This window comes from Variovorax saccharolyticus (assembly GCF_030316765.1).
Taxonomy (GTDB): Bacteria; Pseudomonadota; Gammaproteobacteria; order Burkholderiales; family Burkholderiaceae_C; genus Variovorax; species Variovorax saccharolyticus.
Window position 1 is genome coordinate 278,643 of sequence record NZ_JASZYT010000010.1, and the last position, 56,405, is coordinate 335,047.

Annotated in this window: 54 protein-coding genes (2 of these 54 cut by a window edge); 26 read left to right on the plus strand and 28 right to left on the minus strand. The window is 67.7% G+C overall.

Translation table 11 applies throughout. The features are described 5' to 3' along the window. A protein-coding gene (locus tag QTI45_RS27850; protein WP_286656636.1) for a response regulator crosses the window boundary here: on the minus strand, window positions 1-136 show its start. It extends 599 nt beyond the left edge of the window; only the first 136 of its 735 coding nucleotides appear in the window; its start codon is at window positions 134-136; the stop codon falls past the left edge of the window. 158 nt (window positions 137-294) lie between these two features. Here QTI45_RS27850 and QTI45_RS27855 point away from each other — a divergent pair, with 158 nt between their 5' ends. Further along, on the plus strand, window positions 295-666 hold the full coding sequence (locus QTI45_RS27855; protein WP_286656637.1) for a response regulator: 372 nt from the start codon (window positions 295-297) through the stop codon (window positions 664-666). 358 nt (window positions 667-1,024) lie between these two features. After that, window positions 1,025-1,846, plus strand: a complete 822-nt coding sequence (locus tag QTI45_RS27860) for an alpha/beta fold hydrolase (RefSeq protein WP_286656638.1) — start codon at window positions 1,025-1,027, stop codon at window positions 1,844-1,846. Window positions 1,847-1,890: 44 nt separating this feature from the next. On the opposite strand, the gene QTI45_RS27865 is transcribed toward QTI45_RS27860, so the two are convergent. The 16 genes from QTI45_RS27865 to QTI45_RS27940 all read right to left on the minus strand — a co-directional run bounded on the left by QTI45_RS27865 (window position 1,891) and on the right by QTI45_RS27940 (window position 19,491). Further along, the gene (locus tag QTI45_RS27865) at window positions 1,891-2,322 is read right to left on the minus strand and encodes a PaaI family thioesterase (RefSeq protein ID WP_286656639.1); all 432 of its coding nucleotides are present in this window, start codon (window positions 2,320-2,322) and stop codon (window positions 1,891-1,893) included. Next, window positions 2,319-3,341, minus strand: a complete 1,023-nt coding sequence (locus QTI45_RS27870; RefSeq protein WP_286656640.1) for a quinone oxidoreductase family protein — start codon at window positions 3,339-3,341, stop codon at window positions 2,319-2,321. Before QTI45_RS27870 ends, QTI45_RS27865 begins: the two co-directional genes overlap by 4 nt. Window positions 3,342-3,385: 44 nt before the next feature. Then, window positions 3,386-4,480, minus strand: a complete 1,095-nt coding sequence (locus QTI45_RS27875; protein ID WP_286656641.1) for a M14 family metallopeptidase — start codon at window positions 4,478-4,480, stop codon at window positions 3,386-3,388. A 1-nt stretch (window position 4,481) separates the two neighbouring features. Continuing rightward, window positions 4,482-5,342, minus strand: a complete 861-nt coding sequence (locus QTI45_RS27880; protein ID WP_286656642.1) for a VOC family protein — start codon at window positions 5,340-5,342, stop codon at window positions 4,482-4,484. Window positions 5,343-5,361: 19 nt separating this feature from the next. Then, window positions 5,362-6,162, minus strand: a complete 801-nt coding sequence (locus tag QTI45_RS27885) for an SDR family oxidoreductase (protein ID WP_286656643.1) — start codon at window positions 6,160-6,162, stop codon at window positions 5,362-5,364. Further along, window positions 6,159-7,655 carry a class I adenylate-forming enzyme family protein gene (locus QTI45_RS27890; protein WP_286656644.1) on the minus strand — a complete coding sequence of 499 codons (1,497 nt, stop codon included), beginning with the start codon at window positions 7,653-7,655 and terminating at the stop codon, window positions 6,159-6,161. Before QTI45_RS27890 ends, QTI45_RS27885 begins: the two co-directional genes overlap by 4 nt. Continuing rightward, entirely contained in the window at window positions 7,648-8,679 is a 1,032-nt protein-coding gene (locus tag QTI45_RS27895; protein WP_286656645.1) for an ABC transporter ATP-binding protein, read from the minus strand. Before QTI45_RS27895 ends, QTI45_RS27890 begins: the two co-directional genes overlap by 8 nt. Continuing rightward, window positions 8,676-9,680: an ABC transporter ATP-binding protein gene (locus tag QTI45_RS27900; RefSeq protein WP_286656646.1), complete on the minus strand. Its 1,005-nt coding sequence runs from the start codon at window positions 9,678-9,680 to the stop codon at window positions 8,676-8,678. Before QTI45_RS27900 ends, QTI45_RS27895 begins: the two co-directional genes overlap by 4 nt. After that, a complete protein-coding gene (locus tag QTI45_RS27905; RefSeq protein WP_286656647.1) occupies window positions 9,680-10,546 on the minus strand; it encodes an ABC transporter permease in 867 nt (288 codons plus the stop codon). The genes QTI45_RS27900 and QTI45_RS27905 overlap by 1 nt, the downstream gene beginning before the upstream one ends. Continuing rightward, window positions 10,546-11,511, minus strand: a complete 966-nt coding sequence (locus QTI45_RS27910; RefSeq protein ID WP_286656648.1) for an ABC transporter permease — start codon at window positions 11,509-11,511, stop codon at window positions 10,546-10,548. Before QTI45_RS27910 ends, QTI45_RS27905 begins: the two co-directional genes overlap by 1 nt. Before the next feature lie 37 nt (window positions 11,512-11,548). Then, window positions 11,549-13,138, minus strand: coding sequence for an ABC transporter substrate-binding protein (locus tag QTI45_RS27915; protein ID WP_286656649.1), 1,590 nt, complete (start codon window positions 13,136-13,138; stop codon window positions 11,549-11,551). A gap of 164 nt (window positions 13,139-13,302) precedes the next feature. Beyond that, window positions 13,303-14,076, minus strand: a complete 774-nt coding sequence (locus tag QTI45_RS27920; protein WP_286656650.1) for an SDR family NAD(P)-dependent oxidoreductase — start codon at window positions 14,074-14,076, stop codon at window positions 13,303-13,305. Between the two features lie 83 nt (window positions 14,077-14,159). Then, window positions 14,160-14,756, minus strand: a complete 597-nt coding sequence (locus QTI45_RS27925) for a malonic semialdehyde reductase (RefSeq protein WP_286656651.1) — start codon at window positions 14,754-14,756, stop codon at window positions 14,160-14,162. Window positions 14,757-14,792: 36 nt separating this feature from the next. Continuing rightward, complete coding sequence (locus QTI45_RS27930) at window positions 14,793-15,053, minus strand: hypothetical protein (RefSeq protein WP_286656652.1); 261 nt, start codon at window positions 15,051-15,053, stop codon at window positions 14,793-14,795. A gap of 16 nt (window positions 15,054-15,069) precedes the next feature. Beyond that, window positions 15,070-16,026 (minus strand): sulfonate ABC transporter substrate-binding protein, encoded by a 957-nt coding sequence (locus tag QTI45_RS27935; RefSeq protein WP_286656653.1) that lies wholly within the window; start codon window positions 16,024-16,026, stop codon window positions 15,070-15,072. 108 nt (window positions 16,027-16,134) lie between these two features. Next, window positions 16,135-19,491, minus strand: a complete 3,357-nt coding sequence (locus tag QTI45_RS27940; protein ID WP_286656654.1) for an AAA family ATPase — start codon at window positions 19,489-19,491, stop codon at window positions 16,135-16,137. Between the two features lie 413 nt (window positions 19,492-19,904). Here QTI45_RS27940 and QTI45_RS27945 point away from each other — a divergent pair, with 413 nt between their 5' ends. Further along, window positions 19,905-20,711 (plus strand): hypothetical protein, encoded by an 807-nt coding sequence (locus QTI45_RS27945; RefSeq protein WP_286656655.1) that lies wholly within the window; start codon window positions 19,905-19,907, stop codon window positions 20,709-20,711. A gap of 168 nt (window positions 20,712-20,879) precedes the next feature. Here the strand turns inward: QTI45_RS27945 and QTI45_RS27950 are convergent, their stop codons facing one another. Together QTI45_RS27950 and QTI45_RS27955 are read right to left on the minus strand one after the other, a co-directional pair. Further along, a complete protein-coding gene (locus QTI45_RS27950) occupies window positions 20,880-21,935 on the minus strand; it encodes a ParB/RepB/Spo0J family partition protein (RefSeq protein WP_286656656.1) in 1,056 nt (351 codons plus the stop codon). A 1-nt stretch (window position 21,936) separates the two neighbouring features. Continuing rightward, window positions 21,937-23,061 carry a ParA family protein gene (locus QTI45_RS27955; RefSeq protein WP_286656657.1) on the minus strand — a complete coding sequence of 375 codons (1,125 nt, stop codon included), beginning with the start codon at window positions 23,059-23,061 and terminating at the stop codon, window positions 21,937-21,939. 738 nt (window positions 23,062-23,799) lie between these two features. On the opposite strand from QTI45_RS27955, the gene QTI45_RS27960 reads away from it, so the two are divergent. The 7 genes from QTI45_RS27960 (at window position 23,800) to QTI45_RS27990 (ending at window position 31,297) form a co-directional block, all read left to right on the plus strand. Further along, window positions 23,800-25,125, plus strand: coding sequence for a replication initiation protein (locus QTI45_RS27960; RefSeq protein ID WP_286656658.1), 1,326 nt, complete (start codon window positions 23,800-23,802; stop codon window positions 25,123-25,125). 194 nt (window positions 25,126-25,319) lie between these two features. After that, window positions 25,320-26,183, plus strand: a complete 864-nt coding sequence (locus QTI45_RS27965) for a methionine ABC transporter ATP-binding protein (RefSeq protein ID WP_286656659.1) — start codon at window positions 25,320-25,322, stop codon at window positions 26,181-26,183. Beyond that, window positions 26,176-26,838, plus strand: a complete 663-nt coding sequence (locus tag QTI45_RS27970) for a methionine ABC transporter permease (protein WP_286656660.1) — start codon at window positions 26,176-26,178, stop codon at window positions 26,836-26,838. Before QTI45_RS27965 ends, QTI45_RS27970 begins: the two co-directional genes overlap by 8 nt. Before the next feature lie 43 nt (window positions 26,839-26,881). Then, window positions 26,882-27,709 (plus strand): MetQ/NlpA family ABC transporter substrate-binding protein, encoded by an 828-nt coding sequence (locus tag QTI45_RS27975; protein WP_286656661.1) that lies wholly within the window; start codon window positions 26,882-26,884, stop codon window positions 27,707-27,709. A 181-nt stretch (window positions 27,710-27,890) separates the two neighbouring features. Beyond that, the gene (locus tag QTI45_RS27980; RefSeq protein ID WP_286656662.1) at window positions 27,891-28,964 is read left to right on the plus strand and encodes a DnaJ C-terminal domain-containing protein; all 1,074 of its coding nucleotides are present in this window, start codon (window positions 27,891-27,893) and stop codon (window positions 28,962-28,964) included. Window positions 28,965-29,129: 165 nt separating this feature from the next. Next, the gene (gene gltS, locus QTI45_RS27985) at window positions 29,130-30,338 is read left to right on the plus strand and encodes a sodium/glutamate symporter (protein ID WP_286656663.1); all 1,209 of its coding nucleotides are present in this window, start codon (window positions 29,130-29,132) and stop codon (window positions 30,336-30,338) included. 107 nt (window positions 30,339-30,445) lie between these two features. Then, window positions 30,446-31,297, plus strand: a complete 852-nt coding sequence (locus QTI45_RS27990; RefSeq protein ID WP_286371622.1) for a LysR family transcriptional regulator — start codon at window positions 30,446-30,448, stop codon at window positions 31,295-31,297. A gap of 40 nt (window positions 31,298-31,337) precedes the next feature. Here QTI45_RS27990 and QTI45_RS27995 read toward each other — a convergent pair whose 3' ends face one another. The 4 genes from QTI45_RS27995 to QTI45_RS28010 form a co-directional block, all read right to left on the minus strand. Further along, a complete protein-coding gene (locus tag QTI45_RS27995) occupies window positions 31,338-33,218 on the minus strand; it encodes a GspE/PulE family protein (protein ID WP_286656664.1) in 1,881 nt (626 codons plus the stop codon). Window positions 33,219-33,334: 116 nt separating this feature from the next. After that, on the minus strand, window positions 33,335-33,676 hold the full coding sequence (locus QTI45_RS28000) for a DUF2845 domain-containing protein (RefSeq protein ID WP_286371624.1): 342 nt from the start codon (window positions 33,674-33,676) through the stop codon (window positions 33,335-33,337). 58 nt (window positions 33,677-33,734) lie between these two features. Next, a complete protein-coding gene (gene cutA / locus QTI45_RS28005) occupies window positions 33,735-34,049 on the minus strand; it encodes a divalent-cation tolerance protein CutA (RefSeq protein WP_286656665.1) in 315 nt (104 codons plus the stop codon). Between the two features lie 19 nt (window positions 34,050-34,068). Beyond that, entirely contained in the window at window positions 34,069-35,157 is a 1,089-nt protein-coding gene (locus tag QTI45_RS28010) for an AraC family transcriptional regulator (protein ID WP_286656666.1), read from the minus strand. A gap of 187 nt (window positions 35,158-35,344) precedes the next feature. Between QTI45_RS28010 and QTI45_RS28015 the strand changes: the two genes are divergently transcribed. From QTI45_RS28015 to QTI45_RS28055, 9 genes are all read left to right on the plus strand, one after another. Further along, the gene (locus QTI45_RS28015; RefSeq protein ID WP_286656667.1) at window positions 35,345-36,715 is read left to right on the plus strand and encodes an ATP-binding protein; all 1,371 of its coding nucleotides are present in this window, start codon (window positions 35,345-35,347) and stop codon (window positions 36,713-36,715) included. 6 nt (window positions 36,716-36,721) lie between these two features. Then, entirely contained in the window at window positions 36,722-38,065 is a 1,344-nt protein-coding gene (locus tag QTI45_RS28020) for an ATP-binding protein (protein WP_286656668.1), read from the plus strand. Beyond that, window positions 38,058-38,438: a response regulator gene (locus QTI45_RS28025; protein WP_286656669.1), complete on the plus strand. Its 381-nt coding sequence runs from the start codon at window positions 38,058-38,060 to the stop codon at window positions 38,436-38,438. The genes QTI45_RS28020 and QTI45_RS28025 overlap by 8 nt, the downstream gene beginning before the upstream one ends. Continuing rightward, a complete protein-coding gene (locus tag QTI45_RS28030) occupies window positions 38,435-38,854 on the plus strand; it encodes an ATP-binding protein (RefSeq protein ID WP_286371630.1) in 420 nt (139 codons plus the stop codon). The genes QTI45_RS28025 and QTI45_RS28030 overlap by 4 nt, the downstream gene beginning before the upstream one ends. 22 nt (window positions 38,855-38,876) lie before the next feature. Then, window positions 38,877-39,221 carry an STAS domain-containing protein gene (locus tag QTI45_RS28035; protein WP_286371631.1) on the plus strand — a complete coding sequence of 115 codons (345 nt, stop codon included), beginning with the start codon at window positions 38,877-38,879 and terminating at the stop codon, window positions 39,219-39,221. Next, entirely contained in the window at window positions 39,218-40,105 is an 888-nt protein-coding gene (locus tag QTI45_RS28040) for a patatin-like phospholipase family protein (protein ID WP_286656670.1), read from the plus strand. The genes QTI45_RS28035 and QTI45_RS28040 overlap by 4 nt, the downstream gene beginning before the upstream one ends. Further along, the gene (locus tag QTI45_RS28045; protein ID WP_286656671.1) at window positions 40,102-41,010 is read left to right on the plus strand and encodes a patatin-like phospholipase family protein; all 909 of its coding nucleotides are present in this window, start codon (window positions 40,102-40,104) and stop codon (window positions 41,008-41,010) included. Before QTI45_RS28040 ends, QTI45_RS28045 begins: the two co-directional genes overlap by 4 nt. After that, window positions 41,007-42,191 (plus strand): PP2C family protein-serine/threonine phosphatase, encoded by a 1,185-nt coding sequence (locus tag QTI45_RS28050; RefSeq protein WP_286656672.1) that lies wholly within the window; start codon window positions 41,007-41,009, stop codon window positions 42,189-42,191. Before QTI45_RS28045 ends, QTI45_RS28050 begins: the two co-directional genes overlap by 4 nt. Before the next feature lie 94 nt (window positions 42,192-42,285). Continuing rightward, complete coding sequence (locus QTI45_RS28055; RefSeq protein WP_286656673.1) at window positions 42,286-42,693, plus strand: YXWGXW repeat-containing protein; 408 nt, start codon at window positions 42,286-42,288, stop codon at window positions 42,691-42,693. A 33-nt stretch (window positions 42,694-42,726) separates the two neighbouring features. Here the strand turns inward: QTI45_RS28055 and QTI45_RS28060 are convergent, their stop codons facing one another. Further along, entirely contained in the window at window positions 42,727-46,326 is a 3,600-nt protein-coding gene (locus QTI45_RS28060) for a hypothetical protein (RefSeq protein ID WP_286656674.1), read from the minus strand. 181 nt (window positions 46,327-46,507) lie between these two features. Then, entirely contained in the window at window positions 46,508-47,809 is a 1,302-nt protein-coding gene (locus tag QTI45_RS28065) for an AraC family transcriptional regulator (RefSeq protein ID WP_353621337.1), read from the minus strand. Between QTI45_RS28065 and QTI45_RS28070 the strand changes: the two genes are divergently transcribed. Beyond that, the gene (locus QTI45_RS28070; protein WP_286656676.1) at window positions 47,757-47,978 is read left to right on the plus strand and encodes a hypothetical protein; all 222 of its coding nucleotides are present in this window, start codon (window positions 47,757-47,759) and stop codon (window positions 47,976-47,978) included. The two genes, QTI45_RS28065 and QTI45_RS28070, sit on opposite strands and share 53 nt — an antisense overlap. 4 nt (window positions 47,979-47,982) lie before the next feature. On the opposite strand, the gene QTI45_RS28075 is transcribed toward QTI45_RS28070, so the two are convergent. From QTI45_RS28075 to QTI45_RS28085, 3 genes are all read right to left on the minus strand, one after another. Then, window positions 47,983-48,999, minus strand: coding sequence for an AraC family transcriptional regulator (locus QTI45_RS28075; RefSeq protein WP_286656677.1), 1,017 nt, complete (start codon window positions 48,997-48,999; stop codon window positions 47,983-47,985). Between the two features lie 210 nt (window positions 49,000-49,209). Next, complete coding sequence (locus QTI45_RS28080; RefSeq protein WP_286656678.1) at window positions 49,210-50,082, minus strand: alpha/beta hydrolase; 873 nt, start codon at window positions 50,080-50,082, stop codon at window positions 49,210-49,212. Window positions 50,083-50,219: 137 nt separating this feature from the next. After that, a complete protein-coding gene (locus tag QTI45_RS28085; protein ID WP_286656679.1) occupies window positions 50,220-51,161 on the minus strand; it encodes a bestrophin family protein in 942 nt (313 codons plus the stop codon). A 294-nt stretch (window positions 51,162-51,455) separates the two neighbouring features. On the opposite strand from QTI45_RS28085, the gene benC reads away from it, so the two are divergent. The 6 genes in view from benC to QTI45_RS28115 are tightly spaced (at most 41 nt apart) and all read left to right on the plus strand, a layout consistent with a single transcriptional unit that may run on beyond the window. Further along, the gene (gene benC, locus QTI45_RS28090; RefSeq protein WP_286656680.1) at window positions 51,456-52,475 is read left to right on the plus strand and encodes a benzoate 1,2-dioxygenase electron transfer component BenC; all 1,020 of its coding nucleotides are present in this window, start codon (window positions 51,456-51,458) and stop codon (window positions 52,473-52,475) included. Between the two features lie 36 nt (window positions 52,476-52,511). Beyond that, window positions 52,512-52,952 (plus strand): bacteriohemerythrin, encoded by a 441-nt coding sequence (locus tag QTI45_RS28095; RefSeq protein WP_286656681.1) that lies wholly within the window; start codon window positions 52,512-52,514, stop codon window positions 52,950-52,952. 32 nt (window positions 52,953-52,984) lie between these two features. After that, complete coding sequence (gene antA, locus QTI45_RS28100) at window positions 52,985-54,379, plus strand: anthranilate 1,2-dioxygenase large subunit (RefSeq protein ID WP_286656682.1); 1,395 nt, start codon at window positions 52,985-52,987, stop codon at window positions 54,377-54,379. Beyond that, window positions 54,376-54,867, plus strand: a complete 492-nt coding sequence (gene antB, locus QTI45_RS28105) for an anthranilate 1,2-dioxygenase small subunit (protein WP_286371645.1) — start codon at window positions 54,376-54,378, stop codon at window positions 54,865-54,867. Before antA ends, antB begins: the two co-directional genes overlap by 4 nt. 41 nt (window positions 54,868-54,908) lie before the next feature. Beyond that, on the plus strand, window positions 54,909-56,291 hold the full coding sequence (locus QTI45_RS28110) for an MFS transporter (protein ID WP_286656683.1): 1,383 nt from the start codon (window positions 54,909-54,911) through the stop codon (window positions 56,289-56,291). A gap of 19 nt (window positions 56,292-56,310) precedes the next feature. Further along, window positions 56,311-56,405 carry the start of a 2Fe-2S iron-sulfur cluster-binding protein gene (locus QTI45_RS28115; protein ID WP_286656684.1) on the plus strand. Its footprint extends 277 nt past the window's final position, so only the first 95 of its 372 coding nucleotides appear in the window; its start codon is at window positions 56,311-56,313; its stop codon lies off the right edge, out of view.

Here is a 56,405-nt window from a genome sequence, read left to right on the forward strand (position 1 = left end):
GCAGCACCGCGTTCATCTCGGCGCCGGTCGCCACGGCGGTCACCTGGAATTCGTTCTCCGACAGATAGGCCGACAGCAGCTCGCGCAGTGCCGGATCGTCGTCGACGACGAGGATGTGGGGGGAGGCTGTGTTCATGTCGCTCGAAGCGTAATTCAATTGGTCCTACGCGTGCCTACCGATCGATTGCAGATGAAATCTCCGGCCCCGGCTCTGACATTGCGCCGGCACCGGCATCGGCGCCAATCGGTCCCAGGGGGCGCAACGACGCCCCGGCAACGGACGGGACTGATTTCATGTCGAAGATCATGGTCATCGAGGAAGATAGCGCGATGCGCGTGCTGATCTCCGAATGGCTGGCCAGCGAGGGACACGAGGTCCGCTCGGTGCCGCGGCACGACGCCGCGAGCGGCACTGTCACCGACGACGCGGTCGATCTGGTCATCCTCGACCTGCCGCATCCGCGCTCGCGCAGCGGCGAGGCCGCCCACGCGGTCCAGGTGGTGCACGCGGCCTATCCGCAGGCGGCGGTCATCGGCATCTCGACCCTGATTGGACGCAGTCTGGGCATCGATTCCGGCGCCAGCCGCACGCTCGGCGTCAGCCGGCTGCTCGCCAAGCCCTGCACCAGGGAAGAATTGCTCGGCGCCGTGGCGGCCGCCCTGTAGCCGCATGACGTCGGGTGAGCGCCTGAGGCAGCGGATCATTGCAGCGGGCGTGGTCCTGATTGCCGCCTTCGCCGGCTCCGCGATCTACGATGGCTGGCGGCTGCACCAGCAGATCATGATCGCGGTCGACGTCCTGCTGCGCGACACCGGCTAATGGTGGGAGACCACCGGCCGCAGTCTGCCTGGGGACGCGCTCGCGGGTCACCGGGGAGGCGCTGGTTGGGGGAAGGCGGCGCCGCTGATTGATCGACCCTGGCGCGGACGCTCGGTTGCAGGTGAAACAAGGCGCCGCGGATTGCAATGCCGGCGCAATGCGGGAGTCCGAAAGTAGTGGCTCCACTCAACCACCGGAACTCCCATGAGCACCATCACCACCGCCGACGGCACCGAGATCTTCTACAAGGACTGGGGCAGCGGCCAGCCGATCGTCTTCAGCCATGGCTGGCCCCTGTCCTCCGACGCCTTCGAGGACCAGATGTTCTTCCTCGCCGCGCACGGTTTCCGCTGCATCGCGCACGACCGCCGCGGCCATGGTCGTTCCAGCCAACCCTGGCAAGGCAATGACATGGACACCTACGCCGACGACCTGGCGGCGCTGGTGAAGCAGCTCGACCTGAAGGACGCGATCCATGTCGGCCACTCGACCGGCGGTGGCGAGGTCGCGCGCTACATCGGCCGCCACGGCACGGCGCGCGTCGCCAAGGCGGTCCTGATCGGCGCCGTGCCGCCGCTGATGGTCAAGACCGAGGCCAACCCGGGCGGCACCCCGCTCGAAGCCTTCGACGGCATCCGCGCCGGCGTGCTGGCCGACCGCTCGCAGTTCTGGAAAGACTTGAGCATGCCCTTCTACGGCTACAACCGGCCCGGCGCCAAGGTGTCCGAAGGCGTGCGCGAGTCGTTCTGGCTGCAGGGCATGGCCGCCGGCATGCCGGCCTCGTACTTTTGCGTCAAGGCCTTCTCGGAAACCGACCTCAGCGAGGATCTGAAGAAGTTCGACGTGCCGACGCTGATCCTGCACGGCGACGACGACCAGATCGTGCCGATCGCCGACTCGGCGCTGCTCTCGGCCAAGCTCGTGAAGGGTTCCACGCTGAAGATCTACGAGGGAGCGCCGCACGGCATGTGCACGACGCGCAAGGACGAAGTGAGCGCGGACCTGCTGGCGTTCGCCAGGGGCTGAGGAAGCCGCGGCGCTGCGGCGGCTTCCCGGACGCAGCGCGTTCGCTACCCTGCCAGGGTGGCGAACGACGCCCGGCCGATCGCCAACAGGCGGCCGTCGCCGTCGAACAGATCCACATCGGCCACGCCGACGGTGCGGCCATTGCGACGAACCCGCGCGACCACTTTCAAGTCGGTGTCGATCGCCGGGCGAAGGTAGTCGACGCGGAAGTTGATGGTCGGCAGCCCCCGGCCGAGCTGCATCGCCAGCGCGAAGTCGCCCACCGTGTCGATGATCGCGGCCAGCGGGCCACCATGCCACTGCCTGCTGCCGCGGCCCCGCTCGAACTCGGGCCGCATCGGCACTCGCACGGCCAGCAGCCCTTCCTCGAGGTCGAGCGATTCGGCCTTCAGGCCCAGGGTGGAGATGTAAGGCGACTCGTCGAAGTGCTGCTGCACCTGCGCCAGCGTGAAGGGCGTCACCTGCGGCGTACTCATGGATTCACCAGCACCTTGCCGACGATGCGGCGCTGTTCGAGGCTGTCCAGCGCGCGGGTGCCATCGGCCAGCGAATAGCGCTGATCGATGGGTACTTTCAACTCGCCGCGCTGCACCTTGTCGAGCAGCGTGTGGATGTCGTCGCGCTGCCAGCCGTTGGAGCCGCGGATCTGCAGCTCGAAGGTCCAGATGAAGCGCAGGTCTTCCTTCGGGTCGTAGCCCGCCGTGGCGCCGCAGGTCAAGGCCCGCCCGCCCACGCGCAGGGTCCTCAAGCCCTTGACCCAGGTGTCGCCGCCCGTGAAGTTGACCACCACGTCGACGCCACGCTGGGGCACCCCCTCGGGACTGCGCCTGATCGTCGGCTTGCCGTGCCGCGCATGCGAAACCTGCACGAAATCCTCCTCGGTGTAGAGGATGGTCTCGTCGGCGCCCAGCGCCTTCAGCTGCTCGGCCTTGGCGGGCGTGCCCGCGCAGGCGATCACGTAGGCACCCGCGGCCTTGCACAGCTGCAGCGCGCAGACGCCGACGCCCCCGCTCGCGCCCAGGATCAGGACTTTCTCTCCGGCCTTCACCTGGCCGATCGTGCTCACCATCCGCAGCGCGGTGCCATAGGCCACGGGCAGCGCGGCCGCTTCGTCGAAACTCACCGCGTCAGGCAATCGGATCAGCTGGTGCGCGCGCGCCCGACACAGCTCGGCGAGGCCGCCGTGCACCGTCTCCCCCATCAATCCGCCTTCGATGCGGTTGATCGGATCGACCAGTACCCGGTCGCCGATCGCCCAGCCCTCGACGCCGGCGCCGATGGAGACGATCTCGCCGGCCACGTCCAGCCCCATGATCGCCGGCAGGGGAATGCGGATGCCGGGCATGCCGCGGCGGGTGAAGACGTCGTGGTAGTTGAGCGAGGTCGAGCGCACCCGCACCACCACGTCGCCCTCCCCCGCCACCGGGTCGGGGAAATCGGTCTCCAGCTCGAGTTGCTCGGGGCCGCCGTGCTCTCTCAGTACAAGTGCTTTCATCAGGTGTTCTCGTTGGGTTGGATTTGATTCATTGAATGGGAGGATCACCAGCTCGCGACGCCGCGGACCGCTGCCTGCGTCAAGGCCAGCCCGTGCTGCCACACGGCATCACGCCAGTCCTCGGCCACCGGGTTCAGCGCGTCGAGCACGTCGGCGGCCATCTGCTGGCGCACGTCGTCGTCGAGGCCGGCACCGTGGCGCCGCAGCCATTGGTCCAGGCGCAGCGCGCGTCCGGTGGCGCTGCCGCGCGTGCCGAACTCGATCACCGCGCCCGCCAGCTGCCGGCCTTCGAGAAACGACTGCACGCCGTAAAACACCAGCCCTTGGTAGTGAGGCCGCGCCAGGCCGTTGGGCCGGGAGCCGATGACCTTGTCGGCGCCCCACCAGCGAGCGGCCTCGGCCTGCTCCGCCGAGCCTTCCTCGTTGAAGCACAGGAAGAACGGTTGGCCGCGCTCCCCGATGCCGGTGTGCCAGTCGATCAATCCCACCTTCTCGGCGCTGCCGAGCTGCTCGCGCACGATCTTTTCCAGGGTCAGATTCGACCACTCGCGCTGCACGCCACCGTAGAACGGGCCGAGCGGATCGACATACTGCCCCCGGGCCAGGGTGTCGAACAGCGCATCGGCCCCATGGCGTTCCACGAAGGCTTTCTCACCTGCATCTCCGGCGGCCAGCTGGTCCTGGGACCAGTGGGCGGGCACCAGGTGCTCGCGCAATTCGTCGTAGCGCGGGTTGACCGGATGCGGCTTGCGGTGATCGACGAAGTTGCGGTTCAGGTCGACGTTGTTCTCGGTGGTGCGCGTCCCGCGCGCGAAGCCGTAGGGGTTGATGCCGTGCACCAGCAGGACGCCGGTATCCGCGGGGATGCGTGCCGCATCGCCGCTCTTGAGCCAGGCCACCTGTGCCGCCGACCCGGCATAGCCTTCCTGGCCATGGGTTCCGCTGATGACCAGCAACTGCCTCGAGCCCTTGCGATCGCCCAGGTGTGCGATGTCGACGGTGAGCGCCTCGCCCGAAGGCCCACGCTCCTCGGGATGCGTGAAGGCCTCCAGCGTGGCCGCGCCTGCCGCCTGGGCCGAGCGGCGAAACCGCTCCCGTGCGCCCACATAGCTGGCGGCGAAGAAATCGGTGAAGTTCATCTCAGTCCCGGTCGGTGAAGACGATTGCCAGGCCAAAGGCCTGGTCGGCCGGCACGATCAGTCGATGGGGCAGCTCGATCACACCCTGGATTCCTCCGCGCGCGAGCACTGCGCGCGCAGCGTCGAGGTCGTGGGTGCGCAAGGTGAGCGCCGCGTAGCGGTCACCCGTGGTGCCGGCGGGCGCCGCCTGTCCGTGCAGCTGGACGCCCAGCTGCTCCGGTGTCAGGAACAGCACCGCCGAACGCCCGGTGGCCAGACGCAGGCCGCCCGGCACCTGACTCACCCCCTGGTCGCCGAAGGCCTTGATGAACGGGCGCGCGCTGGCCACGGGGTCGACGGCCGATATCACGAACTCTCGAATGCCCGTGACGCCATTCGGGTGCGTGCGCCAGGCGTCCTGCCAGACGTTCTCGGGCGTCTCGTGCTGGCAGAAGAACACCACGCCGCCCGGGCTGGTGTCGGCGGGCAGGTGCAGGACCTGGAAGCGGGCATCCGCAACCCGGCCGTCCGGCAAAGTGACCGGCCGCGAGAAAGACAGCGGCTCGTCGACCGGCACGCCGCGCGCCTTCAGCTGCTGCGCGAGGTCGTGCACGTTGGCCGGCTTGAAGACCAGGCCGATCAGGCCTTGCGGGTATTGCCACATGGGCTTGTCGGCCTGGGCCGAGGCGAGCGCCGGCTCGTAGCCGAGGAGTTCGAGGTAGTCGTCGCCGAAGATGGCCAGGTGGTTGCTGGTCCCCAGCGTGTGATGACCTCGCTCCAGCAGCGAGAAGCCGAGCTCGCGATAGCGCGCCGAGGCACTGTCGAGTTGGTCTTTCACGCCGATGACGACGTGGTCGATCTGAAGAAGGGGCAAGTCGCTCAAGGGGTTCTCCTGTTGAATGTCAAAGGCGCTGGCCGCCGCTCGCATCGATGCGCTGGGCAGTCACCCAGCGCGCGGCGTCGGAGGCCAGGAAAGCCACGAGGTCGGCAATGTCGTCGGGCTGCCCGACGCGGCGCAGCGCCGTGGTGGCCGCGATGGCCTGTGCCGTGACCGGGTTGCTTGCGGCGGGGTTCATGTCGGTGGCGGTCGCGCCCGGCAGCACGGCGTTGACCGTGATCCCGCGCGGCCCGAGCTGCTCCGCGAGCAGCAGCGTCAGCGCCTCGAGCGCCGCCTTGCTCGGCGCATAGGCGGCCATCAGCGGATAGGCGGCGCGGGTTCCCATCGACGACACGTTGATGATCCGCCCCCCGTCTCGCAGCCTCTGCAACGCGCGCTGGATGATGAAGAACGGCGCCTTGAAATTCACCTGCAGGATGCGGTCGAGGTCGGCCGGCGAGGTGTCCTCGATGGCAGCGCGCACGCCCACGCCGGCGTTGTTGACGAGGATGTCGAGCCGATGGTGGCCCAAGCGCGCCTGCAACGCCGGATCGAGCGCAGCGAACAGCTGTTCCGGTCCGCTCGCGGCCTGCAGGTCGGCGGCAATCGCCACGCCCCGGCCGCGCAACGCCTCGATCTGCCCGACCACCGCCTCGGCTGCCTCGGCCGCCTGGTTGTAGTGCACGGCCACGAAGGCACCGCGCTGCGCGAGCTTCAAGGCGATCGCGCGCCCGATGCCACGGCTGGCGCCGGTCACCAAGGCCACCTTGCCTGCCAGGTCTTGCGGCGAGCCGTGCGTGTCGCTGCGCGGATCGATGTCGCTCATCGCGACCACTCCTGCGCGGCTTCGAGCGCGCGGGCTTCGCGCAGCAAGGCGGCACGATCGATCTTGTTCGTGCCCGCCCAGGGCAGCTCGCTTCGAAACGAGATGCGGCGCGGATGCTGGTAGGCCGGGCCGCGTTCGATGGTGAACGCCTTGAGCTCGTCGACCGTCGCCGTCGAAGCCGCCGCGAGGACGATGAAGGCCACCGGAACCGCGCTGCGCTCTTCATCCGGCAGCGGCACCACGGCCGCATGCTGCACCTGGGGGTGCTGCTCCAGCAGCTTCTCGATCTCGCCGGGGTAGATGTTCTCCCCGGAACAGACGAACATGTCGTCGGCACGGCCCACGAAGTAGTAGAAGCCCTGCGCATCGCGCCGCATCACGTCGCCGCTGATGTACCAGCCGTCCTGGAACACCTCGGCACTCTTGGCCGGCAGGTTGAGGTAGCCGGTCGACACGGCCGGGTTGCGCATCCACAGCACACCCTCGTCGTCGCTCGGACCACCCGCCAGCCTGACCTCGCAGCCGGGGATCGGGAAGCCGAGCGCCAGCGGCGGAATCGGCCGGCCGTCGGCAGGCGGCGCGAAGACCGCCGGGCCGGCCTCGGTCGTGCCATAGCCATTGCCCACCTGCGCACTCGGAATCGCCCGGCCGATGCGCTCGATCAGCGAATAGGTCATGGGCGCGGACCCGAGGCCGATGCGCTTGAGCTTTCCGAGGTCCAGGTCGGGCCGCTGCGCGAGCACCTTCACGACACGCGCGAACATCGTCGGCACCGCCATCACGCTGGTGACCTCCCACTGCGCCAGCGCCTCGGTGTAGGCCGTGGCGTCGAACGACGGCAGCAACACCAGCGAGGCACCGTTGAGGAAGACTCCCTTGGTGACCATCAGTCCGTTCATGTGGAACAGCGGCTGCGCCACGACCTGGCGCTCGTTCTCGGCGCCCGGCACCAGGCCGCGCGCCTGCAGGGCCCAGAGCTGGCCGGCATGGCTCAGCGGCACGCCCTTGGGCCGCCCGGTCGAGCCCGAGGTATAGAGAACCTGCGCGAGCTCGCCCGGACCCGGCAGCACGCTGTCGAACTCGGTCGGCTGCACCTGGGCGTCGAAGCCCGAAGGGCCCTCGTCGTCGAAGTCGATCTGCTCGATGGGTGCGGCGAAGCTGCCGCGCCGCGGACCGTCGACGAAGGCGATGCGGATCTCGGAATCGGCGGCGATGTAGTCGATCGTGTCGCGCGGGAGCTTGGTGTTGACCGGCACCGCCACCAGGCCGGCTCGCATGATGCCGAAGTAGGCGGCGATGTACTCGGCCCGGTTGAGCGAGGCGATCGCCACCCGCGCGCCGCGCGGCAGGCCGCGCGACACGAGGAGCCGCGCCACGCCGCCTGCCAGGCGGTCGATGTCGCGATGGCTGTGGATGCGGGCATTGCCGGCTTGCCGAAGGTCGATGACCGCGATGCGGTCCAGGTCGCGGGTGCGATCGATCAGGTCACCCAAATTTGTAGGCTGTGGCATGGACTGAAGGGGTTGGCTGAAAAGGAATGACGTTCGCCGGAACAGGCGGCGCCGCCAGCGGCGGCAGATCGAAGTGACAGGCCAGGTGGCGGCCATCGGACAGCTCGCGCAACCCGGGCGTCTCGCTGGCGCAGCGGGCCGTCGCATGCGCGCAGCGCGTGCGAAAGGCGCAGCCCGAAGGCGGCGCCAGTGGATTGGGCAGTTCGCCGCGCAGCAGCGCCTCGGGGCGCGCCTGGCGGAGCCGGGGGTCGGCCACCGGCGAAGCCGCCAGCAGCAGCCGCGTGTACGGGTGCGAAGGCCGCTCCCAGATGGCTTCCGTGGGGCCGCTCTCGACGACCTGGCCCAGATACATGACCAGCAGCCGGTCGCAGACGTGACGCACCACCGCCAGGTCGTGCGAGATGAACAGATAGGACACACCCAGCTCGCCCTGCAGGTCCTGCAGCAGGTTGATGATCTGCGCGCGTACCGAGACGTCGAGCGCAGACACGGGCTCGTCGCAGATCAGCAACTTGGGCTGCAGCGCCAGGGCGCGCGCGATGCCGATGCGCTGCCGCTGCCCTCCGGAGAACTCGTGCGGGAAGCGCGCGGCGGCACCGGGCGGCAGGCCGACCTTCGCGAGCAGCTGCTGCACGCGGGCATCGATCTCGCGCCGGGGACGACCCGCCACCGACATCGGCTGGCCGATGATCTTGCCGACACGGTGCCGCGGGTTCAGGGAACCATGCGGATCCTGGAACACCATCTGCATCAGCGACCGCAGGGGCCGCATCCGCCGCGTGGGCAGCCGCGTCACGTCGTGGCCGTCGAGCCAGACCTGCCCCGAGGCCGTCGGCGTCAGTCGCATGATGGCCTTGCCCAGCGTCGACTTGCCGCAGCCGGACTCGCCCACCAGTCCCACCGTCTCCCCGGCCGCGATGTCCAGACTGACGCCGCGAACCGCCTGCACGACGCCGCCCGGCGTTGGATAGCTGACGCGCAGCTCGCGCACCGACAACAAGCTCATGCAGGACTCCATTCGATTTCTTCGGCCGCATCGACCGCAAAACAGGCGGCCTGCTGACCTGCCCCGACCTGCACCAGCGACGGACGTTCGTTCAGGCAGCGATCGAAGGCGCGCGGACAGCGGTCGGCGAAGGCGCAGCCGGTCGGCAATGCCGACAGGTCCGCCACCATGCCGGGGATGTCCGCCAGCCGGCTGCCGCGCGGGCGCAGCGGCGAAGGCGTAGCGGCCAGCAGGCCGCGCGTGTACGGATGCTGCGGTGCGTCGAACAGCAGCTGCACCGGCGCCTCTTCCACCTTGCGTCCGGCATACATGACCAGCACGCGGTCGGCCACTTCGGCCACCACGCCCAGGTCATGCGTGATGATCACCAGGCCCATGCCCGATTCCCGCTGGATCTGCGCCAGGAGCGCCAGGATCTGCGCCTGGATCGTCACGTCCAGTGCGGTGGTCGGTTCGTCGGCGATCAGCAGCCGGGGCTGGCAGGCGATGGCCATGGCGATCATCACGCGCTGGCACATGCCGCCCGACAAGCGATGCGGATACTCGTGCAGGCGGGCCTGTGCGTTCGGGATGCTGACCTGCTCCAGCAGCCGCTGCGCCCGCTGCCAGGCGGCTGCATTGCCGATCCGCTCATGCGCCTGCAGCATCTCGACCAGCTGTGCGCCCACGGTGCGTACCGGGTTGAGCGAGCTCATCGGGTCCTGGAAGATCATCGCGACATCGCGTCCGCGCACGTCCTGCAGCTCGCGTTCGGACAAGCGCGCCAGGTCGCGTCCAAGCAGGCGGATGGCGCCGCCGGCCATCTGCACCTGCGGCTGCGGCAGCAGGCCCAGCACCGACAGCGCGGTCAGCGATTTGCCGCATCCCGACTCCCCGACGATGGCCAGCGTCTCGCCCGCCGACACCGAGAACGACATCCGGTCGATGGCTTTCGCACGGCCCGAGCGCGTGTGGAGAACGACGTCGAGATCTTCGACCTCGAGCAAGGCGGAACCAGCCATCAGCGGTGTCCCAGCTTGGGGTTGAGGGCGTCGTTCAAGCCGTCGCCGACGAGGTTGAGCGCCAGCACCGTCAGCATGATGGCCGCGCCCGGGATCGCGCAGATGAACCACGATGTGCGGATCAGCGTGCGGCCGTCGCCGATCATGCGGCCCCAGCTGGCGATGTTGGGGTCGCCCAGGCCGAGGAAGGACAGCGCCGACTCGAACAGGATGGCGCTGGCCACGGTGAGCGACGACAGCACGATGATCGGCGGCAGCGCATTCGGGAGGATCTCGCCCAGCACGATCCGCAGGTCGCTCATCCCGCTGGCGCGGCAGGCATTGACGAAGTCGCGCTCGCGAAGCGACAGGAACTCCGCCCGCGTCAATCGCGCGATGCCGTTCCACGAGACGAAGCCGATGGCCAGCGTGATGTGGGTCAGCGTCGGGCCGAGGATCGCCACGATGCAGAGCAGGAAGATGAGGTTGGGAATGGTCTGGAAAAGCTCGGCCACCCGCATCACGATTTCATCGATCCAGCCGCCGCAGTAGCCGGCCAGTGCGCCGACGGTCACGCCGATCAGGGTCGCGGTCAGCGCCGCGAAGGCGCCGATCAGCAAGGAGGCACGGGCGCCGTGCACGATCATGGCGGCGATGTCGCGCCCCATGGCATCGGAGCCCAGCAGGTGCTGCGATTCCTGCAGCGGCCACAGCTCGGGCGCGGCGACGATGCGCATCGGGTCTCGAGGAAAGAAACCGTCGGCGAGCGCGGCGCCCGCGATGACGAGCAACAGCAGCAGCGCACCGGCCAAGGCACCGCGGTGTCCGGCAAAGCGGCCCAGCAGGCCTTGCCTGCGTGCAACAGGGGAATTCAGGACAGAGGTCATCACAGCCGCACGCGCGGATCGAGCTTGAGATAGGCCAGGTCGACGGCCAGGTTGCAGACGGCCACCACCAGTGCGCTGAGCACCATCACGCCCAGCACGACCGGGTAGTTGCGGCTCATCACGCTGTCGAACAGCAGGCTGCCGATGCCGGGCCAGCTGAACACGGCCTCGATCACGACGCTGCCGCCGAGCGCCGTGCCCAGCTGCAGGCCGACCAGCGTCACCACCGGGAGCAGGGCATTGCGCAGCACGTGCGCCAGCACCACCCGGGCGCCCGACAGTCCCTTGGCCCGGGCGGCGCGCACGAAGTCCATGCGCGCCACTTCGAGCATCGAGGCGCGCATGACCCGCGCGTAGATGGCGGCGTAGAAGAGGCCCAGCGTGAGCGCCGGCAGCGCCAGGTGCCTGAGCAGGTCGACGACTTGAATCCAGACCCCGCCGTCCAGCCCGATCGTCTGCATGCCGCCCACCGGCAGCCAGCCGAGCTTCACCGAGAACAGCACCACCAGCATGATGCCGAGCCAGAAGCTGGGCGCAGCGAAGAAGAACACGGCCAGCGCACTGACCAGGCTGTCCCAACCGGAGCCGACCTTGACCGCGGCGACCACACCCGCCGCGCTGCCCACCAGCACCGCGATGCTGATGGCCGACAGCATCAGCAGCAGCGTGGCGGGGAGTTGCGCCATGATGATGTCCAGCACGGGCGCGTTCTGGCGATAGGAGAAGCCGAGGTCCAGGTGCACGACCGAAACGAGGTAGCGCCACAACTGGACGAGGGGCGGCTGGTCCATGCCGTAGGTGCTGCGAAGCCGCTCGACAATGGCCGGATCGGACACCTGCTGCTCGGCCGTCATGACATCGAGGAAGCTCCCGGGCGCGGCCTGGATGAGGGCGAAGTTCAATACGATCACCCCGAGCAGCAAGGGGATCAGCTGCAGCAGGCGCCGCAAAAGCATGCGAAACATGGTCAACCTCAAGGGTCGCGCCGATCGGCCGGGCCGATCAGCGTGCGAGCCAGACCTCTCCCCAGCCTTCACCCATGAAGTTCGCCGATTTCGAATGGTCGCGCACGGTCTTGCGGGCCACCGTATAGGGCTCGATCTCCACCAGCGGCAGGATCGGCGCCTCGGTGCTCACGATGCGGGCGAAGTCGTGCGCGATGGCCTTGCGTTTGCCTTCGTCGGTCTCGGTCGACAAGCGCGCCACCAGCTTGTCGACTTCCGGCCGCGAGAAGCCGGTGGCGTTGCGGAAGGCCGCGCCCTTGACGATGCCGTCGGTGGTGTAGAACTGGGTGAGCGAAGGCACGGGCTCCGCGGCGCCGGCATTGTTGGACAGCGCGATGTCGTAGTCGTAGTCGCCGTAGATGCGCTTGAGCGAGGTCGGCCGGTCGAGCACGTTGAGGTTGACCTTGACCTTCACGTCCTCCAGCGCCTGCTTGACGTACTGGCCCAGCTTGACGTTCTCCTCGAACCAGCCCGCCGCCACCAGGTTGACCGTGAAGCGCGATCCGTCCTTGACCGGGAAGCCCGCCGCGTCCAGAGCCTTGCCTGCCTTCACCACGTCGAACGGGTACTGCGGCAGGTCGGGGTTGTAGAAGAGCGTGTTGATGCTGGAGAACGGGCCGTTCCCCGGCCGCGCCTGCTTGTAGTAGATGGTGTTGGCGATGAACTTGCTGTCGATCGCCTGCAGCAGGGCCTGGCGAACCTCCCGCTTGTTGACGATCTCCCGCCGCTGGTTGAACTCGATCGTGGCGACCCAGGCCGAGTTCTGGTAGCCCCGCTTGTCGACCGCGAACTTGCCGCCGCTGGTCAGGCGCGCCAGATCGGGCACCGGGACCGGGTTGAAGGTGGCGATGTCGAGCTCCCCCGCCTCCAGGGCGGCTGCGCGCGACGCCGGGTCGCGCCACCAGCGGATGATCAGCTTGTCGAGGTAAGGCTGCGCCGGGTTCCAGTACTGTTCGTTGCGCACCAGCTCGACGTGGCTGCCACGCACCCAGGTCTTGTACTTGAACGGGCCGGTGCCCACGGGGGTGTTGTTGATCGGGTTGGTGATGATATCCTTGCCCGCGTAGAGGTGCTTGGGCAGCACCAGGTCGGTCGCCAGGATGCTCTTGAAGGTGAACTCGGGAATCGGCGCATCGAGCCTGAAGACCACGGTCAGCGCGTCAGGGGTCTCGACCGTCTTCAGCGACCTGAGTGACACGCCATCGGAGATCGGCTTCCAGTATTCGAGAGCGTTGTAGGCCACGTCGGCCGAAGTGAAGTCCTTGCCATCGTGCCACTTGACGCCCTTGCGGAGCTTCACCGTGTAGCTCTTGAAATCGGGCGCGGCAGCAACGCTCTCCGCCAGCAAGGGCGTGAACTTGAAATCGCCCTCGAGCCTCAACAGCCGCTCGAGCACCTTGGTCGATGTGAAAAGAGGGCTCGAGCCTCCGCCGGCGGGCACGAACAGCGCCTGCGGCTCGAAGCCACCCCAGGTGGCAGTCAGCGTCCCGCCCTTGACGGGGGTGTCCCCTGCCTGCGGGGCTGCCTGGACCGCGAAGGCGAAGGTCAAGGCGAGTGTGGTGATCGAGAGTGCGGAGCGCAGCGGCATTGAATCGGGTTGTCGTTTTGTGGTGCGGGAAAGATGACGCGAGTCATCGAAGCGAGACCGCAACCTTAGGACTTCCCTCGCGCTTCCCCAACGAAGAAGAAGCGTCTTGCTTATTCGGTTTGCGACTCAAAGATTGGCCACCCGACCGCAGGCAGGGGCTCTGCTCAGAAGGCTTCCTTGAACGGGCGCAGATCGATCTCCTGCGTCCAGGCGCTGCGGTGCTGCATATGCAGTTGCCAGTAGCTCTCGGCGATCGCGTCCAGGTTCAGGAGCCCGTCTTCGCCAGCCTGGGCCACTCGCTGCGGCGCATTGCTGCGCAGGCGCTCGCCATCGATGCCGCCGTCGATCACCACGTGGGCGACATGAATGCCCTGCGGTCCGAACTCGCGCGCCAGACTCTGGCTGAGCGAGCGCAGCCCCGCCTTGGCGGCCGCGAACGCAGCGAAGGGCGGCTTGCCGCGCAAGGCCGCCGTGGCTCCGGTGAAAAGCAGGCTGCCACGGCCGCCGGGCGCCCGTGCGTCCTGGTCATTCGCCAGCAGCAGCTGCAGCGCTTCGCGCCCGAAGATGAAGCCGCCCAGGGTACTCGTGCGCCACGCCTGCGTGAACTGCTCGACCGTGAGCTCGAGCGTCGGCGCGCGCACCGCGCTGGCGGCATTGAAGACCGCAATCGACAGGGCGCCGAGTGCCTTCACGCGCTGCGCGATGCCGTGGATCTCCGCTTCGCTCGCCACGTCGCCGGCGAATGCATGGGCCCGGCCGCCGGCCGACTCGATCTCGGCAGCCACCGCCTGCAGCTGCTGCGCCGTGCGCCCGGTCAGCGCCACGCTGTAGCCACCGCTGGCGAACCGGCGCGCCAGCGCCGCGCCGAGCCCGGCGCTGGCGCCGACGCCGGCGATCCATGCCACCGGCGCACGGCCCTCGGGAAGTTCTTGGCTCATGTTCTGGTCCTCTCGAATCGGATGGCGCGCCGGCCCGGATGCCTCATGAAAGTCCGGATGCCAGCCGCAGCATGATGGCCCACTCAGAGGATCTGCGCGACCTCGTCGAAGGGCAGCCGGGGCCCGCGCGGGAAGGTGCCGGAGGGGTCGGCAACGCCCAGGTTGACGAGGAAATTGGTGCGCCAGCGCCCGTCCGGGAAGAAGCTCTTGTCGACGAGCTCGGCGTTGAAGCCGGATTGCGGGCCGGCATCCAGTCCCAGCGCCCGGGCCGCCAGGACCAGGTACGCACCCTGCAGGCTGCCGTTGCGAAAAGCCGTCGCCTGGGCCGCGTCGGCGTTGCCTTCGAAGATCGGCTTGGCGTCATAGGCCGGGAACTGCTGCGGCAGATGCTCGTAGAAGCGCGTGTCGTGGGCGACGATCACTGTCACCGCCGCGGCAAGCGTCTGCGCGGTGTTGCCCGCCGAGAGCGCAGGCCGCAGGCGTTCTTTCGCCTCGGCGCTGCGCACGAACACGAATCGTGCGGGCTGCGCATTGAAGGCCGTCGGGCCCCACTTCACGAGGTCGTAGAGCGCGCGCAGGGTCTGGTCGGTCACGGGCACCGGCTTGAAGGCATGCACCGTACGGGCATTGCGAAACAGCTGATCGAGTGCGGCGTCCGGAACGGCTTGGAGAGTGGTCATCGCAGGGTGGGTGGGTGGTTCAGGAAAAGTCGACCGTCAGATGGCCCATCGCAGCCCCTGCGTCAAGGCGTCCTCCAGCCGGGTGTCGTTCGCCGCCGTTTCGGCGCCGAGGGCCGGCCGGCCATACGCCAGCGCGGCGGCCCGGAGGCGCCGCATCATCCGGATCGGCACATGGCCATGCGGCGCTCGCCGCGCCACCTCGTGCGGCGACGCAGGCGCGATCTTCCAGGCCGAGACGGTTTGCGCGATCACCCGGCGCGAGTGCTCGGCGGGCGACAGTTCGATCTTGAGTGTCATCAGCGGATCCTCGGGTTCATGCAATGCCGGCGAGCGCGGCTTCGAGCACGTTGATCTTCTTCGGAATGAGCTTCAGCTCGAAAAAGGTGTCGGCGATCCGCTGCTGCTCGCCGAGGATCGCCTTGGTGATCGGCCCGGTGCCGAAGTTCGAGCGGCCGATGGACACGTCGACCACCGGCTTCGGGATGCCCCAGAGCGCCGCCAGCTCGGTGGCCAGCTCGCCCTTGTTCGCCGCGCCCCACTGATCGATGGCATTGATCTCCTCGACCAGGATCTTCGTCACGTCGGTGTTCTTGCCCGCGTAGTCGAGCGACGAGAAGTAGTAGGCGCGATTGCCCACGACGCCGGTGGCGTCTGCCAGCAGGCGGGCATCCAGGCTGGTCTGGGCGGCGGCCAGGAAGGGGTCCCAGATCACCCAGGCGTCGATCGAGCCCTTCTCGAACGCGGCGCGTGCATCGGCCGGCGGCAGGTAGACCAGGTTCAGGTCGCTGTACGGCAGTCCGTGCTTCTCGAACAGCTTGACGATGAAGTAGTGGACGTTGCTGCCCTTGTTGAGCGCGATCTTCTTGCCCTTGAGGTCCTTGACCGACTGGATCGTCGACGCCTTCGGCACGATCACCGCCTCGGCCTGCGGCCGCGGCACCGTCGCCGCCACGTAGGCCAGCGGCGCCCCGGCGGCCTGCGCGAAGATCGGCGGCGCCTCGCCGACGTCGCCGAAATCGATCGAGCCGACGTTCAGCGCTTCGAGCTGCACCGGACCGGCCGTGAACTCCGTCCACTTGACCGATACGCCGAGCGGCGCCAGCCGCTTCTCGAGCGTGCCGCGCCCCTTGAGCACACTGAGGTAGCCCTTCTGGTTGCCGATGCGAAGCTGGCGCCCCGGCGTCTGGCCGAAGGCGGTGATGGCTGGCAACGCGATGGCGGCGGCGGCGCCCTGGAGCAGCCGACGGCGGGGCAGTGCGATCTCGGTCATGGATGGAGCATGGAAGTGACGGACTGATTCTGCGGATGCACGACCTGCCTGCAAACGAAGCAAATCGAGTTTGCAGATTCGGTTTGCGTTGCATGCGCATCGGATCCATCAGATCCCTGGGAGCAGCGCGCTTGCGCGGACCAGATCCGGATAGTCGAAGCCTTCGGTGAACCGCCCATAGATCGGTCGCAGCACGGCCTCGGCCTCGTCGGCCCGGCCTTGCGCCCGACAGAGTCGCGCCAGTGCGGTTGCCGCACGCAGCGCATACAGAAATGCTCCCTGTTGCCCAGCGACCTTGCTCGCTCGCCGATACGCAGTCTCGGCGCCCGCCAAGTCGCCATCGAGTTCTGCCAAGCGTCCGCGCAGCGAGAGGAACGGGGCGGCCTGGAACCACTCGACGGTTTCCTGCAAGGCCTTCTCGCCGGCCAACAGGAACTCGGTGGCCTCCTCCCTTCGTCCGGCGTCGAGCAGGACTTCAGCTGCACGCGCAGTGGAGACGATGCTGGCGAATCTGCCGCCGAACGTTGTCCATCCCGAATAGCCTTCGCGAAGCAGTCGGGTGCCCTCGTCGAACCGTCCCGTCGCGACCAGGGCAAGACCGAGCCCGGACTTCGCCGCGACACCGAATGCCTTCAGGCCGTGACGTTCCGCCAACTCGATCGCCTGCGTGAAGTGCGTGATTGCATCTTTCCATTCGCCCTTCAAGCCGGACATCACACCCGTCATGCGCAGCGCCCAGACTCGACTGTTCGAATGTTGTCGCTGCTCCGCCATGGCGAGTCCCTCGTGCACGCAAGCATGGGCCGATGACAGGAGGCCTCGGAACACCAGGCTCGAGGCGAGGTGCATCAGGATCGCGACCAGCGGATCGGCGCCGGCCAGCGCTTGCCACTCTTGGGGCCTCACCCTCTCCAGTTCGCGCCTGGCCTCGGTCAGGTCGCTGCTCGCCTGTTCCAACGCTCCGAGATACATCCTCGGAACGCCCATGAGCACGAGTCGAATGACGCGGCCCATCGGCTTCACCCGCATCAATTCAGCCGGCCCGTATCGCTCCAGCAACGCGATGGCCTCGCCGCATTGCCCGGCGGCGATCAGCCCCGTGGCGATCCCGCCGCAGGCATGAAGCTGCTCATCGGGCCGGTCCAGCGACGCCGCGAGATCACGGGCCCTCGTGTAGTTCTCCTTCGCGCAAGACGAGGTGAACCCTTCGGTCTGGAACACCGCGTTGCCGAGTTGGATGCGCAAGCCAAGCTCGACCTGGGCGCAGGGTTCGACAGCCTGCACGCTGCCCAGCAGTGCGACCGCCGCCTGGTAGTGCGTCACCGCCTCGCGCACGGCCGAGCGGGCCATCGCCTGATCGCCCGCCGCCTGCCAGTGGCGCAGCGCCGCCGCGGCGTTGCCGCCTTCCTGATGGTGGTAGGCCAGCAACTCGGCCTGCGCCGCCGGGGCAGCGCGGTCCGGCTTTTCGAGGGCCGCCGCGATCTGTCGATGCCACAGCACGCGCTGGCTCCTGAGCATGCAGTCGTAGGCCGTGTCGCGCACCAGCGCATGCTTGAAGCTGTACGTCGCATCGGGCGGCGTGCCGCGACGGAACACCAGTTCGGAGCGCACCAGCTCGGCCAGCGCAGCGGCGAGCCTGGGCGGCGGCATGGCGCCGAGCAGCTCGACCACCAGGCGGTGCCCGAACTCGCGGCCAATCACCGCGCCGACCTGCGCGACTTCCTTGGCCGCGGCGAGTCGGTCCAGGCGCGCCATCAGGGAGTCCTGCAAGGTGGCGGAAATCGCCAGCCGGGGCAGCGGGCCGCTCAGACGGTAGCCCGACGGCGTGTCTTCCAGCAAGCCCGACTGCACCACGGTCTTGGTCAACTCTTCGATGAACAGCGGTATGCCGTCCGTCTTGCCGATGATCTGGTCCAGCACCTCCGCCGGGAGCGCCTTGCCCGCCGTGACCCCACCCACCAGCGCCGCGCTCTGCTTGCGGGACAGCCGGTTCAGGCTGTGACGGGTCGCTTGGCTGGCGCCGCTCCATGAGGGGATGTACCCGGGTCTGCAAGTCACCACCAACAGCACGCGCGCGTCGCGAATCCGCTCGGCGACCTGCCCGATCAGCTCTTCGGTGGTCGGGTCGATCCAGTGCGCATCCTCGACCAGGAAGAGCACCGGCTGCTGCCTGGACAAGCGCAGCAGCAGGTCGATCAGCCCCTCGAGCGTGTGCGCCTTTTCCTCCTGCGGCGAGGCACCGCCAGGCGAGGAGCGGCCGCCATCGGGCAAGCCCACCAGCCGCAGCAAGCAACCGAGGGACGACGCTGGCAGCGCGCCGGCCATCAGTTCGAGCTTGCGCGCGCGGTCCTCGGGCGGATCTGCCGGCGCCATGCCCGCCGTGCGCTCCAGATGCTGCACCACCGGGTACAGCGCGCTGCTGCTGAAGTAAGGCGAGCACTGCAGCAACACCGTGGCCACCGATTCGCCGGCAAGCCGCTCGCGCAAGACCTGGCAGATGCGCGACTTGCCGATGCCGGCCTCTCCCGACAGCAGCACGACCTGGCCTTCGCCATCTCGCGCCAGTGCCCAGCGCTCGAGCAGCAGCGCGAGCTCGCTGTCGCGGCCGATGAACTCGACCAGGCCGTGCATGTGTTGCGCCTCGAAGCGCGTCGCGACCCGGTGCTCTCCGGCCACGCGCCAGGCCTTCACCGGCTCGGCGAAGCCCTTGAGGTCGAGAAGGCCCAGCGATTCCAGCACGAACGAATCGCCGACGAGCTTGCGCGTCTCGTCGGCGAGCACGATCTCGCCCGGTCGTGCCTGCGCCTGCAGGCGCGCCGCGAGATTGGGCGTCTCGCCGCTGGCCGAACGTTCGGCCGCCGCAGTGCCCTTGCCGATCGCGCCGACGACGACCCGTCCGGTCGCGATTCCGATGCGGGTCTGCAGCTCGATGTCGCCCCGCGCCCGCCTTGCGTCGAGCGCCTTGACGAGGCTCAATGCCGAGCGTACGGCGCGCGTCGCATCGTCCTCGTGCGCCTGCGGATAGCCGAAGTACACGAGCGCGCCGTCACCGAGGAGTTGCGCGACATGGCCCTCGCAGGGCGCGACCGCCATCGCCACTTCCTCGTGGTAGCCGCGAATGAGTTGTTGCAGGTCCTCGGGATCGAGCCGGGCCGACAGCGCCGTCGAACCGACCATGTCGCAGAACATCACGGTCAAGTGCCGGCGCTCGGCATCGCGAGGCGACGTTGATGCCGCGGCCATCGCTTCCACGGAGGCTGCCTGCGGCGATGGCCCGGCGCCGCTGCTCAGCGTGGCAATGGCGCGCAGCAGCCGCTTGCGATGACCGAGCGCGGCCACGCCGAGCGCCTTCAGATCATCGTCGCCCAGTTCTCCGAGCAGGTCGAACTCGACCCCCTGCTCGGCGAACGCCTGCGCGTATTCCCCGAGGCTCAGACCCTGCAGCCACTGCGCCACGTCGTCCATCGAGCCAGCTCCTGCGTATCCGTTCGATGACAGCGAACCAATGGATCGCCGCCTGGACATCATTCTTGCTGCGGACTGAGCGCGTCTTGTAAGCAGGCGCTGAGGTCCGGGCTGCGGGGCGGAACGGGTTCAGCCCTGTCGATGCCCGGGCAACTGCGGACCCATGGTGTCCGCAAAGGCGCCCATGCCGCACCAGGGCGACGAAGTGTCCAGGTATTAATCGCTTCGCCCGCCCGCGGACATCGATTGTTTCACGGTATTTTTGCTCGTTCATTTTTTCTCAATGAAAACAAGGACTTAAGGTCTTTATCTCGTGTCCCGAGGCAAAATGTTTCACGAAATTGAGCTGGATTCAAGACATTGGCTTGCAGGTTCATGGTTGTCGGACATAATTAGGTTATTAGGTAACCAATATGTCCACAAAGCCCTTTTCCATCGTCGAAATCCCATCCGTGCATTCCGGCAACGAAAGCTCGGAGGCTTCGGCGGATATCCAGCAGGCGGAACGGCCACTCGCCAGCGAAGGCTGGCCCGCCGTATGCACCTTGGCGGAGCTTGGACGAATCCTCACGCTGATTCACGGCGTTCGGGCACCTACAGATTCATCCCTCAAGAAGTGGAGCGCCGCCGGTGCCTTCCGAGACTGCCTGGCCAGCAAGGATGAAATCGAGGCCAGCGAAGTCCCTCCCTCCCTCACGCACGATGCGCTGCTTCGTCCCAAGCGAGGCGGACGGCCAGGATTGCGGCTGCGCACCGCAGCGGCCATCGGGCGCGTCTACGAACTCTGGCCCTTTCTGGCCGACTCCGATCCCAATGCGGTACTCGAACTGGCGATCGCCCGGACGGCCGATCGCTTCCGATCCGCCCTCGGGCCGATCGCCGCTTCCGCCGCGGCGGCCCCGGCACCCCTTGCCGCACAGCCGGCGGCGACGGATCCGGTACTCAAGGAGGTCCAGGAGCAGCTGGCCATCTTGACCCGGGAAATGACCGCGGTGCGGCGCGAGCTGGCGCAGTTCTCGGCGCTGCGCAACAACCTCATCACCAAGCTGGACGACGTGGTCGCCCGGGCCAAGGACGCTTTCGCAGGTCATGCCCAGGCAGCGGGCCCAGGCTTCGACCCGCTGGCGGAGGCGCGCCGAGACCGGGACATGGGGCTCATGAAATCCACGCTTGCCGAAATCCTGACGGCGTTGGAGCGGATCGAGGCAGGTCGCGGCTGACAGGGGCGCCTCAGGGGTAGTTTGAAACCACCCCCCTGCTCCTCGAACGAAGCGGACGAAAAAAAGGGGGTAGTTTGAAACTACCCCCTTCATCTCACCGCCATCACACGCGCCGGTATCGGCCCTGACGTGCGCCGCGACGCATGCGCCCCGCGGGCTGTTCAAGCCTCAAATCGAATCCACGAATCCCTGCATGGCCTGGACCAGCGCCTTCTGCTGATCCGTCGACAACTTGATCGACAAGCGGAAAGACGGCCGTCCGATGGCATCGAATCGAAGCGAGCCCACCTTCTGCCCTCCCACCTTCAGTGCGTGGCTGGCCTGAGCGGGAAGCGGCGCCGCCTCAGGCACGACCGACGGTGGAGACACCAGCCGGGCGAAAACACTCTTCGCCGGCACCACGCCCTTCTCTGCCGACAGCGCTTGCGCTCGCGCCATCAGCCCGGCCTCATCCTCCGCCAGCGCCTTGCCCAGGTCGGTCGCCCATGCAAGCTGGATCGACTGTGGCGTCGGAAACGCTGCGACCACGGATGCGGGCAGACGCGCCAGCGCGATGGCCTTGCCCAGATTGCTGATGTCCACGCCCAATGCGGCCGCCATCTGCCGGTTCGACGGATAAACGCCCTTCTCGAGCGCTCGCAGGTAGGTCATGCCTTGCTCCCAGGGCGACGGGTCCGCCCTGCCCCGGTTCTCGCGGTCCATCTCCTCGATCAACGCACGATCGTCCAGGTTCTCGACCACGGCCCAGACCGGCAAGCCGACCTGCCGGCAAGCCTCGTAGCGCCGATGCCCGAAGACCAGTTCGTAGCGCGGGCCATCGCCCGGGTTCGCGATCGCACGAACCTTGATCGGCTGCGAGTTCCGCCCTGCTTCCTGGATCTCGCGCTTGAAATCCTCGAAGAGCTTTCCCTCGAACGCTGAGGCATGCCGGTTCGCAAACTCGCTGCGCGCGATGTCCGCGGTGTCGATCAGGCGCGCCGGGAGCGCCCCATCCCAGCTGCGCAATTCGTCGCGAACCTCGCTCAGGCGCCCTTCGAGTTCGTCGACCTGCGAAGCCCTGGCCCGCAGTTCGTCGTTCTCGCGTAGCAGGTCGGAACGCTGGTCGTTGGCAAATGCCATCATTGCGCCCGGTGCCGTCTTCGGCTTCGCCAGCTCGGGGTTGGGCTGCGAACCGGGCAGGATCGACGCAAAGTCGATCTTGGAAGCTTTGTCTTTCAGTCCCATGTCAAACCGCCGTTTCCAGAACTTGCCGCTCCGCCACCTGACGTGCCCAGACCGCTTCGATCTGCTGCTCGATCAGTTCGCACATCCGGTCGTAGGCCACCCGCGCCCGTGAGAAGGTCTTGGAGTTGACCGACCCGCGCGGCAGATCGTAGACCGTGCCGAACTCGGCGCTAGCCGTCGCGGCCACCGCCGTCTTGGGAATCTCGATCGGCAGAACCTTGTCACCGTAGCCCTCGAGTACCCATTGCCGCACGACCGAGCTCGCGGTGTCCGATGCCTCCACGCGCGACAGCAAGACATCGATGAACTCGAAGCTCTTGTCCTTGCCCCGGCTGCGGACGAGCTGATTGCACAGATCGGAGAACAGATCCCAGAACTGGGCCGAACTCGCGAAATCCAGCGCCGAAGGCGGCAAGGGCATGATCACCCCGTCGGCCGCCATGAGCGCATTGATGGTCACATAGCTCAGCGAAGGGGGCGTGTCGATCACGATGACGTCGTACTCCTCGCGCGGCAGGTCCAGGCCACGGTCCAGCACACGCCAGAACTCGAAACCCGGGTCGCGCGCCTGGCGCGCCGGCAGATGGAACTCGGCGCCGTAGAGCAGGGGGGCAGCGCAAACCAGGTCGATATTGGGCCAGTAGGTGGGCCGAACCGCATACTTGAGGTTCTCCTGGTCACCTGTGAACAAGGACATGGCCGTGTGCTCGGTTTCCACTTCCGCGTCCGGCAGCACGCCAAACAGCGTCGTCGCCGAACCCTGGGGGTCGAGGTCGACCAGCAGCACGCGGTGGCCGCGCATCGACAGGCCCTGGGCCAAGGTGACGGCCGAAGTGGTCTTGGCGACGCCGCCCTTGAAGTTGGCCACCGTGATCGTGATGCCGGCCGCGCCTTCGGGCCGCAGATGTTCGGAGCGCAGCTCGCGCGCCCAGCTCTGGGCTTCGGCCATCGTCCATTCACGGCTGTTCCCGTGAATCTCTCCCGCCGGGAGATCGCCCCGGGTCAGCCTGTACGAGATCTTCGACTTGTCGACGCCGCACAAGTCCGCCAGTTGCACTGCCTTGAGACTGGGCGCAGACTTCACGGCCGTCGGTGCCAGCATCGCGGCCCGGATGCGGTCCATCATGCCGGCGATCTTGTGTGCTTGCTGCTCGATGTCCTCCAGGTTTTGACGTCGAATGGTTTGTTTGATGTCCACGGAATCTGCCTCGAAAGTTGCGGTGTCTTGCGATTATGCAGGGCACCCGCGAAAAAACGAAGAAACCGCGATCCTTGACGCGCACCAGGGGCCGTATCTGGTGTTTTGATCCTCTTTCAGAGCTCCCTGGGGAGATTAAGAAGAGAACTTCAATTAATTCAAGAGATTAAGCCGCCTTGATATGGTAATTTCTTCAATTAAATCAATGACTTAGAAGCGGCCAGGCGGTCCAAGTGTCCAGGCTTTAATCGCTTGCGTCCGGGTTTTGAGCGAAAGCGTCCGGCCTTCCATCGCCTTCTGTCCGGATCGAGATCGGTGAGCCAGTCTGCTTGTCCACAGCCCCGAAATCGCGCCAATCGCACCGGCTTGGCGCAAGTGTCCAGGTTTTAAGCGGCCCTCCGGGGCCGGTTTTAGGGCATTCGGAGCGGCCGAAGGGCCTGATGTCCGGGTTTTAATCGGCTGCTGAAGCCCTGCCCGAACTGTCGCGCGCAGCAAGCGTCCAGCTTTTAATCGGCCTTTGCGGGTGAGTCTGGAAGGCAAATGTCCAGGTTTTGATCGTGCCCGGACGCCGACAAGCGGGTGGGCTTGTGTCCAAACGGCGTTGGACATAACATCGAGCCCTCAATGAGCCATCCAATTGCGGGAAATCCGGGCGACAAACCCCTAATGAGCCACGCCGTCGACGACGTGCTGGAGCTCAGGAAGCCGCACGAGATGATCGTGATGATGCCGCGCTCGGCCCGCGTCACCCTGACCGGGCGCCGCATCTACAGCGCGCTGCTGCAGGTGGCGCAGACCCGGTTAGTCGCACTGCCCGGCATGCCGGCGGCCGACTTCATGTTCGAGGCGCCGCTGGCGGCCATCCTGCGCACCACCGGCTCCAGCGGCAGCGAGCGCACCGCGGCCAAGAAGTACCTGATCGAGATGCGCAGCCTGGAGGTCGACTGGGAGTCGACCGCGCCGGGAGACGGCGTCAAGTGGCGCGGCTTCTCGATGCTGTCCGAAGTCGCGCTGGAGCTGCGGCGCGGCGAGAACTGGGTCAGCTGGTCCTATCCGCCGACGATCATGACCGCCTTGAGGGACCCCCAGCGCTGGGCCCGCATCGACCTCGACGTGCTGGCCAAGCTGGGCTCGTACACGGCAGTGGCGCTCTACGAGATCTGTGCGCGCTACCGCGAGAACCCGAGCGGCGTCACCAGCCGCAAGCCGGTCACCTGGTGGGTCGATGCCCTGAGCAACGGACCCGGGCCCGAGCGGCGCGAATGGCGCAAGTTCAAGAACGAGCGCGTCAAGGATGCGGTCGCCGAGATCAACGCCGAGACCGATCTCGAGATCGACCTGATCGAGCACAAGCAGGGCAGGGTGATCACCGAAGTCCAGTTCGCGGTTCGCAAGAAGCGCCAGGCTGCTGCGCCCCGGCCGCTGGTGGGCGAACCGGTCGACGCCACCCTGGTCCTGCGCGCCGAGACGCTGGGCATCCGGGAGATCAAGCTGGAAGGCCTGCTGAAGGAGTTCGGCGACGAGCGCGTGCGGGCGCAGATCGAGGTGCTCGAGCGACGGGCGGCCAACAAGTCGCTGCGCACCATCGAGAACGCCTTTTCCTACCTTCGCTCGCTGTTGCGTAACGAGCCGGCGGGCGAATCCGCCGCCGACACCCGCCCCGCCATCCCCGCGCCCGCGGCGCCGAAGCCCGAGCCGCAGGCGGCCACGCCGGTGGCCAATGCCGAGGGCGCGAACTGGCTGCGCGAGCAGATCGAGGCGATGAAGAAGGAGGTCGCGGCGCTCGAGCCCGCGCAACTCAAGCGCTGGGTCGACCAGGCCCTGCAGGACCTGGCGCGCAAGGGCGCGCTCAATGCAGTCATCAGCCGCCGCGCAGCGCAGGGCGACGTGCTGCACGGGCTGCTGGGCTCGGCCGTCGTGTATGCCTACGCGGACGCTACCTACGGGCCCGACTGGAAAATCGACCGTCAATTGTTCGACGTCGAGGCGTGAGGGTGCCCCCACGCTCCCCCACTGCGTGTGGGGCCCGGCGTCGGCCTGGGCAGGGCGCTTATGCCCTGTGCATATAAGCACCTTTCGAATGCGTCGTTCCCTTCGGGATAAGGGTTAGCGACAATTGCGGACTTTGCCGCGCTGCCATTCCGGCCCCGCCTGTCCTGCGCAGGTGTTGCGCGACCGCTTCGTCCATGACTTCCTCTTCCCCGGCCGGGCAACAGCCCAGGCCACCGCTGATCCGGCTCCAGTCGGTTCAGAAATCCTTCACTCTCCCCAGCGGCGAAGTCTTCGACGCCGTTCGCTCGCTGTCGCTCGACATCCACGAGGGCGACGTGTTCGGCCTGATCGGCAAGAGCGGCGCCGGCAAGTCGACCCTGCTGCGCCTCATCAACCTGCTGGAGCGACCCGACGCCGGCAAGGTGCTGGTCGGCGGCCGCGACCTGACCACGCTGTCGCGCCGCGAACTGCGCGACACGCGGCAGAACATCGGCATGATCTTCCAGCAGTTCAACCTGATCCAGAACGCGACCGTGGGCGACAACGTCGCCTTCCCACTCAAGATCCACGGCCACCATTCGCGCGAGCAGATCCGGGCCCGCGTGCGTGAATGCCTCGACCTGGTCGGCCTGGCCGAGAAGATCGACAGCTATCCGGCGCAGCTCTCGGGCGGCCAGAAGCAGCGCGTGGCGATCGCCCGCGCGCTGGCGCCGCGGCCCCAGGTGCTGCTGTGCGACGAGCCCACCTCGGCGCTCGACAGCGAGACCACGCGCGCGCTGCTCGAGACGCTGCGCGACATCAACCAGAAGCTCGGCGTGACGATCGTCATCGTGACCCACGAGCTGTCGGTGGTCGAGGTGCTGTGCCGCCAGGTCGCGATCCTCGAGCAGGGCCGGCTGGTGGAGCAGTTCGAGGTCGACGCGCCGCCGACCGAGCGCGTCACCGCGCTGGGCCGCGAGATCGACGCGCTGGTGCGGCGCCGCGAGCGCGATGCCCGCGAGGCGCTCGAAGCCCGGCACGCCGCATCGACCCCCGAAAAGGAGCTGGCCCATGCCTGAGAACATCGTCGCCATCCTGCCCGAGCTCGGCATCGCCATCGGCCAGACCTTCATGATGCTGGCGATCGGCCTCTCGGCCGCGCTGCTGATCGGCGGCCCGCTCGGCGTGCTGCTGTTCCTGCTGGGCCCCGGCCAGTCGCTGGAGAACAAGCCGGCCTTCCTGGTCCTCAACTGGATCGTGAACACGGTGCGCTCCTTCCCCTTCATCATCCTGCTGGTGGCGCTGGTGCCCTTCACGCGGGTGATCGCGGGCACCTCGATCGGGCCGCTGGCGGCCGCGGTGCCGCTGTCGGTGGCGGCCATCCCGTACCTTGCGCGGCTGGTCGACCAGTGCCTGCGCGAAGTGCCGCGCGGCGTCATCGAGGCGGCCCACGCGATGGGCGCCTCGGAGCTGCAGATCATCTGGCGCGTGCTGATCGTCGAGGCCCGTTCGGGCCTGGTGCTGGCCTTCACCGTGCTCGCCGTGAGCTTCCTGTCGTACTCGGCGATCGCCGGCGTGGTGGGCGGCGGCGGCATCGGCGACCTGGCGATCCGCTACGGCTACTACCGCTTCCAGACCGACGTCATGGTGCTCACCGTGGCCCTCCTGGTGGTGCTGGTGCAGATCATCCAGTTCGTCGGCAACACGACCGCGCGGCGCCTCGACAAGCGCTAGCCGCACGCCGCAGATTCCAGACTTTCAAACCGTGACCGTTCTCATGAAAACATCTCTCGCCCGGCGTTCCATCCTCGCCCTCTCGGTGCTCGCACTGTCGCTCGGCGGCCTCTCGCTCGAAGCGCAGGCCCAGGCCGCGGCCAAGAAGGAGCTGGTGATCGGCGGCACCGCCGGCTCCAACTTCGACCAGCTCAAGGTCGGCATCGTGCCCCTGCTCGAGAAGAAGGGCTACAAGGTGAAGCTGGTCGAGTTCAACGACTACGTCCAGCCCAACCAGGCACTGGCGCAGGGCTCGCTCGACGCCAACTTCTTCCAGCATCGCGTGTACCTGCAGAAATTCGCAGCCGACCAGAAGCTCGACATCGTCGAGCTGGTGCAGGGCCCGATCGCGCCGCTGGGCATCTATTCGAGCAAGCGCAAGACGCTGGCCGAGGTCAAGGACGGCGACCGCTTCACCCTGCCCAACGACCCGAGCAACCTGGCGCGCGCGCTGGTGCTGCTGGAGCAGAACAAGCTGATCACGCTGAAGCCCGGCATCGACGGCCTGCGCGCCTCCGAGAAGGATATCGCCGAGAACCCGCGCAAGCTGAAGTTCATTCCGCTCGAGGCGGCCCAGCTGCCGCGCTCGCTGGGCGATACCGACTACGCGGTCATCACCGGCAACTTCGCGATGTCCTCGGGCCTGAAGCTGACCGAAGCCGTGGTGCTCGAGAAGACGCCCGACCACTACCTCAATGTGGTCGCGGTGAAGCGCGCCGACAAGGACGCCGCCTGGGCCAGGGACATCGCCGACGCCTACCGCTCGAAGGACTTCCGCACGGTGGTCGACAGCAAGTTCCCGGGCTACGCGAAGCCGAGCTTCCTGCAGTAGGGCAACGGGGCGGGGACGCGGCGCGATCAAGCGCCCGCGTCTTCGACCGCACGCAGAAGGGGATCGGATGCGGATGGCACAGCGCTTGCGTGCCACATCCCTCGGATAACATGCACGCCCACAGGCCGCCGCCTCCACGGGCTTTCTTCCTGGACGGCTTCCCTGGACAAGGTCATTCGAATTGGGCACCGATCACGCTTTCGCCGAACTGGGACTGGCACCTGACGCGACCGAGCGCGAGGTGAAGGCGGCCTGGCGCCGGCTCGCTTCGCAATGGCATCCGGACCGCAACGCCAGCGCCGGTGCCAGCGCCAGGATGCAGCGCATCAACCAGGCCTTCGACGAGATCCGCCGCGCCGGATTCCACGCCGCGGCGACCGCCGATGTCGACACGCCCGGCGCGACGCCGGACCACGCCCCCGACGGCTTCGACGACGACCAGCCCGGAACGGCATCCGGCGCGGCCGGCACCGAACGGCGGCGCCGGCCGCTTCGCCGCAAGCTCAGGATGACGCTGGAGGAGGCCGCCGCCGGCTGCATCAAGGTGGTGCAAGGCAGGTTCACCGACACCTGCGCCGCCTGCGCCGGTGCCGGGCACCAGGTGCTGGGGGGCAACTGCGCCCGCTGCGGCGGCTCGGGCGCGATGCCCAAGCGCGCCTTCTTCGGCTGGCCCACCGGCGCCACCGAGTGCGAGGCCTGCCTGGGCGGCGGGATCGCGCGGCAGCCGTGCGCAGCCTGCAGCGGCCGTGGCAAGACCGCGCCGCGCGGCTACAAGATCAAGGTGCGCATCCCGCATGGCGTACGCGATGGCGATCTGCTTCATGTCGACGGCAGCCGCGTGGGCGCCGAAGGCCCGCCCGCGGACCTGGAGATTCGCGTCGAGGTGGCGGAGCATGCGTTCTTCAGGCTCGACGACGACGGCACCATCCGCTGCGAGATGCCGGTCGACGGCTTCGCCTGGATCGCCAACCGGCAGATCCAGGTGCCGACCTTGGCCGGCTTCCACACGCTGCGACTGAGCCGTGACCGGCTGACCTACCGCCTGGAGGGCGAGGGCTTCCCGGTGCAGCGCCGCGGCCCGCGCGGCGACCACCTGGTCACGCTGGTGCCGATATTTCCCCAGCAGCTCAGCACCGATCAGCAGATCCTGCTCGACCAGCTTTCGGCCACCGGTTCCGGTGCCGGCGGCGAGGCCCTGGACGAGCGCCTTCGGGCATGGAATCGCGGGCTGCGCGCCTGGGAACGAAGCCTGTAGGCAGCCCGCGCAAGGAGGGACAGTCGCCGGCATCGAGGAACCGCCCCGGATGGGGCAGCTGCAAAAGCAACCTCTACCAGCGCCGGCGGACTGTCTGTTCTGAAGGATAGTCCGCCAGCGTGAAAGTTCCATTACGCTGCGGGCGAAGAATCCCGAGGAGCCAACATGGACTTGAGTCTGGGCGTGCCGGCGACGCTCGCGATCGCCGCACTGGTGCTGGTCGTGGGCCGCGAGCTGGTCAAGCGCATCGGCTTCCTGCGCAAGTACTCGATCCCCGAACCGGTGGCCGGAGGACTGGTCGCCGCGCTGCTCGTGGCCGCGCTCCAGGCCGCCGGCGTGCGGATCGGCTTCGACAGTTCGCTGCAGCCCGGGCTCATGCTGGCCTTCTTCGCGACCATCGGCCTCGGTGCCGATGCCCGCATGGTCGCGAAAGGCGGCGGCGCGCTGCTCCGGTTCACCGTCTGCGTGATCGGCATGCTGGTGCTGGAGAACGTCATCGGCGTCGGTGTCGCGAAGGCCCTGGGCATCGATCCGCTGATCGGCCTGATCGCGGGTTCGGTGACCATGGCCGGCGGGCACGGAACCGGCGCGGCATGGGGCCAGCGCTTCGCCGAGCAGTTCGGATTGGTCGAGGGGCCGGCGCTCGCGCTGGCCTCCGCAACCTTCGGCCTCATCATGGGCGGCGTGATCGGCGGGCCGGTGGCGATGCGGCTGATCCGCCGCCTCCAGGCGCGCGGCGAAGCGCTCGGAGTGGCGGCCGAAGAGGCACTCACGCATGACGAGGCGGAAGCCGTCGAGCCGTTCACGCCCGAGCGATTGACAGTCACGATCATGCTGGTCGCGGCCAGCGTCGCGGCCGGAACCGCGCTCGCGCGCATGACCGAGAACCCGGTCTTCACGCTGCCGACCTTCGTCTGGACCCTGTTCGTCGGTGCGCTGCTGCGCAACCTGCTCTCGCTGGCCAGGCTGCACGAGATCGACGGTCAGGCGCTCTCCTTCACGGGCATCGTGGCGCTGTCGCTTTTCCTGGCGATGGCGCTCATGAGCCTGCGCCTCTGGGAGCTTGCGTCCCTGGCCCTGCCGATGCTCGTGATCCTCGCGCTCAACGCGGTCGGCGTCGCGCTCTACACCTCCTTCGTCACCTTCCGGATCATGGGCGCGAACTACGAAGCGGCGGTGCTGGTGGCCGGCCAATGCGGCTTCGGCCTTGGCGCCACGCCGACGGCCATCGCGAACCTGCAGGCCATCTGCTCGCGCTACGGCGCGGCGCCCCAGGCCTTCATCCTGGTGCCCGTGGTGGGTGCGTTCGTGATCGACCTGTGCAACGCCATCGTCATCAGCGGCTTCGTCCACATCGTGGCGCTGCTGCGCTGAATTCAAAGAACCTCGGCGGTAATTTCGAGGCCGCCCGCAGGCTCCCTTGCATCGTCGCGTAACGGCGCGCGCATCCGGCGGCCGAGGATCACAATGACGCGATGCGGATGGAATGGAGCGACCTCCGGATCTTTCTCGCCGTTGCGAAGGAAGGCTCGCTGGGTGCCGCCGCGCGGCAACTCGGGTTGAGCCAACCGACCGTGGGGCGGAGGCTCCGTGCGCTCGAAGAGGCCATCGGGCAGCCGCTGTTCCAGCGCGGCGACGACGGTGTCGTGCTCACCGACGAAGGCGCTTCGGTCCTGCCCCGCGCCGAGCGGATCGAGGCCGAGACTGTCGCGCTCCAGCGCGAACTGTCGGGCCGGGATCCGAAACTCGAAGGCGTGATCCGCCTCTCGTCCTCCCACTGGTTCGGCGAGCATCTGCTGACGCCGGTGCTGGCCGAATTCGCCTCCCTGCAGCCCGGCCTGGTGGTCGAACTGATCACCAGCGCAAGGGCCTACAGCCTTCAGCGGCGCGAGGCGGACCTGGTGTTCCGGGTCTATCCCTTCGACGATTCGGAAGTCGTTTCGCGCCGGCTGATGAGCATCTCCTACGCCGCCTACATCCGGAAGGGCGCCACCCACCCGGCCGCGGGCAACGGCGCCGGAACCGCGCTGGTGACGATGGACATGACCGTCGGCGCGGTGCCCGACGCGGTCTGGCTGAAGGGGATTCTTCCGAACGCGACGGTGAGTGCCCGGAGCAACAACCGCGATGTCCAGGCGAGGATGTGCGCACTGGGCGCCGGCCTGGCGGTGCTGCCTCGCCCACTGGGCGATTCGATCGCCGACATCGAGCCGGTCGATCTCGGCGAGGAGCCGCCGCACCGCGACACCTGGCTGGGCTATCACCGCGACCAGAAGCGCCAGTCGAGGCTGCAGGCGCTGCTCGACCTGCTGGTGGCGCGACTGGCCAACTGAGCACGCCCGATGTCCGGCGATCGGGGGGCAAGCGCCGGACTCAGGCGTTGCTGGTCGCGCGAACCTCGCCGATGGTCGTGAGGCCCTGCAGCACTTTCTCGATGCCGTCCTGCCGCAGCGTGCGCATGCCGCCGGCCTGGGCCGCCGCCAGGATCGTCTCGGCGGGCGCGCGAGCCTGGACCAGCCGGCGAAGCTCCTTGGACATCGCCATCAGCTCGTGGATTCCGATCCGCCCCTTGAAGCCGCTGTGGCCGCACGACTCGCAGCCCGAGCAGGTCCAGGTCATGAGGCGGCCTTCGCGGCCATGCAGCCGAAGCCAGTGCGAATGCATGGCACTGCGCTGCGGCGGCTCCAGCCCGCTCGCGAAAGCCTGCAGGTAGTCCGAGAGCAGTTCCTCCACCTCGGCGTCGGTCGCGGGCCGGCTGCTGGCGCAGCGTGGGCAGAGCTTGCGCACCAGCCGCTGCGCCTGCACCGCAAGCAGCGAGTCGCCGAAGTTGAAGGGGTCCATGCCCATGTCGAGCAGGCGGGTCACGGTCTCCGCGGCGCTGTTGGTGTGCAGCGTCGAGAGCACCAGGTGGCCGGTCAGCGAAGCCTCGACGGCCATCCGGGCGGTTTCCTCGTCGCGGATCTCGCCGACCATCACCACGTCCGGATCGGCGCGCAGAAATGCGCGCAGGGCCTTCGCGAAGGTCCAGTCGATGCGAGGGTTCACCTGCACCTGGCGCAGGCCCGGCTGCGTGATCTCGACCGGATCCTCGGCGGTCCAGATCTTCCGCTCGGGCGTGTTGACGTGCGCCAGCGCCGAATGCAGCGTGGTCGTCTTGCCGGAGCCGGTCGGGCCGACGCACAGCACGAGGCCGTAGGGCCGCTCCATGGCTTCACGCAGCTTCTGCAGGTTGCGCGGCGACAGGCCCAGGTCCTCCAGCGCGATCGCCTTGGCCGAGGCCAGGATCCGCATCACCACGTCTTCCAGGCCGTTGTTGGTCGGGATGGTCGCCACCCGCAGCTCGATCGGATGCTGCGCGGAGAATCGCGCGAAGTTGATCTTCCCGTCCTGCGGCTTGCGCTTCTCGCTGATGTCGAGCTCGCACATGATCTTGATCCGCGCGATGATCGCATTGCGATAGCTCGGCGGAAGCTCGAGATAGGTCGACAGGCGGCCATCCCGCCGGAAGCGGATGCGGATCTTCTCGCGGCCGGGATAGCTCTCGATATGCACGTCCGAGACGCCCTCGGCATGCGCCTCGATGATCATCCGGTTGACCATGCGCACCAGCGAGTTGTCGGACTGCTCGATCGGCGCATCTTCGTTTTCGAGCGTGCTGCCTTCCTTTTCGAGCGTCTCCAGCAATTCGCTGGAGCCGAGGTCGAATTCCAGGGGTTTCGACGGGTCGTCGATGGCTGCCATGGCGTCCGTCGCGCCGATCTTCTCGTAGGCCTGCTGGAGGATCTGGTTGAGATTGCGGCATTGCGCGAGCACCGGAACCACCTTCGCCTGGGCAATGAACTCGAGCTCCTCGATGGCCGCATGGTGGCTCGACGGGTCGTCGAGCGCCGCCACCAGGCGGCCGCCCGAAACCATCAGCGGCATGACCTTCAGGCGCAGCGCCGCGCCGTGGCTGACCTTGCGCAGCGCTTCTGCGGAGGCGGGAAAGCGCTCCAGGTTCACCAGCGGGTAGCCCATCTTGTGGGCGAGGGCGGTCTTCAGGTCGGCCCGGGTGATGAGGCCCATGCGCACCAGCGTCTCGCCCAGCGGCACGCTGCGGTCCAGCTGCTGCTCGAGCAGGCCCGCCTGCAGTTGCTCGTCCGTGATCATGCCAAGCGAGGTCAGCGCCTGCCCGATGCGGACAAGCGGCATCCGGCTCTGCGCGTCGAGCTGGGCCAGCAATGCCTCGGGCGTGGAAACTTCGGTCGTGATCATGGTTGGGCGATGGCATCGCTGTGGCCGGCGGTGGCCCGTGTCGCGAAACGCCATGCCTGCCTATCGGCAGCGAGCGAGCCGTTCTGAAGGGCGCGCAGGGGCGGGCGGCAAAAAAACTAACGCGGCTGGCGGCCGTACGCGATCGACTGCACCACGCCCGAGCGCAGGTAGACCGTGGCCATCATGTTGCCCGGGCCGCGTTCGTAGAGCCACTCCTCGATCTGCTGGCAGGGCACGAAGGCGGATGCGAAAGGCTCCGGGATCGGGGTCAGGCTGCCCGGGTAGTACACGGCAGCGCAGTAGGTGTCGGAGAGCAGGGGCTGGCCGCACTTGTAGATCACCGACAGCCGGGAGTCGCCCTCGGAGACCAGGCCCCCGGCGCAGCGCAGCGATTCCGCGCTTGCCAGGCACGGCAAGCCAGCCAGGACCGCGATGCAAGCGAGCTTCAGAGGCTTCATGCCGCAACTTTCATTTCGCCCCCGCCATTCTGCTCCGGCGGCGCCGGCGGTCTTCGCGCTAGCTGCGGTCCACGCTCGCGGCCACCCAGTCCGCATAGGGCGGGTGCACATCTGCCAGCGTCTCGGCGTGGATATCCGGAACCTCGTAGGGATGGCACTGCGCGATGGCGGCCATGAGCGCGGCCTTGCGCTCCAGCGTGGTCTTGAACAGCACGCGGACCTCGGCTTCGCGCTGCAGCTCGCCTTGCCAGACGTAGACGCTGTCGATCGGCGTGAGCTGGGCGCAGGCGGCGAGGCGGCGCTCGACCATGGCGGTGGCGAGCGCACTGGCCTGCTCGGCGCTGGCGACCGTGGTGCTGACGGCGGCGATCACGGCAGGTCCGAGGCTGGGCCTAGCCCGGCGGCGCGGCCGAGCCGGCCGGCTGCCGGGTGGCCGGGCTTGCCGGTCCGGTCATCGGCTCGAAGGCCGGTGCTTCCAGCCGCACGGGCTCGGCCTCCTGGCCGTGGCGGTAGTCCGCGGGCGTCTTGCCGGTCCAGCGCTTGAAAGAGCGGAAGAACGAATTCGGATCCGCAAAGCCCAGCAGGTAGGCGATCTCGGTCAGGCTCGCGCGGCCTGCCGCCAGGTAGCGCCGCGCCATCTCGAGGCGGGCCTCGTCGAGCAGCGCGCTGAAGCGCAGGCCCTCGCGCGCCAGTCGGCGCTGCAGGGTGCGCTGGCTCACGCAGAGCGCGCCGGCCACCTGCTCGATGCTCGGCACGTCGCCGTGCAGCAGCTGCCGCAGCGCCTCCCGCACCGCATTCGCTGTGTCGTGGGCCGAGCGGTGGGCCACCAGGTCGCGCTCCGCTGCGTCTTCGAACAGGGCGGCGACGCCCGGGTTGGCGCTGACCAGCGGCAGGTCCAGGTCGCTGCGGTGGAAGACGATCGCATCCTGCGCCTGCCCGAACAGCGCCGGACAGCCGAACGCCTCGGCATAGCGGGCATGGTAGGGCGGGGCGGCGCCGGCCAGCGTCAGGCGCAGCGGAACGATCTCGCGCTCGGTGAAGAGGCGGCCGAAATTGAGCAGGGTGCCCATCTGGATATCCAGGCGGCAGCGGCTGTACGGACGCTCGGGGCCCGCGTAGCGCACCCCCACGACGGCTTCGTCGCCATCGACCAGGATGTCGAGCTCGCAGGCCGACACCAGTGCGTTGTAGCGCTTGATGCGCTCCAGCGCCGCACCGAAGCTGCTGCAGGCCATGGCCGAGAAGCCGACCACGCCGAACAGCTCCGGCCGCATCGGCTGCAGGCCGAGGAACAGCCCGACTGCCGGATCGCCGACCCGCTCGTAGGCCGCCGTGAAGAAGCGGTCTGCCTGGGCCTCGGTGAGGGGCTTCTTGAGTTCGGCGGCGGTGAGCCCGGCGACGGCGGCCAGTTCGGCCAGGTCGATGCCCGCCTTCTGTATGCCGGCGAGCATGTTGAGAGGCAGGGCGGCGGTGGATGTCACGAAGAAATATCCCCTCCAGAGATGAGGCCGCAGCCCGGCTCGGGCATTTGGCGCCTTCGGCAAGTGAGATTGGCGTCTGCGGACAGTTTTCCCCCCGGGGTCGCAGCTTAATCTGCAAACCAAAGAAAACACAATTATTACTTTCTGTATGGTTCCTGCGACCGAAGCCGTTGCGGGTGGATTTGGCGTGCGCAAGACCCACCCGATCGTGGAGCTGGACTATCGTGTCCGGCTGCCGGTGTGCCTGCTCGTGCTGGCGCTCTGGGCGACGATGCTGGGCCGCTACCAGGCCAGCGGCTGGTTCTGGGCCCTGGCGGTGTTCCATGGCCTGCTCTGGCCGCACCTGGCCTATTTCCATGCGCGCAGCGCCGCCAACTCCAAGCAGGCCGAGCTGCGCAACCTGCTGGGCGATGCCTTCCTGTGCATGCTGATGGTGGCGCTGTGCGGCTACAGCCTGTGGCCGGCGGCGGCGGTGGTGATCACGCTCAATGCCGCCAACCTGAGCGTGGGCGGACCCGGCTTCGCGGCCAAGGGGCTGCTGGCGCTGGCGGCCGGCGCCGTGGTGGGCGGTTCCTTCACCGGCTTCGCGGTCGACCTGGACTCCAGCCTCACGATCTCGGTGCTGTGCATCGCGGCGCTGGCGCTGTTCACCACCATCTTCGGCGTCAGCTCGCACGCCCAGACCCGCAACGTGCTGCGCACCAAGCAGAAGCTCGAGAGCCAGAACCTGCTGATCGCCGAGCAGAACCGCTACATCGAGACCGCGCGCGCCCAGGCCGAGGAGCAGCGCGCGGCCGCCGAACAGGCGCGCGAGGCGGCCGAATCGGCGAACCGCGCCAAGAGCGCCTTCCTGGCCAACATGAGCCACGAGCTGCGCACGCCGCTCAACGCGATCATCGGCTACAGCGAGCTGGTGGCCGAAGAAGTCGCCGAACTGGGGCAGCCGCAGCTGCAGCCCGACCTGCACAAGATCCGTTCCGCCGGCCAGCAGCTGCTGGAGCTGATCAACAACGTGCTCGACCTGTCGAAGATCGAGGCCGGCAAGCTCGAGCTGCAGATCGAGGATGTCGACCTGCAGAACCTGATCGGGGACGTGCTGGACATCGCCCGGCCGCTGATCGCGCGCAATGCCAATGTGCTGGAGGTCAGTGTCGAGCCGGACCTGGGCGCGGTGCGCGCCGACGGCATGAAGCTGCGGCAGGTGCTGCTGAACCTGCTGTCGAATGCCGGCAAGTTCACCAGCGACGGCCTCCTGTCGCTGGACGTGCGCGGCGCCGCGCGCGACGGCGTGCGCTGGCTCGAGATCGCGGTCAGCGACTCGGGCATCGGCATGACGCCGGCCCAGATCGAGCGCCTGTTCCTGCCGTTCTCGCAGGCCGACAGCACCACCACGCGCCGCTTCGGCGGCACCGGCCTGGGCCTGGCGATCAGCCGCCGCCTGTGCGAGCTGATGGGCGGCGATATCCGGGTGTCGAGCGAGGAGGGCAAGGGCTCGCGCTTCACCGTCATGCTGCCGGTGCTCGACCTCGAACTGGCCGCCCTGGGCGCGGAGGCCTGAGGATCCATGAGCGCCCCCGCGGCAGCAGTTCCCCGGCGCATCCATCCGATCGTCGAGCTCGACTACGGCGTGCGGCGCTGGGCCAACCTGCTGGTGTTCGTGGTGCTGGTGTCGCATTTCCTCGAGCGGCCGCCGCCGCCGTGGGCCTGGGCGGTGCTGGTCTTCCACGGCTTCCTCTGGGCGCCGCTGGCGCGCTGGCTGGCCTGCCGGGCGCCCGACAGCCGCCAGGCCGAGCACCGCAACCTGATGGTCGACGCGCTGCTGTTCGGCGCGCTGAGCGGGCTGGTGTCCTTCTCGCTGTGGCCGAGCACGCTGATGCTGAGCTCGGGCCTGCTGTCGATCCTCAGCCTGGGCGGCCCGCCGCTGGCCGCGCGCGGCTTCGTGGGCTGGCTGGCCGGCGCGCTGTTGGCCAGCGCGGCCAACGGCTTCGACGTTCAGCTGGAGTCCTCGCTGCGCACTTCGCTGCTGTCGGTCGCCTGCTTCGTGCCCTACCTGCTGATGTTCGGCGTCCATTCGTATTCGCAGTCGCAGCGCGCGCTGGAAGCACGGCGAGAGGTGATCCAGCGCAACGAGCAGATCACGCTGAAGAACCGGCAGCTCGAACTGGCCCGCATGCTGGCCGACTCGGCCAACCGCACCAAGAGCGCCTTCCTGGCCAACATGAGCCACGAGCTGCGCACGCCGCTGAACGCGATCATCGGCTACAGCGAACTGCTCGAATCGGAGTTCATGGACATCGGCGAGGCCGAGCGCGTGGGCGACGTGCAGAAGATCCGCAACGCCGGCATGACGCTGCTGTCGATGGTCGAGGGCGTGCTCAACCTGTCGAAGGCGGAAGCCGGCCAGGCCGAGGTCTTCAACACGCCTTTCCATGCCGACGAGCTGGTCGAGCAGGTGGCGCAGGAGATGCGCGAGCAGATCGAGCTCAACGGCAACGTCTTCAGCGTGTTCTGCGAGGTGCCGACCTTGCGCCTGCTGGGCGACTCCGAAAAGATCCGCGAGATCCTGGGCCACCTGCTGTCCAACGCGGGCAAGTTCACGCGCGACGGCGAGGTGGTGCTCAACGTCCGCCACGAATCCGACACCCAGATGCTGGTTATCCGCGTCGACGACAACGGCATCGGCATCGCGAGCGCGCAGCGCGAGGTGCTGTTCCGCGCCTTTGCGCAGGCCGACAGCTCCAGCACGCGCCGGTTCGGAGGCAGCGGGCTCGGGTTGGCGATCACGCGTCACTACTGCGAGCTGATGGGCGGCAGCGTCGATGTCGACAGCCAGCCCGGGGCCGGGGCGCATTTCACGGTCCGCGTGCCGGCGCCGGTGGCGGCACGCAGGGGTCTCGCCCATGCCTAGGATCCTGATCGTCGAGGACAACGAGATGAATCTCGACATGCTGTCGCGCCGGCTGTCGCGCCAGGGCTTCGAGATCGCCGCCGCCACCGATGGCGCGCAGGCGCTGGCGCTGGCCGCCAGCGCGGCGCCCGACCTGATCCTCATGGACATGAGCCTGCCCGTGATGGACGGCTGGGCCGCCACCCGCGCCCTGAAGGCCGATGCGGCGACGCGGGCGATCCCGGTGATCGCGCTCACGGCGCACGCGATGTCAGGCGACCGCGAGCGTGCCATCGCCGCGGGCTGCAACGACTTCGACACCAAGCCGGTCGACCTGGCGCGGCTGATGGACAAGATCGCCCGCGCACTGCTTGCGAAGGGCGCTGCGACATGAACAGGCTCAGCATCACGCGCACCGCCACGCTGGACAACCTGCCCGAGCTTCTCGCCGTGGCCGACCAGGCCTGCGAGCGCGCCGGTGCCAGCCGGGAGGTGCGCGATGCGGTGCGCCTCGCGGTGGAGGAGGTCAGCGTCAACGTCATCACGCACGGGTACGCCGAAGGCGAGCCGGGCCCGATCACGCTGGAGCTGGACTGGGAGCGCTGCCCGATGACGATCGAGATCGCCGACCGGGCCCGCAGCTTCAACCCCGACACGCTGCCCGCGCCCGCGCTCGACGCCGCGTGGGATGAGCGCCCGATCGGCGGCCTCGGCTGGCATCTGGTGCGCCAGATGGTCGACGAGGTGCGCTACCGGCCCGACCCCGAGTGCGGCAACCACCTGACGCTGGTCAAGCACATCCACCCCTAATTCAGATCAGAGGAGTTCACCCATGCAGATAGACATCACACCCGGCGACGTCACGGTGGCGGCCATCAGCGGCAGCGTCGACAGCCTCACGGCGGAGCAGCTCATGCAGACGCTCGGCAAGGCGGTCAGCGACAACCAGGTGCGGCTGGTGGCGGATTTCAGCGCGGTGGTCTACACCAGCAGCGCCGGCTTGCGCGCGCTGCTGGCGACGCTCAAGGACGCCCGCCGCCAGGGCGGCGACTTCCGGCTCGCGGGCGTGCAGCCGGCGGTGCTGCGGGTGCTGGAGCTGTCGGGCTTCACCAGCATCCTCAAGCTCTATGGCGACGTCGGCTCCGCCGTCGCGAGCTTCGACGCCGAACTGCAATGACACCGCCCGATGGTGCCAAGGCGCGCAAGCGCATCGCCCTGGTGATCGGCTCGGGCAGCGTCAAGTGCGCGGCGGCGATCGGCATCCAGAGCGTGTTGAAGCGCGAGGGCTTCGAGCTCGACATGGTGGTCGGCTGCAGCGCCGGCGCGATCTATGCGGCCGTGATGGCGGCCGGGCACGACGCCACCGTGGCGGCCGAGATGACGAAAAGGCTGTGGACCAAGGAAGTGGCCAACCGGCGCAACACGCGGGCCCTGCTGCAGACCGTGGCGCCGCGCTGGCTGCGCTTCGACAAGGCGACCTTCGGGCTGCGCGACGACCGCGTGATCCAGCAGCGCCTGAAGACCGCCTTCGGCGACATGCGCATCGAGGACCTGCCGACGCCGCTGCACATCGCGGCCACCGATCTCGCCAACGGCGAGCAGGTGGTGCTGTCCTCGGGGCGGGTGGTCGACGCGGTGCGCGCCAGCATCGCGCTGCCCTTCGCCTTCTCGCCCTGGCGCATCGGCGACAAGCTGCTGATCGACGGCTTCCTGTCCGATCCGATGCCGATCGGCGTCGCCATCCGGCAGGGTGCCAACGTGATCGTGGCGGCGGGCTTCGAGAGCCCCTACCAGACGAGCATCCACTCGGCCGGGCGCTTCGCCTTCCAGCTCAGCGCGATCATGTCCAACAACCTGTTCAAGTCGAACTACGCCTTCCACAGCCTGGCGCACCACAGCGAGATCATCCCGATCATTCCGCGCTTCGAGGAGCGCGTGCGCCTGTTCGACACCGACAAGATCCCCTACATCATCGAAGCCGGTGAACGCGCCGCCGAGGAGCAGCTGCCCTACCTGCGTGCTCTGATGCAGCAGAGTTCCGAGCCGGCGGCGCACGCATGAAGCAGGGACACCCGGGTTTGCCGGAGCGCAGACGGCCCCGGGTGGCGGTGGTGATCGGCTCGGGCGGACTCAAGTGCGCGGCCGCGCTCGGCGTGCTCAAGGTGCTGCAGCGCGAAGGCATCGGCATCGACATGGCGATCGGCTGCAGCGGCGGCAGCTTCTTCGCCACCGCGATCGCGCTCGGCGCCGACGACATGGACGAGGTCGCCGTGCGCTTCGCGCGCGGCTGGAGCGGCACCTTCGGGCGCATCGGCTACCGGACCATGCTCAGTGCGCTGTTCCCGCGGCTGTTCGGCTTCGGGCATCGCTTCGCCCTGCTGGACGACCGGAAGGTGAACGCGGCGATCGAAGCCTTCACGCGTCAGCTCACCTTTGCCGACACCCGCATTCCGCTGCATCTCGCGGCCACCGATTACGCCAGCGGCGAGAAGGTGGTGCTCTCCCACGGCAAGCTGGCCGACGCGATCCGCGCCAGCATCGCGATCCCGCTGGTGCTGCCGCCGTGGCCGGTCGAAGGACGGCTGCTGTTCGATGGCGGCGCCTCGAACCCGGTACCGGTCGACATCGCGACCCGCGAGGGCTGCGACATCGTGATCGCGATGGGCTTCGAAGAGCCGGTGGACGGCCAGGTGCAGTCGGCGATGCAGCTGGCGCGGCGCGCGATCTCGATCTCGGTCAATCACTTCATCCGCTCCCAGTACGCGCTCTACAGCCTCACGCACCACGCCGAGGTGATTCCGATCCTGCCGGTGTTCGAGCGGCGCATCGGGCTGCGCGACCTCAGCGAACTGCCCTACATCATGGCGCTCGGCGAGCGCGCCGCGGAAGCCGAGATCCCCTACCTGCGGCGGCTGCTGGCGGCCGGAATGACGGCCATGGACCGCGAGCCGGGGAGGGCGCTGTGAACGCCACCGCGGTCGCCCCGGCGCGCGCCCTGGTGGTCGACGACAACGAGATGAACCGCGACGTGCTGTCGCGCCGGCTGCAGCGCAGCGGCCATGCGGTCGAGGTGGTCGACAGCGGCGAGCGCGCGCTGGCGCGGCTCAAGCTGCAGAACTTCGACCTGATCCTGCTCGACGTGATGATGCCCGGCATCGACGGCTACGAGGTGCTGGCCCGCCTCAAGCAGGACCCCGCGCTGCGCCACATCCCGGTGATCATGATCTCCGCGCTCGGCGAGACCGAGAGCGTCGTCCGCTGCCTGGCGCTGGGTGCCGACGACTACCTGACCAAGCCCTTCAATCCGCTGATCCTGCAGGCCCGGGTCGACGCCTGCCTGATCAAGAAGCGCATGCACGACGGCGAGATGCGGCATCTGCAGAGCATGGAGCGCGAGTTCGAGATCGGCCGCGCGATCCAGGCCGGCTTCTTGCCCGAGTCCTTGCCCGCGATGGCGGGCTGGGACGTCGCGGTGCGCTTCCGGCCGGCGCGCCAGGTGGCGGGCGACTTCTACGACCTCTTTGCGACCCAGTCCGGCGGCATCTTCATCGTCGTTGCCGACGTCTGCGACAAGGGCGTCGGCGCGGCGCTCTACATGGCGCTGTTCCGGACCCTGATCCGGGCCACCGCGAGCCAGCCCTTTCCCGAGGGCACCGATGCGACCGCGATCCTGCTGGCCACCGCCACGCTCACCAACGACTACATCGCGCGCATCCATGGCCGCGCGAACATGTTCGCCACCGCCTTCCTCGGCATCCTCGACGCCCGCACGGGCAGCCTGATGTACGTCAACGCCGGCCACGACCCGCCGCTGGTCGCCAGCGCCGAGGGAGGCCGGCGGCGGCTCGGCCTCACCGGGCCGGCGCTCGGCCTGCTGGCGGAGCAGCGCTTCACGGTCGGCATGACGCACCTGGGCGTGGGGGACCTGCTGCTGGGCTACACCGACGGCGTGGTGGAGTCGGTCGGCATCGAAGGCGCGTTCGGCGAGGCGCGCCTGCTGGAGGCCCTGCTCGACCTCCAGGGTTCGTCCGACCGCATGCTGCAGCGCATCGAGGCCGCTCTCGATGCCTTCGGCGACGGCGCCGAGGCTTCGGACGACATCACGATGGTGGCGTTGCGGCGCACCGCGGCGGCCCAGGCACTGTAGATCACGGCCTACGCGCGCCGGCGAGGGCGCCTTGCATTTCGACACAGGTGGCGTCTCTAGAATGGCACACCACGAGTTGAATGGAGCTTCACCCTTGCGCATCGCCACCATTGCCCTTGCCGCGGCAGCCACCTTCCCGGCCCTCGGGCAGGTCAACATCAATATCAACGTGCCCGGCGTGGTGCAGGTCGCGCCGCCTCCGCCGCGCTACGAAGTGATGCCCGGCCCGCGGCCGGGCCAGGTGTGGGTGCCGGGGCGCTGGGTCTGGAACGAGCGCGACTACGTCTGGCGCTCGGGCCGCTGGCAGCAGGCCCGCCCCGACTACGTCTATGCGCCGGGCCGCTGGGTGCAGGCCAATGGCGGCTGGCGCTGGGTCGACGACCAGTGGAAGCCGGGCAAGCCGCCGAAGCACGGCAAGCATGACAAGCATGGGCATGGGCACGATCACGACGATGACGGCTACCACTGCCCGCCGGGGCAGGCGAAGAAGGGGCGCTGCTAGGCCGCTTCGGCCGGGCTGCAGGGCCAAGGGATCCTAGCGCGCGAGCAGCAGGTAATCGAACAGCTGCGCGCCACCCGCGCCGCCCAGCGGCACCAGCAAGGCCTTGAAGAGGGGCTGATCGAAAAACCCCGCGAAGGCACCGGTCTGATTGCGCTTGACCGCCTCGATCAGCGCCTTGAAGGGTTCGACCAGGGCCGCATGCCGCGGTGAGCCGGTCAGCCAGCGCAGGTCCGCCTCCATGCGCTGCAGCGCGCTGGTACGCACCCGCTCCGCCGCGCTCTTGAGCAGCATGGCGATCACGATCAACCAGAGCAGGCAGGCGCCGGCCGCGACTGCGATCGGCAGGTTCAGCGACCAGTTGTCGAACAGGCGGCTCCGTGCCACGACCAGCATGGCCAGCACGACGAAGGGCCAGATCACCAATGGCGCGATCAGCTTGGTGCGTCTCGCCACCACCTGCACGTCGATCCAGTCGTCGAGCAAGCTGTGATGCGGCGTCCTGGCATCGGCCAGGGCCGGGCCGCGCGCTGCCGGGTCCGCCGCCAGGCCTTCGGTCCACAGCGCCACATGCTCCGGCCCCAGGGCCTGCGCGAATTGCTTGACGGTCTCCGGCGGGTAGCGGGTCCGGGCCCGGTCGAGGTGCCAGAGGAAGCGGCAGGTGAGCATGGTCGCGTCGGCCACCGCGACGATCAGCAGCGCGAGCAGCAGCACGCAGAGGCCGAGCGTCCAGCCGAACAGGGCGCGGTGCTCGGCGCCGCGAACCGGCACCACGGGAACCTGGCCATCATTGAAGACCAGGAACAGCGTGGCCGCCAACCCGACCGTGACCACATACCAGAAGAGCGTGCGCAGACCACGCCCCAGGGCCTGTCCGCGCTCGACATAGCCCCACCACAGGCTGCTGAAGTCCACCTCGTCCCGCGGGCGCTTCCAGCCGGCGATGCTCAGCTGTGCCCAGAGGCGCGCCAAGTCCCCACCGTCTGATGTGGCTGGCTGCTTCGCCGCGCGGTCGAGGGCCAGCCACCGCGTGTCCGGCGCCGTCGCGTCGAGCGTCTTCGACCAGGAATAGTCCAGCGCACAGGCGATGACGAACAAGGCCAGCAGATGGACCAGATGCGAGGGCCAGGCGCTCACGCCCTCCAACCATTCCACCGGCTCGCAATCCACGCAGGGTGCGGGATTCATCGCCCGCCAGGCCATCCAGGCCCAGGCAACCAGCAGCGCGCAAAGCGGGACTCCCACCGAGATCAGCCACCGGCGGGTCGTCACCCCGCTTCGATCCGGTTCGGGCGGCGCCGAGAATCGGCGGGCGGCGGCCGGAAAGAGCCCGAAAGCGGCAACGATGCCTGCCAGGGCGGTGATCACCAGGATGGAGATGAAGCCGAGGTGTCCCGGCTCGATGAGTTCGATCACCGAGCACAGCGCGAAGGCCAGCAACGCGAAGTGCAGCCCCACGATGAGCGCCGACGGCAGGCCGATGCCACGAACCGCAGCCGGGCCGGCCGCCGCCGGCAGAAGGGCCGAGCGGGCCCGCCGCAGCACTGGCGTGGAGGGCCAGATCAGCAGCACTGCAGCGAGCAGCGTGTACAGGGCGGCAGCGAGAGCGGCACGCGGGCCGTTGCTTTCGGTGAGCCGGGCCTCGAACGCGTAGCCGGCCAGCGGGACCGCGCGGCTGCGACCGATCTCGTAGACCGAAGGGGCATCGAGGACTTTCTGCGTGGCTCGGTCTTCGTCCTGCACGCAGCCCTTGTCCCGGCAGGCCGCGCGTCGCGCAGCGAGATAGGTCGCAGTCTGGTACATGTCGCGCATCGGCGGCGTGCCGGATTGCAGGCCGGCACGGCGCTCGAGAACCGGCGCTGCGCCGGCCGGCTCCCTGGGCTCGACACCCGTGGACGCGAGCTTCAGTGGCAGGCTCGATGCGACGATCAGGTTGCGCGTGAAGCTCATCGTGCGCGGATGCAGGTAGCGGGCATCCATGTCGGTGGTGAAGAAAACCTTGTCGGCAAAGGGTTCGTGCAGGGCCTGGAGCACCAGCAGCTTGTCATGCACGTCGCTGGCCAGGATGCCGATGCCGCTGATCGGCCCCTGCTTGCCCGGGGCTTCGCTGTCTTTCAGCCATGCGACCATGCGGCGCAAGTAGTCGAGCTGGTCTCTCGCCTCCGGCCATTCGATCGCCTGTGCGGCGCGGGTCGCCGCGTCGGCGGAACCGCCACCACGAGGCTCCTCCGATTTCTGCGCAGCATCGCGCGTGGTCACGCCGTCCAGGCCACGGAAAAAGTAGACGACCTCGAAGCTCAGGTCGTCGGTCAGCTCCGGCGAGTCGCGCAGCATCCGGAACTTGAGTTCGCTCACCAAGGCCTGGGCGTACAGCGAATCGCGCTCGGCGACCAGCACGATGCGGCGTCGACCGCCGCCGGCCGAGGAGGGCAGACGCAGCTGAAGCTCTTTCACGAAGCGCTTGAGCACCGTGCTGTCGGTCGCGACCATCCGCTTGAACCGCACTTCGGGCGGCAGCGTTGCCCCGAGGATCTCTCCGAACTTCGCGTTGAGGTGCTTCTGGAGCTTCTGCGTCTCGAGCTCCTCGAGCTGATTGTCGGCCGCAGTGGCCCCGGCGTTGAGGAATTCCGCCTGCGCCAGGTAGGCATAGCCGCGCCGGACCTTCCAATCCAGAGGCTGGCGCGTCTCCCCGGCATCATTTGCGACGGCGGCATCCTGTTCCGCCTTGGTGATGTCCGTCTTCAAGGCTTCCTGCGCGGCCGCCGGGCAGCCGTCGTAGATCTTCTTGAGGACTGCCGCCTGCTCCCGCGTCGGCGGGAGGGTCCTGCTCGCCCGCGTGAGGTCGGCCAGCGCGACGCGCAAGGCATCGGAGGACGATGGCCCGACGATCGCCAAGCGCGGGTGCTTGCACGGCACCTTCGCGAAGAGTTCATCGATCAGGCTTGCGAAAGAGTCGAGCTTGGGCGACTTGAGCGCGGCTTCGTCGATCCACAGCAAGGCCACCTGCGCAAAGCGGCTGCCTTCCTTCGCCGGTGCATCGCCGCGCAATTGCGGCCGCTCGGAAAGCAGCTCGTACGGAATCGTCAGCGCGCTGGGCGGCGCGTCAGGAGGATTGCGCGTGACGAACTGCAGCAGGCCGATGCGATCCGCGTTGTCGGACACATAGCCCTGCGACTGCAGGCCGGCCAGCAACGCATAGCGGGTCCGGCGCCGGTTTTCCTCGGCACCGACGAACGGGTTCCCCGGAACCAGCGCGGCGATGATCAGCGTCTCGTCACGATCGCCGTCGCGGTTCTTGTCGGCCAGACGGTCGGCAACGAAGCGTGCCGGTTCGCGCTGCTCGTGCGGATGCGTCGCCTGGCATTCGGGTGCGAGGTCACCCGCCGCGGAACCCTTCGGCGCGGCCTTCGCGCAGCGATCGGCGCGTTCGGTCTCGAAGCGCCGCAGGGCGAAGAACGGGTCCTCCCACAGCCGTGCGTCGATCTCCAGTTCGACGCCATCGGGCAACTGCGCGCGTTCCTTCTCGGGCGGCCGAAGCTGGTCGAAAGCGCGCGGCACCAGCAGCGTGCTGGACACCAGCGCCACCACGACGGCGATGCCCGCCCACGGAATGCTGGGGCTGGATGAGTCCGACATCGTTGCCTCTCCTCGTCGAAGGTCCTTTCAGGCCGACGCAGGTCCCGGCAACGGACCCCGCGCAGGCCTTGCGGATGGAGGCGCAGCGAGCAGACACACGCCTTGCATCGCACTCTAGCCGTCGCATCGCCGCGTTCAACCCCAAGACGGGTGAGGCCAGGGCGCTCGATGGAGGCAGGCCCTAGTGATGGGTGGCCTGGGTCTCGCTCGGGAGTTCGTGAAAGCGGGCCTTGTAATAGGCCGCCAGACGTCCCGCATGGCCAAAGCCGAACTCCAGCGCGGCGGCCGTGATGCTCACGTCGGGTTGCAGCAAGAGCTTGGATCGAAGCGCTTCGAGGCGCATGTTGCGCAGCAGCTCCATCGGCGACATGCCGTGGAATCGTCGACACAGCACATTGAGGGTGCGCTCGCTGACGCAGCCCGCCCGCGCCAGGTCGTACAGCGAGACAGGCGCGCCCAGGCGCAGGCGCATGTAGTCGAGCACGAGTTCCATGCGTCGCTCGCCGTCGGCCAGCGCGAGGCGGTCCACGCCATCGCCGTGCGGCAGGGACAGATCGCCTTTCATGCCGCTGGACGTCTCGGCCGGGTGGTGGGCCGCGAGGAACAGGGCCACGCTGCGTTCGAAATGCGAGACCCACGCGGGATTCAGCGCCACATCGCTCGGAATCGACAGCACGCCCAGCAGCGAACGCATGAGCAGGGTCCACTGCGGGCCCAGCAGCCGTGGGACCAGGAATGCGGAACTCCTGGGCAGGTCTTCTTCTGCGACCGCGGGCGACACCTCGCGCAACAGGGCGTTGGGCACCTTGAGCAGCAGCCGCTCCGAACCGGCCAGGCAGTGCAGCCGCAGCGAGCGGCGGGGCGACACGAACACCGCGCGGCCTTCGGGCACATGGAGTCGGCAGTCGTCGATGTCGATTTCGGCGCCGCCGCGAAGCGACATGTGGACCAGCGAGAAATCGTCGAAGGTGCTCGACTCGACGCTCACCTCCGCGCCGTAGCGCATGAGGTACATCTGCATGCGATCGAACTCGCCCTTGTACATCGACGTGCTGACCATGCCTCGCCCCCACTTCAAGGCGTGATCGGTCAGCTCGGCGCTGAGCTCGCCATGCGATGGCGCGTGCTCGTCCGACTGGAGAACGCAGTTCCGGAAAAGGGGTGACAGGTCGGCCGCATGCAATGCCGCCGGGCTCCGTGGATCGCGAGCTTGCATCGTGAGGGTGTTGCCGTGAGGGTCAACGGACGCAAATTTTCTGCCCGCCCGAATGCTCCGTGATCGGTGAATACCCCCGAATCCGCGATCCATGGACCGTGTGGCTTGCCCGCAGGGGACGGACAGTCCGTGGCTGCCGGCGCGCAGGAACTGGATAGTCGTCTGCATGTGCGCTTCATAGACTTGCCTCCTCGCCGCAAAGGAGTGCCCCTCAGTGGAAAAGACCAGATCGACCGAGCTTGCAACAGCCGACGGCACTCCAGTCATCGATGAAGAGGATGCGCCGGCATGCACCGGCCGGTCGCGAACCCTCACGCGCACGGCTTGCGAAGAGGAGGCGGAACGCATCGATGCACTATGGGTCGCAGCGTGCCGCCATCAGGCGCAACTGCATGAAGAAGTGCTGGCCAGAGAGCGCCATGCAAACCAGGCGTAGCCGCCTATTCGGACCTGGCCTGCGTTTGCCGCGGAAGTTCGCCGAAGCGGTCGAAGTAGTAGGCCGAGAAGCGGCCCAGGTGCCCGAAGCCGAAGGTCAGGGCGGTCTCGGTGATGCTCAGATCAGGCTGGGCCCGGAGCCGTGAACGGACGGCGTCCAGACGCAGGTTGCGCAGCAGCTCCATCGGCGTGACGCCGTGCTGGCGGTGGCAGAGTTCGTTGATCGTGCGGATGCTGACCCCGGCGGCGCTGGCCATGTCCTCGAGCGACAAGGGGGCGCCGAGGCGCGCGTCCATGTACTCGAGCAGCATGTTCATCCGCCGCGAGTCGCCCGCGCCGAGCACCGCGTCCTTCAGCTGACCCGGCTGGACCACCTGCAAGCCGAGCGTTGAAGCCTGGGCGCTTCCGCGGACCTGATGGGACAAGAGGAACAGCGCCGCATTGTGTTCGAAATGATCGAGCCAGGTCTTGTCCAGCGCCGCCTCGGCGGGCAAGGACATCGCGTTCAGGAGCGAGTGCATGATCAGGTCCCACTGCGTGCCGAGCCGACGGTCGAGGAGATAGCCGGGCGTGAGTTCCGGCTTCTCGCCCTCGTCGAGAAGCGCCAGTTCGCGCAACAGGACATGCGGCACCTTCAGGATCAGCTGCTGCGTGCCGGGGTACCAGCGCAGCCGCACGTGCTGCTTCGGTGTCAGCACCCCGGTCCTGCCTTCCGCGATCACCAGCTTCTGCCCGTCGACCTCGATCTCGGCGCCGCCCGAGAGCGAGGTGTGCACCAGAGTGAAGTCATCGAAGGGGTTCGGCGTGACCTCCACTTCGGCGCCGTAGCGCAGGAGGTACATGCTGAGGCGGTTCAGGCTGCCCTTGAACATCGCCACGTCGGGCATGCCGCTCTTCCAGCGCAGCAGATGGTCGGCGAGTTCGCGGCTGACGTGGTCGTGCGCGTCGACCCGCTCGTCGGACCTGAACAGACAATTGCGGTACAGCGGCGACAGCAGGTCGGCCTTGGTCGACAGGGGCATCGTTGGGGCACTCCACCGTGAAATCCGGACACCGGTCCGAAGAAGCCGGTTGCCTGGGAACTGGCCGATATTCTTACAGCCGGCAAAGGCTGCGAGAACCGGATGGAACCCGCGTCATGAGGCCCATCTGCAAGAAACGGATGGACCGGCGTGCATGTTTCGCAAGCCGTGGATGGCCTTTGGCGGTGGCGCGAACCCTCGACCGATCCATCAGCGCTGGCCCAGGGCCCCTGCCACCCACTGGCACAGCGGGCTGGATGCATGCTCGAAGCCATGGATCGCGGAGAAGTGATGCGCGCCGGCTTGCGCTGTCAGCTCGGAGCGGTTTCCGGCCTTTGACCATGCGGCATGAAAGCTCGCGGCCTGGCGAGCGAACTCCTCGGACTCGGCGCCGCCCCAGGTGACCAGGGCCGGCGTGGCGCAGGGGCGCACCGCGAACAGCGGCGAACACTGCTGGACCGTCCGCTCATCGAGCTGGATCAACGGCTGGAGGTAGCTGTAGCGCAGCGGCTCGAGGTCATAGAGGCCGCTCACCAGCACCGCCGCGGCGATCGGGTCGCGCGGCAGCCCGTATTCTTCCGCCCACCGGGTCTGGAGGCACATCGCCGCCAGATGGCCGCCCGCCGAATGGCCGCCGACCGCGATGCGGCGCGGGTCGCCGCCGTGCCGGTCGATGTTCCGCACGACCCAGGCGACCGCGGCCCGCGCCTGGCGGGTGATCTCGTCGATGCGCACCTTGGGGCAGAGCGAGTAGTTGATCACGACCGTCGTCACGCCGCAGCCCTGCAGCCCGAGCGCGACGCAGCTGAACTCCTTCGACGTGTTGGCGCGCCAGTAGCCGCCATGGATGAAGACGAACACGGGCGCGTCCGGACGATCGGCGGGGAAGATGTCCAGCGTCTCGTCGAGGGTGGGGCCGAAGGGGATGTCCAGGGTGCACCGCAGCCGCTCGCGGGCGAACGCGCTGCGCTCGATGAAGTGGCGCGCCTCGGCCGCCGGATCGGCCACCCATTGCTGCGTACCGTACTGGGCGTCGATCTGCGCCTGCTGCGTGAAGTCGCGATAGAGGGGGGGCATCCACATGGTCCGGTTCTCTGTTGGTGGCACAGGGGTTCGTCGTTCGCCGGCAGTCTAGGGAGATGCGGGCGCAGAGGGCTATCCGAAATCTGCGCGGCGGCCGCCGGACGCCATCCACAACTTGCTGATGCACCACGCGTGATTCAGCTCAGGCGCGCATCGACCGGCGCTAGCGAAGGCGGCAGGTCCGAATAGCCCAGCGCCTCGAGCGCATCGATCTCGATGGTGCGGCAGAGTGCGTGCAAGGGCAGGTGGTGCGCTTCGGTGCCGAATGGCTCCTCGATCTCGTCGCCGACGGCGGCCAGCCCGAAGAAGGTGTAGGCCACGAAGGCCACCACGACCGGCGTCACGTAGCCCGTCAAGTCGACCAGGCCGAAGGGCAGGAAGAAGCAGAACAAGGTCGCGGTCCGGTGGAGCAGGAGCGTGTAGACGAAAGGGATCGGGGTCGAGCGGATCCGCTCGCAGCCCGCGGCGACGGCCGTCATGCCGGACAGCGTCTCATCGAGCTGCGCGGCGAGTCGAGGGTCGATGCGTCCTGTGCGCACCGCCACACCCAGGTCGTCGCCCATGCGGCGAAGCAGGTACGACGTTCCATTGCGTGCCTTCGCGAAGGCCGTTGCCTCGGCGGCGTCGAGGAAGGACCTGACATCGGCCTGCGGCGCACTGCCCCGCAGCTGGTGGCGCAAGGCATGTGCGAACGCGATGCTGCGGCGGACCAGCGTCACCCGCACATCGCTGCAGCCATCACCCGCCGCGAGAGGGTCCGGGTCCGCGATGAGACTCTGCGCCTGCCTCGCAAGGCTGCGCGACCGGTGGATCAGTTCACCCCAGAGCTTGCGCGCTTCCCAGTAGCGGTCGAAGGCCGCGCTGTTGCGAAAGCCCAGGAAGATGGACAGCGCGAGTCCGATGATCGAGAAGGGCACCGCGGTCAGCGTGACCTTCCAGTCGAACAGGTAGCCGCGCGACAGCGTCACGGCGATGGCCAGCGCGGTGCATGTCGCCACCGCGGGCGCGATGCGCCGGAGCACCGAGCCCTTGAGAACGAAGAACAGCCGAATGCCGTGAGGGCGCTGCAGAACGATCATGCGAAATCCGTCGCTCGGGTGTTGCGGGGCACGAAATTCTGCATCGCGCCGCGGTCGCGTGAAGGACGTCGGACCCTTCTGCCGCTGGCTTCCGCAAGAAGCGGACAGTCGCGGGCAGGGATCTCGCAAGCCGCGAACGGTGGTCGCCGTGCATTGCAAGATTCGGATCCGCGGCGGCCATCGCTCGGCAGATTGCGGATAGATCGAAAGAGGTCGTCTTCCTAGACTCAGCTCCACATCGAAAGACCCGCGTGGTCCCCCGATGAACACCACGAGAAAAACGGAGACAGGTCTGTGAGCTACAACATTGCGCTCAATTTCGAGGATGGCGTGACGCGCTTCATCCAGTGCAGCGGCACGGAGTCGGTGGTCGATGCGGCCTACCGCCAGGGCATCAACATCCCGATGGATTGCCGGGAAGGCGCCTGCTCGACCTGCAAGTGCCGGATCGAGTCCGGCGACTACTCGCTCGGCGACTACATCGAGGACGCACTCAGCAAGGACGAGGCCGACAACGGCTATGCACTGGCCTGCCAGATGCGACCCAAAGCCGATTGCGTGGTGCTCGTGCCGACCGATTCGACCGCCTGCAACACCAGGCAGGAGAGCTACGAGACCGAGATCGTCGAGGTCCGGAAGCTCTCGGACAGCACCTTCAGCCTGGTGCTGCGCGGCGCGGGACTGAAGACGCTCAGCTTCCTCCCCGGCCAGTACGCGAACCTCCAGGTGCCCGGCGAAGAGCAGCGACAGCGTGCGTACTCGTTCAGCTCGCTCGCAGCCGGCAGCGACACCGTGTCCTTCCTGATCCGCAACGTGCCCGGCGGACTCATGAGCGGCTTTCTGAGCCAGCGTGCGAAGCCCGGCGTCGGCCTCTCGCTGACCGGCCCCTTCGGCAGCTTCTACCTGCGCTCGATCCAGCGCCCGATGCTGATGCTGGCGGGCGGCACCGGGCTCGCGCCTTTCCTCGCGATGCTGGACAAGATCGCCGCGGCCGGCGGCAGCGCCCACCCGATCCATCTGCTCTACGGCGTCAACATGGACCGCGACGTGGTCGAGACGGACAAGCTGGAAGCGTTCACGAAGCAGATCCCGAACTTCAGCTATGCAGTGTGTGTGGTGGATGCCAACAGCGAGCTGCCGAGGAAGGGCTATGTCACGCACCATATCGAGCCCGCGCACCTCAACGAGGGTGAAGTCGACATCTACCTCTGCGGCCCGCCGCCGATGGTCGAGGCGGTCGCCAACCACCTGCGCGACGTGAACCTCAAGTCGGCCTCGTTCCACTTCGAGAAGTTCGCCGCAAGCATCGGCTAGCGCGCTCCTCCCATCCCATTCAAGCAAGGCGCATCGATGAACGTCGCGATCGATTTCGCGTGGGACGACCGCTTCCTGGTCGGTCACCCCGCCATGGACGACACGCACCACGAGTTCGTCGAACTCGTGAATGCGATGCTGGGCGCCGGCGAGAAGGACTTCGCCTGCCTCCTGGACGCGTTCGCGTCGCACGTCGAGGCGCACTTCGCGTCCGAAGAGACGCTGATGGACCGCTACGGCTTCCCGGCACGGGATTGCCACGTGGACGAGCACGAGCGCGTGCTGGCGTCGGTGCGGGAGGTCCGGGCGCTGGTCGCCGATGGCGACGTGGAGACCGGCCGCGCGCTGGCCCGGGCACTGGCCGACTGGTTCCCCGGCCATACCGACTACATGGATTCGGCGCTCTCGACCTGGATCACGAAGAAGGTCGCCGACGGCGCGCCCGTGGTCCTGCGCAGGTCGATGAAGCACAGCTGAAGCGCCTGCAACTATTCATCAACGGAGACACCATGTCGATTGCAAGATCAGCGAATGATTGGCGAGAGTTCATCTCGGGATGCCTGGACTTTCGTCCGGAAGAGAACATCTATCGGGTGGCACGCGCCATGTTCACAGAGCCCGAGCTGTTCGAGCTCGAGATGGAGATGGTCTTCGAGAAGAACTGGATCTACGCCTGTCACGAGAGCGAGATCAGCAAGCCCAACAACTTCGTGACCATGAAGGCGGGGCGGCAGCCCCTGATCATCACACGCGACAGCAACGGCCAGCTCAACGCGCTCGTCAACGCCTGCGCGCACCGCGGGGCGACCCTGACGCGCGTCAGCCGCGGCCACCAGTCGACCTTCGTCTGCTCGTTCCACGCCTGGACCTTCCGCTCCGACGGCAAGCTGCTGAAGGTGAAGGCCCCATCGGAGTACCCGGAGGGCTTCGATCTCTCGCAGCGCAATCTCAAGAAGGCGCGCATCGCGAGCTACAAGGGCTTCGTCTTCGTGAACCTCGACAACGAAGGCAGCATGTCGCTGGAGGACTACCTCGGAGATGCCAAGGTCTTTCTCGACCTCATGGTCGCGCAGTCGCCGACCGGCGAACTCGAGGTGCTGCCGGGCAAGGGCCACTACACCTTCGCGGGCAACTGGAAGCTGCAGAACGAGAACGGCCTCGACGGCTACCACGTGAGCACGGTGCACTACAACTACGTGGCCACGGTGACGCACCGCGCGGAGATCAACGCAAAGAAGGGCGCGGCGGACGCCAACACGCTCGACTACCGCAAGCTCGGGGTGGGCGACGACGCCACGGACGATGGATGGTTCTCCTTCCCCAACGGCCACAGCGTGCTCTTCAGCGAGATGCCGAACCCGGAGGTCCGCCCCGGCTATGCCACGGTGATGCCCCGGCTGATCAGGGAGTACGGCCAGCAGAAGGCCGAATGGATGATGCACCGGCTGCGCAATCTGAACATCTATCCGAGCCTGTTCTTCATGGACCAGATCAGCTCGCAGCTGCGCATCATCCGGCCGGTGGCCTGGAACAAGACCGAGATCCTGAGCCAGTGCATCGGCGTCAAGGGCGAGTCCGACGCCGACCGCGAGAACCGCATCCGCCAGTTCGAGGACTTCTTCAACGTCTCGGGCATGGGTACGCCCGACGACCTGACCGAGTTCCGTGAAGCGCAGCGCGGTTTCCAGGGCCGCATGGAGAAGTGGAACGACATCTCGCGCGGCTGCGACAAGTGGATCAAGGGCAGCACGGCAAACGCCGAGACGCTCGGGATCCGCCCGGTGCTGACGGGCAGCGAACTCACGCATGAAGGCCTCTACGCCAACCAGCACGGCGCCTGGCGCGATGCGCTGCTCAGGGGCCTCGACATCAAGAGCCGCGACGCGGAAGGAGCAAAGCAATGACGGGCGACCTGCAACAGAGCGTGGAGCAGTTTCTCTATCGCAAGGCGGACCTGTGCGACCGCCGCGAATGGGTGGACTACCTGGAGCTCTTCGACGAGGAGTCCGAGCTCCATATTCCCCAATGGGACTCGGAGCATGTCTACACCACCGATCCCAAGCGCGGCATGTCGCTGATGTACTACGCGAACCGCGCCGGCCTGGAGGACCGCGTGTTCCGCATCGGCACCGGCAAATCCGCCGCTTCGACGCCGATGCCGCGCACGCTGCACCTGGTCACCAACGTCGCGATCCAGGAAGTCTCCGATTCCCAGCTCGAGGCGAAGGCCAAGTGGGTGACGCATGTCTACCGCTTCGGCCAGTCGTCGACCTTCCACGGCGACGTCACCTACCGACTCAGGCCCGCAGGCTTCAGCTGGGTGATCCTGAAGAAGCATGTCGTGATCCACAACGACACCATCGATTCGGTGCTGGACTTCTATCACGTCTGACCCAGCCCGCACCCTTCAGAACGACCACCAAGGAGACATACATGCGTCAAATCGACGTCCACAGACTATCCGACGAATCGCGCTTCAACAGCTTCCATGGGCTCGTGCTGTTCTGGTGCGCGCTGATCATCGTGTTCGACGGCTATGACCTCGCGGTGATGGGCATCGCGTTGCCGTCGATCATGAAGGACATGAATGTCGACCCGACCAGCGCCGGGTTCATGGTGAGCGCGGCGCTGTTCGGGATGATGTTCGGCGCCATCACGCTCGGAACGCTGGCCGATCGCATCGGTCGCCGGCGCACGATCGCGATCTGCATCGCCCTGTTCAGCGTGTTCACCGCGGCCGCGGGTCTTGCGAAGGATCCGATCACCTTCAGTGTGGTCCGGTTCCTGGCGGGTCTGGGGATCGGCGGCGTCATGCCCAACGTGATCGCGCACATGACGGAGTTCGCGCCCCGCAAGATCCGCAGCATCATGGTCACGCTGATGTTCAGCGGCTACTCGGTGGGCAGCATCCTGGCCGCTCTGCTGGGCAAGGGGCTGATCGAGACTTATGGATGGCAATCGGTGTTCCTGGCCGCCGGTGCGCCCGTGCTGCTGATCCCGATCATCCTGAAGTCGATGCCGGAATCGATGCCCTACCTGCTTGCGAAGGGCCGCACCAGCGAACTGAAGGGGATCGCGTCGCGGCTCGATCCGAGCTACATACCGCGCACCGACGACCAGTTCATGGTCCCGGCCGCGGACAAGATCGACAGCGCGCCGATCCGCCACCTGTTCACCGAAGGCCGCGGCTTCAGCACGATCATGTTCTGGATCGCCACCTTCATGTGCCTGTTCATGGTGTACGCGCTGAGCTCGTGGCTCACGCGGCTGATGATCACGGCGGGCTACAGCCTGGGATCGGCGCTGTCCTTCGTGCTGGCGCTCAATGCCGGCGCGATCGCAGGCGCGATCGGCGGCGGCCTGCTGGCCGACCGGTTCCACATCAAGTACGTGCTGATCTGCATGTACGCGGTGGCCGCGGTGTCGATCGCCCTGCTGGGCTACAGGATGTCGACCGAGCTGCTGTATGTGTTCGTGGCGCTGACAGGTGCCTGCACGATCGGCACCCAGATCGTGAGTTCGGCCTACATCGGCCAGTTCTACCCGATGTCCGTGAAGTCGACCGGCATCGGCTGGGCGCTGGGCGTCGGCCGCAGCGGAGCCATCCTGGCGCCGATCATCATCGGTTCGCTGGTGGCGATGCAGCTGCCGCTCGAGAAGAACTTCCTGGCGATCGCAGTGCCGGCGGTCATCGCAGCCGTGGCCATGATGCTCGTGAACCATTCGCGCTCGGCATCGGCCCAGCACGAAGCGGCTGCCCGCGGCGACGCCTTGCCAGAGCCGCTGCAGCCGCGCCCGGCGAGCGCGCGGCACTAGGCCGGCAAAGCGCCCCGGCATGCCCTACCGCATCACGATCACCAACACCGCCGAAAGCTACACCTGCGCCGGGGAGGACAACCTGCTCAAGGCCATGGAACAGCTTCGCCGCAA

Excerpts from the sequence above, each read along its gene's own strand:
- QTI45_RS27855 (WP_286656637.1), top strand. The coding sequence starts at position 295 with ATGTCGAAGATCATGGTCATCGAGGAAGATAGCGCGATGCGCGTGCTG.
- QTI45_RS27860 (WP_286656638.1), top strand. The coding sequence starts at position 1,025 with ATGAGCACCATCACCACCGCCGACGGCACCGAGATCTTCTACAAGGAC.
- QTI45_RS27865 (WP_286656639.1), bottom strand. The coding sequence starts at position 2,322 with ATGAGTACGCCGCAGGTGACGCCCTTCACGCTGGCGCAGGTGCAGCAG.
- QTI45_RS27870 (WP_286656640.1), bottom strand. The coding sequence starts at position 3,341 with ATGAAAGCACTTGTACTGAGAGAGCACGGCGGCCCCGAGCAACTCGAG.
- QTI45_RS27875 (WP_286656641.1), bottom strand. The coding sequence starts at position 4,480 with ATGAACTTCACCGATTTCTTCGCCGCCAGCTATGTGGGCGCACGGGAG.
- QTI45_RS27885 (WP_286656643.1), bottom strand. The coding sequence starts at position 6,162 with ATGAGCGACATCGATCCGCGCAGCGACACGCACGGCTCGCCGCAAGAC.
- QTI45_RS27895 (WP_286656645.1), bottom strand. The coding sequence starts at position 8,679 with ATGAGCTTGTTGTCGGTGCGCGAGCTGCGCGTCAGCTATCCAACGCCG.
- QTI45_RS27900 (WP_286656646.1), bottom strand. The coding sequence starts at position 9,680 with ATGGCTGGTTCCGCCTTGCTCGAGGTCGAAGATCTCGACGTCGTTCTC.
- QTI45_RS27905 (WP_286656647.1), bottom strand. The coding sequence starts at position 10,546 with ATGACCTCTGTCCTGAATTCCCCTGTTGCACGCAGGCAAGGCCTGCTG.
- QTI45_RS27910 (WP_286656648.1), bottom strand. The coding sequence starts at position 11,511 with ATGTTTCGCATGCTTTTGCGGCGCCTGCTGCAGCTGATCCCCTTGCTG.
- QTI45_RS27915 (WP_286656649.1), bottom strand. The coding sequence starts at position 13,138 with ATGCCGCTGCGCTCCGCACTCTCGATCACCACACTCGCCTTGACCTTC.
- QTI45_RS27920 (WP_286656650.1), bottom strand. The coding sequence starts at position 14,076 with ATGAGCCAAGAACTTCCCGAGGGCCGTGCGCCGGTGGCATGGATCGCC.
- QTI45_RS27925 (WP_286656651.1), bottom strand. The coding sequence starts at position 14,756 with ATGACCACTCTCCAAGCCGTTCCGGACGCCGCACTCGATCAGCTGTTT.
- QTI45_RS27930 (WP_286656652.1), bottom strand. The coding sequence starts at position 15,053 with ATGACACTCAAGATCGAACTGTCGCCCGCCGAGCACTCGCGCCGGGTG.
- QTI45_RS27935 (WP_286656653.1), bottom strand. The coding sequence starts at position 16,026 with ATGACCGAGATCGCACTGCCCCGCCGTCGGCTGCTCCAGGGCGCCGCC.
- QTI45_RS27940 (WP_286656654.1), bottom strand. The coding sequence starts at position 19,491 with ATGGACGACGTGGCGCAGTGGCTGCAGGGTCTGAGCCTCGGGGAATAC.
- QTI45_RS27945 (WP_286656655.1), top strand. The coding sequence starts at position 19,905 with ATGTCCACAAAGCCCTTTTCCATCGTCGAAATCCCATCCGTGCATTCC.
- QTI45_RS27950 (WP_286656656.1), bottom strand. The coding sequence starts at position 21,935 with ATGGGACTGAAAGACAAAGCTTCCAAGATCGACTTTGCGTCGATCCTG.
- QTI45_RS27955 (WP_286656657.1), bottom strand. The coding sequence starts at position 23,061 with ATGATGGACCGCATCCGGGCCGCGATGCTGGCACCGACGGCCGTGAAG.
- QTI45_RS27960 (WP_286656658.1), top strand. The coding sequence starts at position 23,800 with ATGAGCCACGCCGTCGACGACGTGCTGGAGCTCAGGAAGCCGCACGAG.
- QTI45_RS27965 (WP_286656659.1), top strand. The coding sequence starts at position 25,320 with ATGACTTCCTCTTCCCCGGCCGGGCAACAGCCCAGGCCACCGCTGATC.
- QTI45_RS27970 (WP_286656660.1), top strand. The coding sequence starts at position 26,176 with ATGCCTGAGAACATCGTCGCCATCCTGCCCGAGCTCGGCATCGCCATC.
- QTI45_RS27975 (WP_286656661.1), top strand. The coding sequence starts at position 26,882 with ATGAAAACATCTCTCGCCCGGCGTTCCATCCTCGCCCTCTCGGTGCTC.
- gltS (WP_286656663.1), top strand. The coding sequence starts at position 29,130 with ATGGACTTGAGTCTGGGCGTGCCGGCGACGCTCGCGATCGCCGCACTG.
- QTI45_RS27990 (WP_286371622.1), top strand. The coding sequence starts at position 30,446 with ATGGAATGGAGCGACCTCCGGATCTTTCTCGCCGTTGCGAAGGAAGGC.
- QTI45_RS27995 (WP_286656664.1), bottom strand. The coding sequence starts at position 33,218 with ATGATCACGACCGAAGTTTCCACGCCCGAGGCATTGCTGGCCCAGCTC.
- QTI45_RS28000 (WP_286371624.1), bottom strand. The coding sequence starts at position 33,676 with ATGAAGCCTCTGAAGCTCGCTTGCATCGCGGTCCTGGCTGGCTTGCCG.
- QTI45_RS28020 (WP_286656668.1), top strand. The coding sequence starts at position 36,722 with ATGAGCGCCCCCGCGGCAGCAGTTCCCCGGCGCATCCATCCGATCGTC.
- QTI45_RS28025 (WP_286656669.1), top strand. The coding sequence starts at position 38,058 with ATGCCTAGGATCCTGATCGTCGAGGACAACGAGATGAATCTCGACATG.
- QTI45_RS28030 (WP_286371630.1), top strand. The coding sequence starts at position 38,435 with ATGAACAGGCTCAGCATCACGCGCACCGCCACGCTGGACAACCTGCCC.
- QTI45_RS28035 (WP_286371631.1), top strand. The coding sequence starts at position 38,877 with ATGCAGATAGACATCACACCCGGCGACGTCACGGTGGCGGCCATCAGC.
- QTI45_RS28040 (WP_286656670.1), top strand. The coding sequence starts at position 39,218 with ATGACACCGCCCGATGGTGCCAAGGCGCGCAAGCGCATCGCCCTGGTG.
- QTI45_RS28045 (WP_286656671.1), top strand. The coding sequence starts at position 40,102 with ATGAAGCAGGGACACCCGGGTTTGCCGGAGCGCAGACGGCCCCGGGTG.
- QTI45_RS28060 (WP_286656674.1), bottom strand. The coding sequence starts at position 46,326 with ATGTCGGACTCATCCAGCCCCAGCATTCCGTGGGCGGGCATCGCCGTC.
- QTI45_RS28065 (WP_353621337.1), bottom strand. The coding sequence starts at position 47,809 with ATGACTGGAGTGCCGTCGGCTGTTGCAAGCTCGGTCGATCTGGTCTTT.
- QTI45_RS28075 (WP_286656677.1), bottom strand. The coding sequence starts at position 48,999 with ATGCCCCTGTCGACCAAGGCCGACCTGCTGTCGCCGCTGTACCGCAAT.
- QTI45_RS28080 (WP_286656678.1), bottom strand. The coding sequence starts at position 50,082 with ATGTGGATGCCCCCCCTCTATCGCGACTTCACGCAGCAGGCGCAGATC.
- QTI45_RS28085 (WP_286656679.1), bottom strand. The coding sequence starts at position 51,161 with ATGATCGTTCTGCAGCGCCCTCACGGCATTCGGCTGTTCTTCGTTCTC.
- QTI45_RS28095 (WP_286656681.1), top strand. The coding sequence starts at position 52,512 with ATGAACGTCGCGATCGATTTCGCGTGGGACGACCGCTTCCTGGTCGGT.
- antA (WP_286656682.1), top strand. The coding sequence starts at position 52,985 with ATGTCGATTGCAAGATCAGCGAATGATTGGCGAGAGTTCATCTCGGGA.
- antB (WP_286371645.1), top strand. The coding sequence starts at position 54,376 with ATGACGGGCGACCTGCAACAGAGCGTGGAGCAGTTTCTCTATCGCAAG.
- QTI45_RS28110 (WP_286656683.1), top strand. The coding sequence starts at position 54,909 with ATGCGTCAAATCGACGTCCACAGACTATCCGACGAATCGCGCTTCAAC.